The organism is Pseudomonas sp. P97.38, assembly GCF_001269745.1.
In the GTDB taxonomy this organism is placed as follows: domain Bacteria; phylum Pseudomonadota; class Gammaproteobacteria; order Pseudomonadales; family Pseudomonadaceae; genus Aquipseudomonas; species Aquipseudomonas chlororaphis_E.
Genome location: NZ_LHVJ01000011.1, coordinates 1 through 57,671, shown reverse-complemented (window position 1 = coordinate 57,671; position 57,671 = coordinate 1). Strand labels below are relative to the sequence as shown.

At 60.3% G+C, this 57,671-nt stretch carries 44 protein-coding genes (1 of these 44 running past the window's edge); 19 read left to right on the top strand and 25 right to left on the bottom strand.

Features of this window, described 5'->3' with window-relative positions:
* On the bottom strand, positions 1-24 hold the beginning of the coding sequence (locus AD664_RS05900; RefSeq protein WP_053145107.1) for a methyl-accepting chemotaxis protein. The gene continues 1,611 nt to the left of window position 1, outside the view; 24 of the gene's 1,635 nt are visible here — the first part of the coding sequence; the start codon lies at positions 22-24; its stop codon lies beyond the left edge, outside the window.
* 274 nt (positions 25-298) lie between these two features.
* Between AD664_RS05900 and AD664_RS05895 the strand changes: the two genes are divergently transcribed.
* Both AD664_RS05895 and AD664_RS05890 read left to right on the top strand, forming a co-directional pair.
* Positions 299-1,129, top strand: a complete 831-nt coding sequence (locus tag AD664_RS05895) for an undecaprenyl-diphosphate phosphatase (protein WP_042732651.1) — start codon at positions 299-301, stop codon at positions 1,127-1,129.
* Positions 1,126-1,542 (top strand): DUF1294 domain-containing protein, encoded by a 417-nt coding sequence (locus AD664_RS05890; protein WP_053145105.1) that lies wholly within the window; start codon positions 1,126-1,128, stop codon positions 1,540-1,542. The genes AD664_RS05895 and AD664_RS05890 overlap by 4 nt, the downstream gene beginning before the upstream one ends.
* A gap of 3 nt (positions 1,543-1,545) precedes the next feature.
* Here the strand turns inward: AD664_RS05890 and AD664_RS05885 are convergent, their stop codons facing one another.
* Together AD664_RS05885 and AD664_RS05880 are read right to left on the bottom strand one after the other, a co-directional pair.
* On the bottom strand, positions 1,546-1,899 hold the full coding sequence (locus tag AD664_RS05885; protein ID WP_053145102.1) for an MmcQ/YjbR family DNA-binding protein: 354 nt from the start codon (positions 1,897-1,899) through the stop codon (positions 1,546-1,548).
* Positions 1,896-2,804, bottom strand: coding sequence for a LysR substrate-binding domain-containing protein (locus AD664_RS05880; RefSeq protein WP_053145100.1), 909 nt, complete (start codon positions 2,802-2,804; stop codon positions 1,896-1,898). The genes AD664_RS05885 and AD664_RS05880 overlap by 4 nt, the downstream gene beginning before the upstream one ends.
* Before the next feature lie 131 nt (positions 2,805-2,935).
* Between AD664_RS05880 and AD664_RS05875 the strand changes: the two genes are divergently transcribed.
* Together AD664_RS05875 and AD664_RS05870 are read left to right on the top strand one after the other, a co-directional pair.
* Positions 2,936-3,544 carry an FMN-dependent NADH-azoreductase gene (locus AD664_RS05875; RefSeq protein WP_053145097.1) on the top strand — a complete coding sequence of 203 codons (609 nt, stop codon included), beginning with the start codon at positions 2,936-2,938 and terminating at the stop codon, positions 3,542-3,544.
* A gap of 177 nt (positions 3,545-3,721) precedes the next feature.
* A complete protein-coding gene (locus tag AD664_RS05870) occupies positions 3,722-4,759 on the top strand; it encodes a dienelactone hydrolase (protein WP_053145095.1) in 1,038 nt (345 codons plus the stop codon).
* Here the strand turns inward: AD664_RS05870 and AD664_RS05865 are convergent.
* Positions 4,753-5,946 (bottom strand): MFS transporter, encoded by a 1,194-nt coding sequence (locus AD664_RS05865; protein WP_053145093.1) that lies wholly within the window; start codon positions 5,944-5,946, stop codon positions 4,753-4,755. The genes AD664_RS05870 and AD664_RS05865 overlap by 7 nt on opposite strands.
* 316 nt (positions 5,947-6,262) lie before the next feature.
* Entirely contained in the window at positions 6,263-7,849 is a 1,587-nt protein-coding gene (locus tag AD664_RS05860) for an ABC-F family ATPase (RefSeq protein ID WP_083454145.1), read from the bottom strand.
* Between the two features lie 400 nt (positions 7,850-8,249).
* Between AD664_RS05860 and lpxO the strand changes: the two genes are divergently transcribed.
* Positions 8,250-9,149: a lipid A hydroxylase LpxO gene (gene lpxO, locus AD664_RS05855; RefSeq protein WP_053145088.1), complete on the top strand. Its 900-nt coding sequence runs from the start codon at positions 8,250-8,252 to the stop codon at positions 9,147-9,149.
* A gap of 21 nt (positions 9,150-9,170) precedes the next feature.
* On the opposite strand, the gene ligD is transcribed toward lpxO, so the two are convergent.
* Positions 9,171-11,132, bottom strand: a complete 1,962-nt coding sequence (gene ligD, locus AD664_RS05850) for a DNA ligase D (protein ID WP_053145086.1) — start codon at positions 11,130-11,132, stop codon at positions 9,171-9,173.
* A gap of 33 nt (positions 11,133-11,165) precedes the next feature.
* Entirely contained in the window at positions 11,166-12,065 is a 900-nt protein-coding gene (locus AD664_RS05845; protein ID WP_053145084.1) for a Ku protein, read from the bottom strand.
* Between the two features lie 213 nt (positions 12,066-12,278).
* Between AD664_RS05845 and AD664_RS05840 the strand changes: the two genes are divergently transcribed.
* The 4 genes from AD664_RS05840 (at position 12,279) to AD664_RS05825 (ending at position 15,764) form a co-directional block, all read left to right on the top strand.
* On the top strand, positions 12,279-12,623 hold the full coding sequence (locus AD664_RS05840; RefSeq protein ID WP_053145082.1) for a hypothetical protein: 345 nt from the start codon (positions 12,279-12,281) through the stop codon (positions 12,621-12,623).
* A gap of 45 nt (positions 12,624-12,668) precedes the next feature.
* Positions 12,669-13,817 (top strand): PQQ-dependent sugar dehydrogenase, encoded by a 1,149-nt coding sequence (locus AD664_RS05835; RefSeq protein WP_053145080.1) that lies wholly within the window; start codon positions 12,669-12,671, stop codon positions 13,815-13,817.
* Between the two features lie 265 nt (positions 13,818-14,082).
* Entirely contained in the window at positions 14,083-15,090 is a 1,008-nt protein-coding gene (ilvA, locus tag AD664_RS05830; RefSeq protein WP_083454144.1) for a threonine ammonia-lyase, biosynthetic, read from the top strand.
* A 395-nt stretch (positions 15,091-15,485) separates the two neighbouring features.
* The gene (locus AD664_RS05825; RefSeq protein WP_042732138.1) at positions 15,486-15,764 is read left to right on the top strand and encodes a DUF1652 domain-containing protein; all 279 of its coding nucleotides are present in this window, start codon (positions 15,486-15,488) and stop codon (positions 15,762-15,764) included.
* Between the two features lie 83 nt (positions 15,765-15,847).
* Here the strand turns inward: AD664_RS05825 and AD664_RS05820 are convergent, their stop codons facing one another.
* The 11 genes from AD664_RS05820 to AD664_RS05770 all read right to left on the bottom strand — a co-directional run bounded on the left by AD664_RS05820 (position 15,848) and on the right by AD664_RS05770 (position 27,825).
* On the bottom strand, positions 15,848-16,111 hold the full coding sequence (locus AD664_RS05820) for a DUF2790 domain-containing protein (RefSeq protein ID WP_053145079.1): 264 nt from the start codon (positions 16,109-16,111) through the stop codon (positions 15,848-15,850).
* A 199-nt stretch (positions 16,112-16,310) separates the two neighbouring features.
* A complete protein-coding gene (locus AD664_RS05815) occupies positions 16,311-17,249 on the bottom strand; it encodes a carbohydrate kinase (protein ID WP_053145076.1) in 939 nt (312 codons plus the stop codon).
* 12 nt (positions 17,250-17,261) lie between these two features.
* Positions 17,262-18,749 carry a xylulokinase gene (gene xylB / locus AD664_RS05810; RefSeq protein ID WP_053145074.1) on the bottom strand — a complete coding sequence of 496 codons (1,488 nt, stop codon included), beginning with the start codon at positions 18,747-18,749 and terminating at the stop codon, positions 17,262-17,264.
* 115 nt (positions 18,750-18,864) lie between these two features.
* The gene (locus tag AD664_RS05805; RefSeq protein WP_053145072.1) at positions 18,865-20,346 is read right to left on the bottom strand and encodes a mannitol dehydrogenase family protein; all 1,482 of its coding nucleotides are present in this window, start codon (positions 20,344-20,346) and stop codon (positions 18,865-18,867) included.
* A gap of 15 nt (positions 20,347-20,361) precedes the next feature.
* The gene (locus AD664_RS05800) at positions 20,362-21,465 is read right to left on the bottom strand and encodes an ABC transporter ATP-binding protein (RefSeq protein ID WP_053145070.1); all 1,104 of its coding nucleotides are present in this window, start codon (positions 21,463-21,465) and stop codon (positions 20,362-20,364) included.
* A 39-nt stretch (positions 21,466-21,504) separates the two neighbouring features.
* Positions 21,505-22,335, bottom strand: a complete 831-nt coding sequence (locus AD664_RS05795) for a carbohydrate ABC transporter permease (RefSeq protein ID WP_053145068.1) — start codon at positions 22,333-22,335, stop codon at positions 21,505-21,507.
* Positions 22,336-22,345: 10 nt separating this feature from the next.
* The gene (locus tag AD664_RS05790) at positions 22,346-23,278 is read right to left on the bottom strand and encodes a carbohydrate ABC transporter permease (protein WP_042732677.1); all 933 of its coding nucleotides are present in this window, start codon (positions 23,276-23,278) and stop codon (positions 22,346-22,348) included.
* A 149-nt stretch (positions 23,279-23,427) separates the two neighbouring features.
* On the bottom strand, positions 23,428-24,738 hold the full coding sequence (locus AD664_RS05785; protein ID WP_053145066.1) for a sugar ABC transporter substrate-binding protein: 1,311 nt from the start codon (positions 24,736-24,738) through the stop codon (positions 23,428-23,430).
* 357 nt (positions 24,739-25,095) lie between these two features.
* Entirely contained in the window at positions 25,096-26,001 is a 906-nt protein-coding gene (locus AD664_RS05780) for an AraC family transcriptional regulator (RefSeq protein WP_053145064.1), read from the bottom strand.
* An 82-nt stretch (positions 26,002-26,083) separates the two neighbouring features.
* Positions 26,084-27,376: a glycosyltransferase gene (locus AD664_RS05775; RefSeq protein ID WP_053145062.1), complete on the bottom strand. Its 1,293-nt coding sequence runs from the start codon at positions 27,374-27,376 to the stop codon at positions 26,084-26,086.
* A 77-nt stretch (positions 27,377-27,453) separates the two neighbouring features.
* Positions 27,454-27,825: a response regulator gene (locus tag AD664_RS05770; RefSeq protein WP_042730901.1), complete on the bottom strand. Its 372-nt coding sequence runs from the start codon at positions 27,823-27,825 to the stop codon at positions 27,454-27,456.
* Positions 27,826-28,084: 259 nt separating this feature from the next.
* Between AD664_RS05770 and AD664_RS05765 the strand changes: the two genes are divergently transcribed.
* The 5 genes from AD664_RS05765 to AD664_RS05745 are packed head-to-tail and all read left to right on the top strand — an operon-like array spanning position 28,085 to position 34,601.
* Positions 28,085-31,561, top strand: a complete 3,477-nt coding sequence (locus AD664_RS05765) for a response regulator (RefSeq protein ID WP_053145060.1) — start codon at positions 28,085-28,087, stop codon at positions 31,559-31,561.
* Positions 31,561-32,376 (top strand): protein-glutamate O-methyltransferase CheR, encoded by an 816-nt coding sequence (locus tag AD664_RS05760; RefSeq protein WP_042730899.1) that lies wholly within the window; start codon positions 31,561-31,563, stop codon positions 32,374-32,376. The genes AD664_RS05765 and AD664_RS05760 overlap by 1 nt, the downstream gene beginning before the upstream one ends.
* Entirely contained in the window at positions 32,373-32,960 is a 588-nt protein-coding gene (locus AD664_RS05755) for a chemotaxis protein CheB (RefSeq protein WP_042730898.1), read from the top strand. Before AD664_RS05760 ends, AD664_RS05755 begins: the two co-directional genes overlap by 4 nt.
* A 5-nt stretch (positions 32,961-32,965) precedes the next feature.
* Positions 32,966-34,231, top strand: coding sequence for a hybrid sensor histidine kinase/response regulator (locus AD664_RS05750; RefSeq protein ID WP_047738714.1), 1,266 nt, complete (start codon positions 32,966-32,968; stop codon positions 34,229-34,231).
* Positions 34,224-34,601, top strand: coding sequence for a response regulator (locus AD664_RS05745; RefSeq protein WP_042730896.1), 378 nt, complete (start codon positions 34,224-34,226; stop codon positions 34,599-34,601). Before AD664_RS05750 ends, AD664_RS05745 begins: the two co-directional genes overlap by 8 nt.
* Positions 34,602-34,726: 125 nt before the next feature.
* Here the strand turns inward: AD664_RS05745 and AD664_RS05740 are convergent, their stop codons facing one another.
* The 7 genes from AD664_RS05740 to AD664_RS05710 all read right to left on the bottom strand — a co-directional run bounded on the left by AD664_RS05740 (position 34,727) and on the right by AD664_RS05710 (position 46,160).
* Entirely contained in the window at positions 34,727-36,397 is a 1,671-nt protein-coding gene (locus tag AD664_RS05740; protein ID WP_042730895.1) for an ATP-binding protein, read from the bottom strand.
* On the bottom strand, positions 36,394-37,896 hold the full coding sequence (locus AD664_RS05735; protein WP_053145059.1) for an ATPase domain-containing protein: 1,503 nt from the start codon (positions 37,894-37,896) through the stop codon (positions 36,394-36,396). Before AD664_RS05735 ends, AD664_RS05740 begins: the two co-directional genes overlap by 4 nt.
* Positions 37,897-38,061: 165 nt before the next feature.
* Entirely contained in the window at positions 38,062-39,117 is a 1,056-nt protein-coding gene (locus AD664_RS05730) for a tetratricopeptide repeat protein (protein WP_042730893.1), read from the bottom strand.
* A 214-nt stretch (positions 39,118-39,331) separates the two neighbouring features.
* Positions 39,332-40,753 carry an efflux transporter outer membrane subunit gene (locus AD664_RS05725; protein WP_053145057.1) on the bottom strand — a complete coding sequence of 474 codons (1,422 nt, stop codon included), beginning with the start codon at positions 40,751-40,753 and terminating at the stop codon, positions 39,332-39,334.
* Entirely contained in the window at positions 40,750-43,929 is a 3,180-nt protein-coding gene (locus tag AD664_RS05720; protein ID WP_047738711.1) for an efflux RND transporter permease subunit, read from the bottom strand. The genes AD664_RS05725 and AD664_RS05720 overlap by 4 nt, the downstream gene beginning before the upstream one ends.
* A 14-nt stretch (positions 43,930-43,943) precedes the next feature.
* Positions 43,944-45,197, bottom strand: coding sequence for a multidrug efflux RND transporter periplasmic adaptor subunit MexE (gene mexE / locus AD664_RS05715; RefSeq protein WP_053145055.1), 1,254 nt, complete (start codon positions 45,195-45,197; stop codon positions 43,944-43,946).
* A 198-nt stretch (positions 45,198-45,395) separates the two neighbouring features.
* Positions 45,396-46,160 (bottom strand): ABC transporter substrate-binding protein, encoded by a 765-nt coding sequence (locus AD664_RS05710; RefSeq protein WP_042730127.1) that lies wholly within the window; start codon positions 46,158-46,160, stop codon positions 45,396-45,398.
* Positions 46,161-48,311: 2,151 nt separating this feature from the next.
* On the opposite strand from AD664_RS05710, the gene AD664_RS05705 reads away from it, so the two are divergent.
* The 5 genes from AD664_RS05705 to AD664_RS05685 all read left to right on the top strand — a co-directional run.
* Complete coding sequence (locus AD664_RS05705) at positions 48,312-49,721, top strand: TolC family outer membrane protein (RefSeq protein ID WP_042730126.1); 1,410 nt, start codon at positions 48,312-48,314, stop codon at positions 49,719-49,721.
* 105 nt (positions 49,722-49,826) lie between these two features.
* On the top strand, positions 49,827-51,989 hold the full coding sequence (locus tag AD664_RS05700; protein ID WP_042730125.1) for a type I secretion system permease/ATPase: 2,163 nt from the start codon (positions 49,827-49,829) through the stop codon (positions 51,987-51,989).
* Positions 51,982-53,403 carry an HlyD family type I secretion periplasmic adaptor subunit gene (locus tag AD664_RS05695; RefSeq protein WP_042730124.1) on the top strand — a complete coding sequence of 474 codons (1,422 nt, stop codon included), beginning with the start codon at positions 51,982-51,984 and terminating at the stop codon, positions 53,401-53,403. The genes AD664_RS05700 and AD664_RS05695 overlap by 8 nt, the downstream gene beginning before the upstream one ends.
* 129 nt (positions 53,404-53,532) lie before the next feature.
* Positions 53,533-54,054: a hypothetical protein gene (locus AD664_RS27485; protein WP_152622921.1), complete on the top strand. Its 522-nt coding sequence runs from the start codon at positions 53,533-53,535 to the stop codon at positions 54,052-54,054.
* Between the two features lie 8 nt (positions 54,055-54,062).
* Positions 54,063-57,671: calcium-binding protein (locus AD664_RS05685; protein WP_305728883.1), on the top strand; the 3,609-nt coding region annotated here is incomplete at its 3' end.

The following is a 57,671-nucleotide window of genomic DNA, read 5'->3' as shown; positions in this document are numbered from 1 at the left end:
CGACACATTGCGCAAGCTATTCATACGCTGTCACTCCAGTTTTCTTATTCTTGTCAGCAACGACCGGCGGGGCTCGAGCATCCGTCGGTATCGCCTGACTTTTCTAACCCCATAACGCGGCAGCGTTATTCGGGCTTGTCTGATAGGATTTCGGCCCCGCGGCGCAAAACCTGAGCCTGAGTTGATGTTTCATTGGTTTTTTTTGAGCGGTCGCAGTTATCGTGCACCCGCTGCGGGCACCTGCCTGACACTTTAATTTTGATGAGACCCTGGCAGACAGGGCTTTTTTGGGGGATGAATGGATTTGTGGACCGCCTTTTCGGCACTGATTCTTGGCGTGGTAGAAGGCTTGACGGAGTTCCTGCCGATTTCCAGCACCGGGCACCAGATCGTGGTCGCCGACTTGCTGGACTTTGGCGGCGAGCGCTCCATGGCGTTCAACATCATCATCCAGCTCGGCGCGATCCTGGCGGTGGTCTGGGAATTCCGGCAAAAAATCTTTGACGTCGTGCTGGGCTTGCCGACCCAGCCGAGTGCGCGTCGGTTTACCGCCAACCTGCTGATCGCCTTCTTGCCGGCGGTGGTGCTGGGCGTGTTGCTGGCCGACTGGATTCACCATTACCTGTTCAACCCGATTACGGTCGCCGCGGCGTTGGTGGTGGGCGGCCTGGTGATGCTCTGGGCCGAGAAGCGTCAGCATCGGGTGCACGCCGAAACGGTAGACGACATCACCTGGAAGGACGCCTTGAAGGTTGGCCTGGCCCAGTGCATCGCGATGATTCCCGGCACCTCCCGTTCCGGCGCCACCATCATTGGCGGATTGCTGTTCGGCCTCTCGCGCAAGACCGCGACCGAGTTCTCGTTCTTCCTGGCAATGCCCACCATGGTCGGCGCGGCCGTCTATTCGGGCTACAAGTACCGTGAATTGTTCGTCCCGGCGGATTTCCCGGTGTTTGCCATCGGCTTCGTCACCGCGTTCATCTTCGCCATGATCGCCGTCAAGGCCTTGCTGCGTTTCATCGCCAGCCACAGCTACGCGGTGTTCGCCTGGTACCGGATTGCGTTCGGCCTGTTGATCCTGGCCACCTGGCAATTCGGTTGGGTGGACTGGTCTGCCGCCCAGCCATGAATGATTCAGGCACCCGCAAGCGCACCGCCAATGGCGCGGTGCAGCACTGGCGGCTCAAACTGGTGGTGTTCGCGTTGCTGTGTGCCTTGCCGCTGTTCGGCTCGCTAACGCTGGCGCTGCGGGAGGAGTCGTGGGTGCCCCTGGTGGCCTACGGCGTCGTCAGCGCGGTAGCGTTCGTGCTGTATTGGCGCGACAAGCGCAAGGCTCGCGCCGATGCCTGGCGTACCCCGGAAAACGTGCTGCATGCCGTGGAGCTGGCGGGCGGTTGGCCCGGTGCCCTGTTGGCCCAGCAGGTGTTCCGCCACAAGACCCGCAAGGTCTCGTTCCAGTTGGTGTTCTGGTGCATCGTGCTGTTGCACCAGGTGTTCTGGGTCGACCAACTGTTCCTGGGCGGCCTGTTGCGGCGGTTCTGAGTGTCAGTCCATCAGCAGGCCGACCTGGACGCGCTTGGGCAATTTACTCACCACCAGTTGATGGGAACGCCGGATCAGGCTGCGCAGTTCGTCGTCGCCCAGTGGGTAGGGCACCTCCATGATGATCCACTGGGCCCGCGCCAGGTACGGAGCGGGGTGGATGCCTGGCCGATCGCAATGGCCGAGAAACAAATCCTTGTCGACCTTGAACGCCAGTGAATCGCTGCGCAGGCCTTGCAGGGCGAACATCTTGTTGCCGGCGATGGAAAACACCCGCACGCCGCCCCATTTGTAATCTTCTCGCGCACCGGGCAAGCCCAGGCAGAACGCCGCGACATCCTCTTCGCTCAAACTCATATCATTCGTTCCCCACAAAGCTCGAAGGCTTCCACCAGATGATCGATCCACGCGCGCACTGCCGGTAGCATGCCGCGCCGATGAGGGTAGACCGCCTGGAGCCAGCCGTCCGGCGACGACCAGCCAGGCAACAGTTCGACCAGTCTGCCGTCCAGCAACTCCTGCTCGCAATACATGCTGGGCAATAAAGTGAAGCCCAGGCCGGCGAGGGTGCAGGCGCGCCGCACGATGAAATCGTCGATGCCCAAGCGCGCCTCCAGGGTCAGCTCGGCGCTTTGGCCATCGGCCTTGAGCAGGCGCATGTGCACCAGGCGATCGGCTTCCAGTGCCCCAAGCACCGGCAGCTGCTTGAGGTCCTCCGGGGTGTTGACCCGGCGTCCTTCGATCAGCGCAGGGCTGGCGACCATCAGCAGCCGCGCCTGGCGCAGTCGGCGGGTCATCAGCAGCGGGTCTTCGTCGCCGATGTCGCGCACCCGCAGCGCCACATCGATGCCCTCGCTGACCAGGTCGACCCGGCGGTTGACCAGGATCATTTCCAACTGGACCTGGGGGAATTTCGCCAGGAAGGCGCTGATCACCCCCGGCAGGATCTGGTGGGCCAGGCCGACCGGGCTCGACACCCGCAAGCGTCCACGGGGTTCGCTCGACATGCTCGCCACCGCCTCGTCGGCCATTTCGGCTTCCAGCAACATGGCCTGGCAATGGCGCAGGTAGCGTTCGCCGACCGCCGTCAGCTTTAGCTGTCGGGTGGTGCGTTGCAGCAGGCGGGCGTCGAGGCGTTCTTCCAGCTCGGCAATGCGCCGCGACAGGCGTGACTTGGGGATGCCCAGGGTGCGGCCGGCGGCAGCAAAGCCGCCAGCTTCGACAACTTTGGCGAAATAGTACAAATCATTTAGGTCTTGCATGTTCGGCGCTCTATTGTCCTGCCAGTAGGACGAACTATCGCATTGACGCAGTCTTATCGACTATTGGTTTCGTCGATAGGATTGTCCTCAATTGATCGCCTGGTTGCGATCCTCACTTGGAGAGCGTTCACATGAAACTGCTGCACATCGATTCGAGCATCCTGGGCGACAACTCCGCTTCCCGCCAATTGAGCCGCGAAGTGGTGCAGGCCTGGCAGGCTGCCGAGCCCGGTATTGTGGTGACCTACCGTGACCTGGCCGCCGACGCCATCAGCCATTTCTCGGCCCAGACTTTGGTTGCCGCCGGCACCAGCGCTGAACTGCGCGACGCCGCCTTGCAGCACGAAGCCGAGCTCAGCGCCACCACGCTGGCCGAATTCCAGGCTGCCGACGCGGTCGTCATCGCGGCACCGATGTACAACTTCACCATTCCGACCCAGCTGAAGGCCTGGATCGACCGCATTGCCGTGGCCGGCCAGACCTTCAGCTACAGCGAAGCCGGCCCTGTGGGCCTGTGCGGCGGCAAGAAACTGGTGATCGTCTCCACCGCAGGCGGCTTGCACGCCGGCCAACCCAGCGGTCTGGCCCACGAGGACTACCTCAAGCATATGTTCGGCTTCCTGGGCATCACCGACATCGAAGTGATCCGTGCCGAAGGCCTGGCCTACGGCGAGGAGATGCACGCCAAGGCCATGACCGCCGCCAAGGCGCAGATCGGCGAACAGTTCGCCGCTGCGTAAAGCTTGGGTAAAAAAGCCAAGCGCTTCGGGCAACTTCGGTAAAACTCTGTACTCTGAACGTCATGGACGGCCAGGGTGCAGAGTTTTCCTGCATCTGGCGAAGGCTTTTGGCGCAGGTTATGCACGCCAAGCTGCGAGCCACCGGTATCTGGCCGGATGGTGAAAGTGGAAGATGCGATGATACGTCTTGGTGCGCAATTACTGTTTTGCCTGCTCGGCAGCCTGGGTTCAGTGCAGGCCGCCCCGGCCCCGCATCCGCATTGGAGCGCCGGGTTCCATGAGCTGAGCTTTCTCGATCCGCTGGACCGCCAGCCGATGCACGCCATCGCCTTCTACCCGTCTACCGCCAGGGACCAGTCCAGCCAACTGGGTGGCTACCAGATCGATGCCGCCCCGGAAGCCCAGATCGCCATTGGCCGTTTCCCTCTGCTGATGCTGTCCCACGGCAATACCGGTACGCCGTTGGCCCTGCACGACCTGGCCACCTCATTGGCGCGCAAGGGCTTCGTGGTGGTGGCGGTGATTCATCCCGGGGATAACGCCCAGGACCATAGCCGGCTCGGCACCTTGAGCAACCTGTACGGGCGGCCGATCCAGATTTCCGCCGCTATTACCGCGACGCTGAACGATTCGATGCTCTCGCCGTTCGTCAATGCCGGGCAAGTGGGGGTCATCGGTTACTCGGCCGGGGGCGAGACCGCATTGATCCTGTCCGGTGCCACGCCCGACCTTAATCGCCTGCGCCGCTATTGCCAGGAGCGGCCTGACGACCGTGACGCCTGCAACACCCAGGGCGAGTTGATCGCCGACCGGGATGACCTGCAACCCGAGGCCGACCCCAGGGTTCGGGCGCTGTTGCTCATGGCGCCGTTGAGCCTGAAGTTTGGCCGGCACACCCTGGCGGACGTCCATGTGCCGGTGCTGCTCTACAGCGGTGACGGCGACAAGCTCGTGGCCTTCGACAAGAATGCCGCCGCGCTGGCGCGCAAGCTGCCTATCGCACCGGACTTCAAGACACTGGCGGGCGCTGGGCATTTCGTCTTTTTGGCGCCGTGCACCGAAGAGCAGATTGCCGCAATGCCGGCCCTGTGCACCGATGCCGATGGCGTTGACCGTAAAGACATCCACCGGACGATGATTTCCGAGGCCGGGCGCTTTTTCAGCGACGCCCTGGGCAAGCCGAGCCGAGCGGGCTTGAGTACTGCCGATCAATAGCCTTTCTGTTCGGCCCGCCGACGCAGTAGCAGAGTCAGGCCGAGGCCGGTGATGGACAGCAGCGCCGCGCAGAAAAAGATCGACGAATAGCCCAGGTTCAACGCCACCGCACCCATCAGCGGGCCGGCAATCGCCAGCGCCAGGTCAAAGAACACCGCGTAAGCGCTCAACCCCGCGCCGCGACTGGTGTTGGGCACTTGTTTGATCGCTTCCACGCCCAGCGCCGGGTACACCAACGACAGCCCGAACCCCGCCAGCCCGGCACCCACCAGGGCGAATGCGCTGGACGGCGCCAGCCAAAGCAGCGCCAGCCCCACGGTTTCGATGCTCATGCAGGCGATGGCCGAGCTGAAGCCGCCGAAGCGGGCAATGCTGGAAATGAACAGCAACCGCGCCAGGATGAAGCAGATGCCGAAGACCGTCAGGCACCAGGCCGCGCCGCTCCAGCCGCGGCTGACATAGAACAGCGTGATGAACGTGGTGAGGGTGCCATAGCCGATCGAGGCCAGGCTCAGGCTCGCGCCGTATGGCGCAATGCGCCCGAACACCGCCCAGAAGGGCAGGCGTTCGCCGCGGATGACCGGCACAGAAGGTTTGTGGCGAATCATCAGCAGCGCCAAGCCGGCCAGCAACGCCAACGCGAGCCCCAGGCTGGTGAACCCCAGCGCATCGACCATCACCACCCCCAGCGGAGCACCGATGGCGATGGCCCCGTACGAGGCGATGCCGTTCCAGGAAATCGAGCGGGCGGTATGCTCCACGCCCACCTGGCCCATGCACCAGCTGATCGTGCCCACGCCAATCAGGCCTTGGGCGATGCCGAGCAGCAAGCGGGCAACAATCAGGATCACCAGGCTCACCAGCGGCAGGCTTTGCAGCAGCGTCGAGAGCAAGGTCAGCACGCCACTGAGCACAATCCCCGACAATCCGTAGACGATCGCCCGCTTGGTGCCAACGCTGTCCGACACCCGCCCGGCCATGGGGCGGCTGAGCAGGGTGGCCAGGTACTGGGAACCGATGGTCAACCCCGCCACCACCGCGCTGAAGCCCAGTTGTTCGTGCACATACCCCGGCAACACGGCAATCGGCAGGCCGATGCAGAGGAAGGCAATGAAGGTATAGAAAACGATCGAGACGATCTGCAAGGTGATCGACAAGGAACTGGGCGCAGAGGAGGGTGTGGACATGAGGCTCGTTCGCGGGCGGCGGTAAGAGTGCTTCATCATGGCTCGGGGAACGGATAAAAGAAAGCAGGCTAACTAAATGTGCACATTGAAGGTCACCACAGGGGACCTTTGCCAGGCGCAGATTGTGTGAACATCCCCCATTTAATTGTGGGAGCGGGCTTGCCCGCGAAAGCGGTCTGTCTGTGCCGATGATGCTGGCTGGGCCGGTGCTTTCGCGAGCAAGCTCGCTCCCACCAGGGATCTGTGCGATTGAAATGAAAAAGCCCTGTCACATCGGACAGGGCTTTTCACGTGTAGCTTGCAGCTCGAGGCTGACTTAGAACATCACACCCTGGCTGCGCAGGTAGTCGTCGTAGGTGCCGCTGAAGTCGACCACGCCGTCTGCGCTCAGCTCGATGATGCGGGTGGCCAGGGATGAGACGAACTCACGGTCGTGGCTGACGAAGATCAGCGTGCCCGGGTAGTTCTCCAGCGCCAGGTTCAACGCCTCGATGGATTCCATGTCCAGGTGGTTGGTCGGCTCGTCCATCACCAGCACGTTGGGCTTTTGCAGGATCAGCTTGCCGAACAGCATGCGACCCTGTTCACCACCGGAGATGACCTTGACCGACTTGAGGATCTCGTCGTTGGAAAACAGCATGCGGCCCAGGGTGCCACGGATCATCTGCTCGCCCTGGGTCCATTGGCCCATCCAGTCGAACAGGCTGACATCGTCGGCGAAGTCATGGGCATGGTCCTGGGCGTAGTAACCCAGTTCCGCGCTTTCGGTCCACTTCACCGAGCCGGCGTCCGGCGCCAGCTCGCCCATCAGGGTGCGCAGCAGGGTGGTCTTGCCGATGCCGTTGGGGCCGATGATCGCCACGCGTTCGTCGGCTTCGACGGTGAAGCTGAAGTTCTTGAACAGGGTCTTGCCGTCGAAGCCCTTGGACATGCGCTCGATGGTCACCGCCTGGCGGTGCAGTTTCTTGGTCTGTTCGAAGCGGATGAACGGGCTCACGCGGCTCGATGGCTTGACCTCGGCGAGCTGGATCTTGTCGATCTGCTTGGCGCGAGAGGTGGCCTGCTTGGCTTTCGAGGCGTTGGCCGAGAAGCGGCTGACGAAGGTCTGCAGCTCGGCGATCTGGGCTTTCTTCTTGGCGTTGTCCGACAGCAGCTGCTCGCGGGACTGGGTGGCCGCGATCATGTACTCGTCGTAGTTGCCCGGGAACAGGCGCAGCTCGCCGTAGTCCAGGTCGGCCATGTGGGTGCAGACGCTGTTGAGGAAGTGCCGGTCGTGGGAAATGATGATCATGGTGCTGTTACGCGCCGTGAGAATGTTTTCCAGCCAGCGAATGGTGTTGATGTCCAGGTGGTTGGTCGGTTCGTCGAGCAACAGCACTTCCGGATCGGAGAACAGCGCCTGGGCAAGCAGCACGCGCAGCTTCCAGCCCGGCGCGACTTCGGTCATCGGGCCGAAGTGTTGCTCTAATGGAATGCCCAGGCCCAGCAGCAGTTCGCCGGCACGGGATTCGGCGGTGTAGCCGTCCATTTCGGCGAACTCGGTTTCCAGCTCGGCCACGGCCATGCCGTCTTCTTCGGTCATTTCCGGCAGGGAATAGATGCGATCGCGCTCGGCCTTGACCTTCCACAGCTCTTCGTGACCCATGATCACGGTATCGATCACGGTGAATTGTTCGTAGGCGAACTGGTCCTGGCGCAGTTTACCCAGGCGCACGTTCGGCTCGAGCATGACCTGGCCGCCGGACGGCTCGAGGTCGCCACCGAGGATTTTCATGAAAGTCGACTTGCCGCAACCGTTGGCACCGATCAGGCCGTAGCGGTTGCCCGCGCCGAATTTGACAGAGACGTTTTCGAACAGCGGCTTGGCGCCGAACTGCATCGTGATGTTAGCTGTAGAGATCAAAGGTTTATCCTGCGGAACATTCAGAGTAGCTAAGGGTGCGGCAGTACCTGTTCAGTACCTGTTTGCGCCGATCGGGAACGCACTAAAGGCGTCGCGGCGAGCGCAAGGGTCCATCCGGCATAAGAGGACAGCAGCATACGGAGCGCCTGGCCCGGTCGACGTGCGCCGAAGCCGGGGTCGCGGTATCGGCCAAAAAAGGGGGCGCTGAAGTTTGGCGGCGATTGTACTGGTCTGGCCGCATTAACGATAGGGTATTGCTCGGGCAAGACAGTTTTTCACAAATGAGGATAACTTTCAGTTACAAACTCTGGCTAGAATGCCATCTCACTCATGCCACCTCCCGTGTCGTCTGATCGAGCGGGATAAGCCGCCTGTTCACTTCAGTATTGCGACGGACTTCGTGAAACTCATTCTCGCTGCGATCTACATCCTGTCCATCGGCTACGTACACCTGCGGGGGCGCGTGCGGCACAAGTTCGGGCGGCAACTGAGCGACCATTCGTCTTTCCTCGCGCCTATCAATTGCCTGCTTTATCTGTGCTCGAAGCTGCCCAACCGGCCGTACCTGAGCCCCGCCGACTTTCCAGACCTGAGCCCGTTGCAGACCCATTGGCAAGAGATCCGCGCCGAAGGCCTGAGCCTGCTGCAGGCCGGGGAGATCAAACGTTCCAATCAGTACGATGACGTAGGCTTCAACTCGTTCTTCAAGACCGGTTGGAAGCGCTTCTACCTCAAGTGGTACGGCGACAGCCACCCGTCGGCCATGAAGCTGTGCCCGCGCACCACCGAACTGGTGCAAGGCATTGGCTCGATCAAGGCGGCGATGTTCGCCGAGCTGCCGCCGGGCTCCAAGCTGGTTCGCCACCGCGACCCGTATGCCGGCTCCTATCGGTATCACCTGGGCCTGGAAACGCCGAACGATGCCGGTTGCTACATCAATGTCGATGGCGAGTCCTACCATTGGCGCGATGGCGAGGCGGTGGTGTTCGACGAGACGTTCATCCATTACGCCGAAAACACCACGCCCCATAACCGCATCATCTTGTTCTGCGACGTGGAACGGCCGATGAAGTTTCGCTGGGCCACGGCGTTCAACCGCTGGTTCAGCCGCACCGTGATGGCCGCCGCCGGTGCCCCCAACGACGCCGGTGACAAGACCGGCGGCTTGAACCGGGCGTTTTCCAGGCTGTACAAGATCCGACTGCAAGGCAAGGCGCTGAAGAAGCGCAACCGCAAGCTGTATTACTTGCAGAAATGGGCCTTCTTTGGCGCTCTGCTGGCGATCTTCGTCTGGATCTGAAGGCGCGCCTGGCCTAGGTGATCATTGCCCGGGCTTCTGCGCGCCCAATTGCTCCCACATCCTGGCGCCGATCCGTTGGCGATGGGCATAGCCTTCCCACGGATCGGCCCCCAGGCCCCGGGCCCGTTCCAGTGCGGTGTTGATGTCCCATTGCTGGGCGTTGCGCAGGCCATCCAGCTCGGCGCGGGCAATCGGCACCGAGACCGGCAACCCCGGCCGCGCCCGAACCGAGTAGGCGCTCACCGTGCTGGCGCCGCGGGCGTTGCGTAGGTAATCGATGAATACCTTGCCGACCCGATTCTTCGGGCCCAGGGTGGCGGTGATCTTTTGCGGCACCTCCCGCGCCAGGAACTGGGAGATTGCCTTGGCGAATGCCTTGGTGGTGTCCCAGCCTTCGCTGCGCGCCAGCGGCACGATGACGTGCATGCCCTTGCCACCGCTGGTCTTCAGAAACGCCTGCAAGCCCAACTCATCGAGCACCGACAAGGTCAAGCGGGTGGTTTCCAGCATCGCGCTCCAGGGCAACGACGGATCGGGGTCCAGGTCCAGGACGAACAGGTCAGGCGTTTCGATCCGCTCGTGGGTGGCGGTCCAGGTATGCAATTCCACGGTGCCCATCTGTGCGGCGCTGACCAGCGACTGGACGCTGTCGATTTCCATCAGGGCCGCATGGCCCGGGTCCAGCGCCTGGTCCAGTTGCCTGATGTGGGGGATCTCCAGGCGATCGGCGTGCTTCTGGAAGAACTGTTCCTCGCCGATCCCGTCGGGCGCGCGCAGCAACGCGACGGGTCGTTGTTTCAAGTGCGGCAGGATCCACGGGGCGATGTCGGCGTAGTACTGGGCCAGCTCGGCTTTCTGCACGCCGCTGAGGCTGTCGATGACCCGGTCCGGGTGGGTGATGCTCACGCCTGCCACCTCCACCGCACGTTGCTTGCGGCCGCGTTGCGGGGGTGAGGCTCGGTGCTTGAGCGGCAACGGGTGCTCGCGGACGATCTTGCCCGCCGGCATGTCGGCCAGCAGTTCGACGAAGGCCGGGCGGTGCACCAGGCCATTGGCGGTCCATTCGGTGAATTCGACTTCACCCACCGAATCGGGGTCGACCCACTGCACGCCACGCGCCTGCACGGGGCTGACCGGTTTGGCCAAGGGCGAAGTGTCGCGTTCCCGTGCGGACATGGCCGCTTGCAGTTGCTCCCTCTGCGCCCGGGTAAACCCCGTGGCAACTCGCCCGGCATACGCCAGTCCGGCACCGTCGTTGACCGCAAGCAGCAGCGCGCCGAAGCCGTCGGGCCGGTCTTGGGGGCGGGTGAAACCGACGATCACGAAGGCCTGGCGCAATCGGCATTTGAGGTTGACCCAATCGCTGCTGCGCCGCGACACATAGGGGCTGCCCAGGCGTTTGCCGACCACCCTGTCCAGTGACAGGGCGCTCGCGCTTTCGAGTATTTCCTCCTCGCTGGCGGAAAAAGCCTCGGAAAACCGCAAGCGCTTGCCGGCGTGGCCCCGCAAAACCTGCTTCAGCGCGGCGCGGCGCTCTTCCACCGGCGTTTGCCGCAGATCCTCGCCATTGAGGAAGGGCGCGTCGAACAGCACGTACACCAGGTCCACGGTACGGCCGATATCGAGGGCGTTGCGCAGGGCGGCGAGGTCCGATTGACCGTCGTCGTCCAGCAGGATCAGGTCACCGTCCAGCCAACTGTCCCCCAGGTTCAATTCGGCCAGGGCGTCGACGTGCAACTTGAGCCGCGCGGTCCAGTCCTCATGATTGCCGCTGAGCAGGCGAATGTTGCCGTTCTCGATGCGGGTCATCAGCCGGTAGCCATCGAATTTGACTTCATAGCGCCATTCGCCCGAGGGCGGCTGTTCCACGGGTGTTGCCAATTGTGGTAACAGCCGTTCGGGCAGCGGGTGGCGGTTGGGGCGGGTGGTTTTGTCCCGATGGGTAGCGGACACACCGGCAGATTCGCGCTTGGCCTTGGCCATGACAGATTCCCTTGTATAGCTGGCAGCCGGGGCTTAGCCCCGGGAGGCCTTGGTGGCTTTTTTTGCGGGGGCGGACTTGCTGGTTTTCGCTGTTTTTGCAGAGGGTTTTGCCGCGGTTTTTGTCGGTTTGTCCGGCGCCTTGCCTTTGCTGCCCAGGCTGCGCTTGAGCAGTTCGGTAAGGTCGATGACGTCGGCGCTCTTGCGCTGTTCTTCGCCCGGGTCGGTCTCTACCGCTTCGAGACGGCCCTCGTTGGCTTTCTTCTCGACCAATTCCATGATCCTGTCCTGGAAGCTGTCGCGGTATTCTTCCGGCGTCCAGTCGGCGCTCATGTCTTCCACTAGGCGCTTGGCCATGTCCAGTTCACCCTTGACCAGGTGGGGCTTGGTGACCTCGTCGCCCAGCTCGAGAATGTCCAGCTCGCGCACTTCCGCCGGCCAACGCAGCATCACCAGCACCAGCGCCGACTCCAGCGGCATCAGCGCGGCCAAGTGTTGGCGTGTGTGCAGCACGACATGGGCCAGGGCCACTTTGTGGGTCTTGACCAGGGTTTCGCGCAGCAGCGCATAGACTTTGCCGCCGCGCTTGTCGGGTGCCAGGAAATACGGGGTGTCGATGTTTTGCAGCGGGATCTTCTCGCTGTCGACAAAGGAAAAAATGTCGATGGTCTGGGTGGATTTGGGGTGCGCCGAGCGGATTTCCTCTTCGTCGAGCAGGACATACTGGCCTTTCTGGTATTGGACGCCTTTGACGATGTTCTCTTTGGTCACTTCCTTGCCCGTGACCTTGTTGACCCGTTTGTAGCCCACCGGGTCCATGCTGCGTTTGTCCAGCCAATCGAAATCGACGCCTTGGGACGAGGTCGCCGACACCAGCGCGACAGGAATGTGGACCAGTCCGAAACTGATTGCGCCTTTCCAGATTGCCCTGGCCATGGTGGTGATGTCCTTGTCGATGGATGTCTCTCTGGTGACCGTCTGGCCTTTGGAAAAGTTTCCACCGTGCGCTGGCTGGCAAGCGTCGTCAACGTGACGCAAGGGCCGTCTTAGAGATGCCTGGTTACATCTTCGCGGGGATATTTCGCTTAACAACGGCGAACCTGCGGCGTAGCGTGCTTTCGATATGGCTGAATCCAGGAGGTGTCCGAAATGAACCGGCTGATGCTCGCCCTCATGGCGCTACTCATGGCCCCGCTGGCCCAGGCCGCCGCGCCACCGCCCAGCCCGACGTTCGTCGTCGCCCAGAACCTGCCGGGCAACAGCAACCCCTATAACAGCCCGACGCGGCGGGCCAATCCCAATAGCATGCAGGGCACCCGGCCGAATGTGCCGACGATCCAGAACAACCCGACGGTGCCGGTGCCTCGGCCACCCACCCTGGACAATGGCGGGATCGGCAACGGCTACCCACGCTCCGGCCCGCCAACGGGCTCGCCACGGCCCACCATCGAATCCCCGACACCCCCCAGAGGAACCCAGGACAGCCATCGCTAGGCGTGGAGCCTGGCTGAATTTTTTTCACTACAGAAGGACGTGTGCATGTTGCCTAAAACACTCCTGGCGGTCTTTTGCGCCAGCGCGGTTCTCACCCTGGTCACGCCGGCTTCAGCCGCGCAGACCCAACAGTTCAAGAGCGAGGAAGGCACCCTGGAGGTGACCACTTTGGCCAAGGGGCTGCAACATCCCTGGTCTGTGGCGTTTCTGCCCGGCCAGCAGGGCATGCTGGTCACCGAGCGCACGGGCAATCTGCGCATGGTAAGCCCTGATGGTCAGCTCTCTGCGCCATTGAGCGGCGTGCCCGAGGTGTGGGCCGAGGGGCAGGGCGGCTTGCTCGACGTCGTACTGTCACCGGACTTCCTGCAGGATCGCACCGTCTACCTGTCTTATGCCGAAGCGGGAGCCGATGGCAAGGCGGGCACCGCCGTGGGCCGGGGACAACTGTCCGAAGACCGCAAGCGCCTGGAAAATTTCAATGTGATCTTCCGCCAGCAACCCAAGCTGTCGACGGGCAATCACTTCGGCTCACGGCTGGTGTTCGACCGGGACGGCTACTTGTTCATTACCCTGGGGGAGAACAATGACCGGCCTACGGCCCAGGACCTGGACAAGCTGCAAGGCAAGATCGTACGTATCTACCCGGACGGCAAGGTCCCGGACGACAACCCTTTTGTCGGGCAGAAAAACGTCCGTCCCGAGATCTGGTCCTATGGCATGCGCAATCCCCAGGGCGCAGCCCTCAACCCCTGGAATGGCACCTTGTGGGAGAACGAACACGGGCCCAAGGGCGGCGATGAGCTGAACGTCATCGAGCGAGGCCAGAATTATGGCTGGCCGCTGGCGACCCACGGCATCAACTATTCGGGTGCCCCGATTCCCGAAGCCCAGGGCAAGACCGCCGAAGGCGCCCTTGGCCCGCTGCATGTCTGGCAAGTGTCGCCAGGGCTCAGCGGCATGGCGTTCTACGACAACGACCGCTTCAAGGCCTGGCAGCGCAACGTGTTCATCGGGGCGTTGGCGTCCAAGGAACTGATCCGCCTGGAGTTCGAAGGCGACAAGGTGGTTCATGAGGAACGCCTGCTGGGTGAACTCGGCGAGCGCGTGCGCGACGTGCGCCAGGGGGCGGATGGCTTCCTGTATGTGCTGACGGATGAGGCCAGCGGGGCGTTGTACAAGGTTGGGTTGAAATAGATAAGGTCGCGCCCACGGGGCTGTTGGGAGTCGGGTTGCCGTGGCCAGGCTCCCACAAGCAGACCTCATGGGCGCAAATTGCAATTGACTTGCCTCCAACGCCCGGCTAGTTTCCAGGCATGACTTTCACCGTACTGCGTAGCCAGCCAAGCATTATTACCGCCATTCCTTATTTGGCGGGTTAGCTGTCGGCTGCACCCAACCCGCCCTGGAGGCGGGTTTTTTCTTTCTGTCTCCCGGGTTCTGTCCAAACCAGGAGACCGCCATGACCGCTACCCCCGCTGAGCAAAACCTGCTGGAGCACTACGTCAAGAAGATCCTCGCCGCGCCGGTGTACGAGCTGGCGGTGCGCACGCCGCTGCAAGCGGCCCCGGCATTGTCTGAAACCTTGGGCAACCGGATCCTGCTCAAGCGCGAGGATTTGCAACCGACGTTTTCTTTCAAGATCCGCGGTGCCTACAACAAACTCGTGCAACTGACCCCGGAGCAGCGCGCCCGGGGTGTCATCACCGCCTCTGCGGGCAACCATGCCCAGGGCGTGGCACTGGCGGCCCGGGAGCTGGGGATTTTGGCCAGCATCGTCATGCCCCTCACGACCCCGGAGCTGAAAGTGCTGGGCGTGCGCAGCCGCGGCGCCGAGGCGTTGTTGCACGGCGAGAGCTTTCCATTCGCCCTGGCCTATGCGCTGGAACTGGCCCGGCAGACGGGGCGCGAGTTCGTGTCGCCATTCGATGACCCGCAAGTGATTGCCGGGCAGGGCACCGTCGCCATGGAAATCCTGCGCCAGCACCCTGGCCAACTGGATGCGGTCTTTGTTCCGGTGGGCGGTGGCGGATTGATCGCCGGGATCGCTGCCTACATCAAGTACCTGCGGCCAGACGTGCGGATCATCGGGGTCGAGTCTGAGCATTCTGCGTGCCTTGCCGCCGCGTTGAGCGCAGCAGAGCGAGTCATCCTGCCGGAAGTGGGCACTTTCGCCGACGGCGTGGCCGTGGCGCAGATAGGCGTCCACAGCTTCGAGGTTTGCCGATTCTGCGTCGATGAAGTGATCACCGTGAGTAACGATCAATTGTGCGCGGCAATCAAGGACATCTATGACGACACCCGTTCGATCACCGAGCCCTCGGGTGCGCTGGCGGTGGCGGGCATCAAGCAGTACGTGGCTCGCACCGGCCTGCGAGGCCGGACCTGGGTGGCGATCAACTCGGGGGCCAACATCAATTTCGACAGTTTGCGCCATGTGGCGGAGCGCGCGGCGGTAGACGCCGTTTGAATTTTTACGCCACGTCACACTTTTTTTGAACGAGGCGACGGACGCCCACTTGCGCGGGCCAAATTGGGGCTACTCTGGCTTCGACAGGATGAAGGCAATTGCAGTTTGCATGAAGAAAGCGCCGTTTCCTTGCATTCTGCACGGGCGGTGCGCCAGGCAACGTCGCTAAGTCATTGATTGATATCAATCTCTGTTTCCGGCGTTGCAGGCATATTTTTTGCGAGAGTGCTCAGGAGCGAGAGTGTTCAGGAGTCCGCTGGTTGGACTCGTTGAATCACAACGCCAAAAAACGAACGAACGGCTCGGCATTCGTAGTCCCAGTCCGCAGGGAAGAAACGGACGAAAATACCGCCGTCGTATACATAAGTTGGCCGCCTCAACAGGAGAGAGTCGCCATGTTTTTATCTGCCCTCGAAATGCGAAACATCATTGAAAGCAGTTTGTTGCCCAAGCGCTCCCAATGCAGCTTGTCACCCGATCTGACAATGACGGTCAAGATTTATGACGATCATGAGACCGATCGCGTGGCGTTGATCAAATCCGATATCGATGCCAAGAAGCTCACCGGTTGCCGGGCGATCAACGACCTGATTGCCGAGTTGCGTACTGAACTCGATCACGGCCACCACATGGGCAGCCATGTTCATCAGCAACACCGAATGACCGGGCGCTAACGGCGGCCTTTTCCCGGTAAGCCTGACGCCTGGGTCCGGTCAACGTCCGAACCCGGCGTCCAGTTTTTTCAGGGCGTTGGCGTTCAGTCCGCGCTCGTGCAAGCCTGCGACAGCTTGTTGTACGAGATATCTCGGGTTTGCCCCGCTTTGTCGATGTACACCATCTGGGCAGTGACCACTTCGCAATAAGGTGTGGACGGCTCCATCAATGAGAGCACCTTCTTGATTTCCAACGGCATTCCATAGCGATAGGGCGTGGGTGAGGGAACGTCGGCGGCCTGGGACAGACCGGCGAAGGCGGTCAGGCTGAGCAACGACACAGCGGCTATTAACGCACGAATATTCATGATCAGAACTCCGCAGCATAGAGAGGTCGACCGGATGCCTGGGCATCGAGGTCTGCCGCGCGGGGCCTTGGGGTGAGGAGGGCGCGGTCCGGGTCAGTGTCGGATCGCGGGATTAAAAGGCGGTTAAGCGCTGCGCTTGGCCGCGGGGCACCCAGGCAACTGCCAGGCCCGAACGGGCGGCAGCCGCTGGGGTGAGGGATCAGTTCAACTGGTGCCGGTAGGGCAGGTCTGGCCCGGTCTTGCCGCAGGTCAGGGCGGCGGCACGCATGGCGAACTCCAGCATGGCGCCGATCTGTTCGCGGCTCAGGCTATGCAGGCCTTCGATCGAATCCAGCCGCTGTTCCGTCAGCCAGGCAATCAACGCCGCCTGGAACGTGTCGCCGGCTCCTACGGTGTCTGCCATCTTCACTGGGTAGGCGGGCATCGACCAGGCGCCGTACTGGCGGCTGAACACCGTGGCGCCCTGGCCGCCACGGGTCAGGAAGACCAACTGGCAACGGTGTTGCAGCCACCCTTCGATGACCGCCTGGGGATCGAGCTCGGGGTAGAGCAGGCTCAAGTCTTCGTCGCTGACCTTGATGAGGTCGGCGTACTCCACCAGCATCGCCATCCGTGAGCGCCACAGTTCGATGTCCGGTTGCGGGTTGAGTCGTACGTTGGGGTCCAGGGTGATCAGGCGCCGGCCGCTTTCGCGCAGCACCAGGGCCAGGAGCGTATCGCCCACCGGCTGGACCACCAGGGAAAACGAGCCCAAGTGCAAGCCACGTACTTCGGGACCCAGCGCCGGCAGGTGCTCCAGGTGCAACTGGCGGTCGGCACAGCCTTCCCCTCGAAAGCTGTAATGGGGGGAGCCATTGGCGCCCACGGCGACCATCGCCAGGGTCGTCGGCGCATCGACCTCCCGCAGGTAATGGGTGCAGACGCCTTCATCCACCAGGACCTGGTGCAAGCGTCGACCGAGGTAGTCGGTGGACAGGCCGGTGAACAGCGCGGCCTCGATCCCCAGGCGGCGCAGCCCCACGGCCACGTTGAACGGCGAGCCACCGGCCAGGGCCTTGAAGTTCACCTGCGAGGCTGGGGTTTGCGCCTCGGTCCCGCTGAAAAAATCAAACAGTGCTTCACCACACACCAGATACATAGTTGCCCGCTCTCAAAGGGTTGCGACGTGTTGTCGGTATCGTTCATAAGCCTGTTGCGACGCCGCGACATGCGCGGCGACAGGCCGGGTTTCGCTGGCTGGGTCGAGCTTGACGCAACGCTCGCACAGCTCGGCCAGGCCATGTTGCGCGCCTGACTGGCACCAGGCAGCCTGGATGGCCGCACCGAGGGCGGCCGCTTCGCTCTGTTCGGTGCAGATGACCGTGGTGTCCATGATATCGGCGACGATCTGCCGCCACACCGGGCTCTTTGAGCCGCCGCCGATCAGCCGGATGCTCTGGGCCTGGAGCCCGTTGGCCCGCAGCAGGTCCAGGCCGTAACGCAAGCCGAAGGTGGTGCCTTCGACCACGGCGCGGCACAGGTTGGCCCGGGTCAGGTTGGTGGTGGTCAGGCCCAGCAGGCTGCCGGTGGCGTGGGGCAGGGCCGGGACCCGCTCGCCGTTGAGGAACGGCAGCATGCACACGCCCTCGGCGCCGATCGGCGCTTCGGTCACCAGGGTGTTGAAGGCGTCGATGTCCAGCGCCAAAAGCTCACGGACGGCCCCGGTGGCGTTGGTCAGGTTCATGGTGCAGATCAGCGGCAGCCAGCCACTGCTGGAGGAACAGAACGTCGCTACCGACGGCTGCGGGCTGACCACCGGCTCAGCGGCATAGGCGTATACCGTGCCGGAGGAACCGAGGCTCATGGTGATCACGCCGGGCTGGATATTGCCGGTGCCGATGGCGCCCATCATGTTGTCGCCGCCACCGCTGGCCACCACGGCGTCAGGGTTGATGCCCAGGTGCGCGGCGATGGCCGGCAGGATGCGCCCGACCGGTTGGTGCGCCTCGATCAGTTCCGGCAGCGCCGATTGCAGGCGTCCGCTGGGGTCGATGTGGCTCAGCAATGATTCATCCCATTGACGGGTGCGGACATTGAAATAGCCGGTGCCCGAGGCGTCGCCATATTCGGTGCAGTGGCGGCCGGTGAGCCAGTGGTTGAGAAAGTCGTGGGGCAACAGGATGCGGGCGATGCGGTTGAACACCTGCGGATGCTGCTCCCGGGTCCACAGCAGTTTCGACACGGTGTAGCCGGGGGCGATGACCACGCCGAGGCGCGCCAGGGAGCCGCTTTCGCCGCCCAGGTGGGCCAGCAACCGGTCGTTTTCCGGCGTGCTTTCGGTGTCGCACCAGAGCTTGGCCGGGCGCAGCACCTGGTCTTGCTCGTCGAGTAGCACCAGCCCGTGTTGCTGGCCAGACACACCGATGCCGAGAATGGCCTGGCCATCCACTCCGGCGTTGGCCAGCGCTTGCCGGGTCGCTTGGGTGAAGGCTTCGAGCCATTCCCCGGTGTCTTGTTCACGGCAGCCGTTGGGGCCGCTGATCATGGAGTGGGCCGCCGCACCGAGGCCCAGGACCTGGCCACTGGTGGCGTCCAGAACCAGCGCCTTGGTGCCTTGGGTGCCGCAGTCGATGCCCAGGAACAGTTGTTGGTTTGCCATAGAAATCCTTGATATCAATGAACCGTCAGCACAGAACTGTTTGGACCGGGACATGGTGGAACCTGTGGCGGGGGGATTTATCCCCTCGCCACCAAAAGCGGCCGGATCCGCAGGTTTATTCTGTGTCAGCCAATACTCGCTCAAGTGTTCGCGTTACCCCGTGTTCGCGCAAGCTGTTGCAGCACCATTCGAAGGCTGCCACGAACTCCGGCGAGCGGGGGATGGCCGTGCCAAAGATTTCTTCCACTTCCAGCAATCGCTGGGTGACCAGCGCATCGTCGGCCACCAGCGCCTGGCAGAACGCTGCCCGTGGGTCTGGAATCGTATAGGCCAGGCTATTTTCGTCCACGCCCTTGAGGTACACGGCCCACGCTGCCACCACCAGGGCCGCACGACGTGTCTCGCGCCCGTCGGCGATCAGGCGATTGATCGTCGGTACGGTGAACTTGGGAAACTTCGACGAGCCGTCCGAGCACACCCGCTCCAGTTGGTCGGCAATCGCCTGGTTGGAAAAGCGCTCCACCAGGGTGTCCTTGTAGTCGGCCAGGTCGATGCCCGGCACCGGCGCCAGTTGCGGCGTGACGTCCAGGTCCATGTAGGCGCGCATGTAGCGCACGAACAGCGGGTCGTTCATGGTCTCGTGGACAAAGCGATAGCCCTTGAGAAAGCCCAGGTAGGTCAACGCCAGGTGGCTGCCGTTGAGCAGCTTGATCTTCATTTCTTCATAGGGGGTGACGTCGTCGGTGAACTGCACGCCGACCTTTTCCCAGGCCGGACGACCGTTGACGAACTTGTCTTCCAATACCCATTGCACGAACGGCTCGCAGACCACCGGCCAGGCGTCGTCGATGCCGTGTTCGTCGTGCAATTGCAGGCGGTGAGCGACGCTGGTCATGGGCGTGATGCGGTCGACCATGGCGTTGGGGAAGCTGACGTTCCGGTCGATCCACTGGCCCAGCTCGGCGTCCCGCAGCGCGGCGAAGGCCAGCAGCGCCTTGCGGGTCACGGCGCCGTTGTGGGGCAGGTTATCGCAGGACATCAGGGTGAACGCCGGCGTGCCGGCGGCGCGGCGCTTGGCGAGCGCGGCGCAGAGGAAACCAAACACGGTCTTTGGCGCGTCAGGATGGGCCAGGTCGTGCTGGATCTGTGGCAGATGGGCCATGAACTCGCCATTGCTGTCGTCGATGCAATAGCCGCCTTCGGTGATGGTCAGCGAGACGATGCGGATCTGCGGGTCGGCGAGCTTGTCGATCAGCGCCTGGGCGCCGTCCTCGGCCAGCAGCATGGCGTTGATGGCGCCGATCACCCGGACTTCGGTGTCGTCGGTGTCGCCCAGCTCGTACAGGGTGAACAGGTAGTCCTGGCCGGCCAGGTCGTCCCGGGCGCGGCGATCCTCGGCCCGCAGGCCGATGCCACAGATGGCCCAGTCCAGGTCGGTGCCGGTGTTCATCAGGGCGTCGGTGTAGTACGCCTGGTGAGCTCGGTGAAAGCCGCCGACGCCGATGTGGGCGATGCCCTGGCGGACTTCGCTCAGAGAGTAGGCGGGCAGGGCGACCGCCGGGTTGAGGTTGTGCAGGTTCTGTCGGTTGAGTTTCATCGCGGTTCTCGGCAATCAGGCGGCGGCGCGCAGCGCACGGGGGACCGCTACGCCATCGGCATCGAATAGGTGGCAGTGTTCAGCGTCCAGGTGCAGGTTCAGTTGCTCGCCAAAGCGGCTGGCCAGGTCGCCGCGCACTCGCATGGTCAGGGCCTCGCCGGAGGCCGTCACGACGTGGCAGAACGTGTCGCTGCCCAGTCGCTCGCTGACGTCGGCGGTGACCGCCAGCGTGCAATCGCCCGGTTGGGCCAGGTTCAGGTGTTCCGGGCGAATCCCCAGGGTGACCTCAGCGCCGACGCTCAGGCGGGCGCCGCTCAAAGGCAGATGGATCCGGGTGCCGGCGTCCAGCAGCACTTCACAGCCCTGGCTGTCGAGCCCACTGACCTTGCCCTTGAGAAAACCCATCTTGGGCGTGCCGAGGAACCCGGCGACAAACAGGTTGGCCGGCTGGTGATACAGCTCCAGCGGCGAGCCGACCTGTTCGATGCGCCCGCCGTTGAGCACCACCACCTTGTCGGCCAGGGTCATGGCCTCGACCTGGTCGTGGGTCACGTAGATCATGGTCGCTTGCAGTTCCTTGTGCAGCCGCGCCAGCTCCAGGCGCATCTGCACCCGCAGTGCGGCGTCGAGGTTGGACAAGGGTTCGTCGAACAGGAAGATCTTCGGGTTGCGCACGATGGCCCGGCCGATGGCCACGCGCTGGCGCTGGCCGCCGGACAGCTGCTTGGGCTTGCGTTCGAGCATTGGCCCCAGTTCGAGGATGCGTGCGGCTTCGTTGACCTTTTTCTCGACCTCGGCCTTGGGCACGCCGGCCAGATCCAGGGCGAAGGACATGTTCTTGCGCACGCTCATGTGCGGGTACAGGGCATAGGTCTGGAAGACCATCGCCAGGTCGCGCTTGGCCGGGCTGACTTCGGTGATGTCTCGTCCGTCCAGTTCGATGGTGCCGTCGCTGACTTCCTCCAGGCCGGCAATCAGCCGCAGCAACGTGGACTTGCCGCAGCCCGAGGGGCCGACGAACACCACGAACTCGCGGTCGTTCACTTCAAGGTCGATGCCCTTGATGATGGAAAAACCTTCGAAGCCTTTTTGCAGATTCTTGATTTTCAGGTTGGCCATGAGGATGGGCCTCCACTTCTTATAAGGGTGTAGGGCGCGTTATTTCACGGCGCCGAAAGACAAACCGCGCACCAGCTGTTTCTGGCTGATCCAGCCGAAAATCAGGATCGGCGCGCAGGCGAGGGTCGAGACGGCGGACAATTTGGCCCAGAACAGCCCTTCGGGACTGGAGTACGAGGCGATCAGCGCCGTCAGCGGCGCGGCTTTGGACGATGTCAGGTTCAGTGACCAGAACGCCTCGTTCCAGCACAGGATCAGCGACAGCAGCACGGTGGACGCCAGGCCACCCTTGGCGATCGGCAACAGCACGCGCACCATCTCCTGCCACAGCGTGGCCCCGTCCAAGCGGGCGGCTTCGAGGATGTCGCGGGGAATGTCCTTGAAGTAGGTGTAGATCATCCAGACCACGATCGGCAGGTTGATCAGCGTGTAGATGGCGATCAGCGCGATCCGCGTGTCCAGCAGGCCAAAGCTCTTGGCCAGCAGGTAGATGGGCATCAGCACGCCCACCGGAGGCAGCATCTTGGTGGAGAGCATCCACAGCAAGGTGCCTTTGGTGCGTTGGGTTTCGTAGAACGCCATGGAGTAGGCCGCCGGCACCGCGATCAGCAGGCACAGGGCGGTGGCGCTGAAGGAAATGACCACCGAGTTCCAGGCGAAGCTGAAGTAGTTGCTGCGCTCGTTGATGTGCAGGTAGTTCTCCAGCGTCGGCGTAAAGATGAACTGCGGCGGCGTGGCGAACGCATCGATTTCGGTCTTGAAGCTGGTCAGCACCATCCAGAAGATCGGAAAGAAGATCACGATGGCGATGGCCCACGCCAGCGTACCCAGCAGCAGGCTTTGCAGGCGACGCGATTGTTGAAGTGTCATGGCGGCGGCCTCAATGCTTGTCGGTGAGGTTTTTGCCAATCATCCGCACCAGGATGATGGCGGCGATGTTGGCGATGACCACGGCAATCAGGCCACCGGCCGACGCCATGCCGACGTCGAACTGCACCAGCGCCTGGTTGTAGATCAGGTAGGCGAGGTTGGTGGAGGCGTAGCCTGGGCCACCGTTGGTGGTGGTGAAAATCTCGGCGAACACCGACAGCAGGAAAATCGTCTCGATCATCAGCACCACGGCAATCGGCCGCGCCAGGTGCGGCAGGGTCAGGTGCCAGAAAATCGCGATCGGGCCGGCACCGTCCAGGCGCGCGGCTTCTTTCTGTTCCTGGTCGAGGGACTGCATGGCGGTCATCAGGATCAGGATCGCGAAGGGCAGCCATTGCCAGCTCACAATGATGATGATCGACAACAACGGGTAGTGGGCGAGCCAGTCCACCGGTTGTGCGCCGAACAGTTTCCACACGGCGGCGAGAATTCCCGAAACCGGGTGGAAAATCAGGTTCTTCCAGATCAGCGCGCCGACGGTGGGCATGATGAAGAATGGCGAGATCAGCAGCACCCGTACGATGCCGCGACCGAAAAACTCGCTGGCCTCCAACAACGCGCTGATCAATACCCCGAGCACGATACTGATCAGCAGCACACTGCCCACCAGCAAAAGGGTATTGGTGGCGCCGGGCATGAACCCCGAGTCGGTCAGGAAGTAAGTGAAGTTCTCCAGCCCGACGAACTCGTTTTCGCCGGGATAGAGCAGGTTGTAGCGGATCATCGAGAAGTAGACGGTCATGCCCAGCGGCACGATCATCCACAGCAGCAACAGGGCCACCGATGGGCTGACCAGGAACCAGCCAGGGTTCGCCAGGCGGATCTTGCGCGCCGGCGGGGCAACCCCGATGGGCGCCTTGGTGGTTGTCGTCGAAGTATTCATGGCATTGGACCGATGTGTGCAGGCCTACAGAAAATCCCTGTGGGAGCGGGCTTGCTCGCGAATAAGGCAGTACATCCAACATCAATGTGACCGCCAGATCGCTTTCGCGAGCAAGCCCGCTCCTACAAAAGACAGAGCGGCGGCGCGGCTTACTTGGGATAACCGGCGCGTTTCATCTCGCGTTCGGTGGTCGATTGCGCGGCGGTCAGCGCCTGGTCCACGCTCTGCTGGCCGGTCAGCGCGCCAGAGAAGAACTTGCCCACTTGGGTGCCGATCGCCTGGAACTCAGGAATGGTCACCAACTGGATGCCGATGTAAGGCACCGGTTTGAGGGTTGGCGCTTTCGGGTCGGCGACTTTCAGCGATTCCAGCGTCACCTTGGCAAACGGCGCCGCCTTCATATACTCCTCGCTATAGGTCGAGGTACGGGTGCCTGGCGGAACGTTGGCGATGCCGTCGGTCTTGGCGACCAGTTGGCTGTATTGCTTGGAGGTCGCCCAGGTGGTGAAGACCTTGGCCGCGTCCTTGGCCTTGGAGCTGGTGGGGATCGCCAGCGACCAGGAATACATCCACGAGGTGCCCTTGTCGGTTTTCTCGTGGGGCGCGAAGGTGAAGCCGACGTGATCGGCGACCTTGCTCTGGGTCTTGTCGGTCACGAACGAGCCGGCGACGCTGGCGTCGACCCAGATCGCGCACTTGCCGCTGTTGAACAGCGCCAGGTTTTCGTTGAAACCATTGCTGGACGCGCCCGGCGGGCCGGACTTCTTCATGTTGTTGACGTAGAAGTTCAGCGCATCCTTCCATTCGGGGCCATTGAATTCAGGCTGCCACTTCTCGTCGAACCAGCGTGCGCCGAAGCCGTTGGCCAGGGTGGTGATCAGGGCCATGTTCTCGCCCCAACCGGCTTTGCCCCGCAGGCACAGGCCGTACTGTTCCTTGGATTTGTCGGTGAGCTTCTCGGCGAACTCACCGATCTGGGTCCAGGTCGGGTGTTCGGGCATGGTCAGCCCGGCGTCCTTGAACAGGTCGGTGCGGTAGTAGGTGATCGAGCTCTCGGCATAGAACGGCAGGGCGTACAGCGAGCCCTTGACGGACAAGCCGTCACGCACGGAAGGGAAAACGTCGTCCAATTCATAGGACGCCGGCAGGTCCTTCATCGGCTCCAGCCAGCCCTTGGCGCCCCAGAGTGCGGCTTCGTACATGCCGATGGTCAGCACGTCGAACTGGCCGCCCTGGGTGGCGATGTCGGTGGTCAGGCGCTGGCGCAGGACGTTTTCTTCGAGCACCACCCAATTCAACTGGATATCCGGGTGCTCGGCCTCGAAGGTCTTCGAGAGCTTCTGCATACGGATCATGTCGCTGTTGTTGACGGTGGCAATGGTGAGGGTCTGTGCGCCGAAACTGACGCTGCTGAGGGTCATGCAGGTGGAGACAAGCAGAGCTTTTACCGAAGGTTTCATCGCGCACTCCTTTTCCGCGCCAGGGGCTGCAGAAGGACAGTTATTGTTTTTGTGTCTTCCGGATGAAGGGAAGAATGTGCGCTGATTACAGCCCGCCTTGCACGGCGTGACAAATCATCCGTCGCACTTGTGCTGATACTTTTTTGCACTGGATTCGATTGGCGTCAGGCACTGGCGGGCAGGTAAATGACCTGTGGCGAGGGAGCTTGCTCCCGCTCGGGTGCGTAGCAGCCGCAAAAAAGGGCTGCTTCGCAACCCAGCGGGAGCAAGCTCCCTCGCCACAGGGGATTTTCGTTTATTTGAGGGGGGGCAAGCTGTTCCCACAAAAAAAGCTGCGCTAGGGCTGATCCAGCCGCATCAACCCTGGTTCTGCTCGGTCAAACGCTGCACCGCCAGGCGTCGGTAATGGGACGGGGTCATGCCCTTGAGCTGCTGGAAGCGCCGGTTGAAGTTGGAGATGTTGTTGAAGCCCGATTCAAAGCACACGTCTGTCACCGGTTTGTTGCCGTCGGCCAGCAGTTCGCAGGATTTGCTGATGCGCAGGCGATTGACGAATTCGATGAAACACCGGCCCGTGGCCTGCTTGAACACGCGGCTGAAGTACGTCGGCTTCATGCCCAGGTGCTCGGCGACTTCTTCCAGGGACAGTTCCCGGGCGTAGTGGGCAAAGATGTAGTCGACCGCGCGGTTGGTGCGGTCGATGCTGTGCTCGTCCGCCGGCTGCGAGGCAGTAGAGCCGGAAAGCAACTGGTAGTCATCGGTGCCTGCCAGCAGCTCCATCAGGATGAAGAAATGCCCCAGGCGGCTCATGCCCTGGGCGTCGGCGATCCGCTGCATCAGGATCATGGCCTGGTGGATGGTGCGCTTGCAGCGGAACTCGATGCCGTACTGGGCCCGCTCCAACAGCGGTGCGACGGTCTTGAGCTCGGCAAAGACCTGATGACCGCTCTCGAACAGCTCGTCGGTGAAATTCACCAGCATGTCGCGCTTGGGCACCACTTCGTCCTCGGCCACCTGGCTGATCCAGTTGTGGGGCAGGTTAGGGCCGGTGAGAAACAGCGACTGCGGGTAGAAGTTGCCGATGTAGTCGCCGATGAACACCTTGCCGGAACTGGCGACGATCAGGTGCAGCTCGTATTCCTTGTGGAAATGCCAGCGCACCAGCGGGCACGGGAAACCGTGCTGGCGGTAGATGATGGACAGCCCGTTATGGTCATCCATCAACTCATAGGAAGGGTCGGTGACTCTCGCTGTTCGGGTCATGGGCCTGGCGCTTTTGTTGTTATCGCCGCTGGATAATGCCCCCTTCGTACGGCGGGTGCCAGCCCGGAGCCGATGTTGCGCCTCAGCCGTTGCGATTTTTTTCCTCGATCCACTGGGCCATGTACTGAGTGCTCTTGTGCTGGTGATGGCGCAGCATGCTGCCGGTAAAATTGTCCCGGCGTCGTTGCGCCAACTGCGCTCGGCAGGCCTCGATGCTTTCGATCAGCGCCGGGCCGTGCACCTGTTTGCGGTAGCGGTCCTGCAACAGGGCGAAGCCGGCGTCCCGGGCCTGGGTCCAGCGTGCCTGGTCGCGGTACAACTGCACCGCCGCATTGGCGATGGCCTCGGCGCTGTGGGCGATCACGCCGGGCCAGGGGTTCTCGCCCTGCATGGCCTCGGCGCCGATGGGGGTGGTGACATTCGGCGTGCCGCAGAGCATGGCGTCGATCAATTTGCCCTTGATGCCCGCGCCGAAGCGCAGGGGGGCTAGGCAGATGCGGGCGGCAGACATGACCTGCAAGGCATCTTCGGCCCAGTTCATGATGTGAAAGCCTTGCGCCGGGTTGTGCAGCGCGGCGGCCTTGGGCGGGGTGTAGGCACCGTACAAGTGCAGTTGCGCCGTCGGCAGTTGTTGGCGGATCAACGGCCAGATGGCGTTTTTCATCCACAGCACCGCATCCCAGTTCGGCGCATGGCGGAAGTTGCCGATGCTGAGAAAGTGCGCCCGGTCTTCGAACGGCACGGGCACCTCACTGGACAGGTCGAGCATCAGCGGGCACCAATGCAGCAGGCTGCGAGGCAGCTTGAAGTGTTCCACCAACAGTTCGATTTCGACCTCGGACACCATCAGGTTGAGGTCACAGCGGTACAGGGCGGCGATTTCTCGCTTGGCCAGGTCGGTGTCGGCCATCCGTTCGAACTCCTCACGCAGGGCCGGGGCGAACAGATCGCTGAAGTCCTGGGCGGTGTCGTCGACTTTCAGGCGATCCTTGAGGCGTTGATGACGGGCGTGGCGCAGGCTTTGCAGATCGGACGTCTCCAGCACGCGTACGGCGGTGGGGCAGTGCTTCTCCACCCGCCAGCCGAACTGCTCTTCCATCAGGAACTGGTCGAACAGGACGATATCGGGCGCCAGTTCGCGGATGAAGGTATCGAAACTGCTGCTATTGAGTTCGATCGGCTCCTCGCGGATGCCCAGGGCGGCGAGGTCGGCGCGGTGTTCGCCAAAACCGGCGGGGCTGCTGAAGGTGATGTCCCAGCCCTGGCCGAGGAAGGTTTCCAGGATCTGCATGACGTGCCCGCTGGCAGCCGATGAGCGTGGCTCTGGCCAGACATAGCCGATAACCAGGACTTTGGTGGCGGTGGGGTGACGCATGGGCGGGCGCTTCCTTGGATCGAATCAGGCGCCGTCGGCGCGCGGGGCGCCGATAGTGACCAAGATTACGCCCGGGCTCAAGAAAGAATGCCTTGGACCTTGTCGCGCAACTGATCGATGGAAAACGGCTTGCCGATCACCGCCATGCCCTCGGGTACGTCGATGCTCTCGGCATAGCCGCTGGCAAACAGGATCGCCAGCCCGGGGCGCACCAGCCTGGCCTGCTTGGCCAGTTCCCGGCCGTCCATCACCGGCAGGCCCACGTCGGTCATCATCAGCGCGATGGGCTGCTGCTCGTTGCGCAAAAATTCCAGCGCCTGGTCACAGCCATCTGCCTCCAGCACCCGGTACTCCAGCTCTTCCAGCACATCGACGATCAGCATCCGTACAATGTCATCGTCCTCGACGACCAGAATGGTGGGTGGGGTGGCGGGAACAGGGGTGGACATATCGGCATTCTCGAAAAAAGGGACGGGTGGGGCATCAATATGATTCGCCTCATGCATCAGTAAGTGGCGAGGTGGCACAAGTTCCCGGAGTTGTACAAGAAAGGATCTATAGTACAAGAGCTGACAAGGATAGTCGCTTCTTCGCTGCAAGGCAGACTGCCTGTGGGAATTGCGCCTTTGACTTGTCGGAAAATGTGGAATCAGCCGGTATTTTTCGGGCAAACTCCACGCTTTTCAACTGTCCACCAAGGCCTATTCCATGACCCTTCCGTCTTCGGTCGACGAGCAGAGTTTTCGTAAACTCCTGAGCCGCAACATCAGCCTGCCACTGGGCATCGGCGCCCTCAGCGCGGTGTTTTTCGTCGTGCTGATCACCTACCTGCTGTCGGTGATCCAGTGGGTCGGCCACACTGACCGGGTGATCAACAATGCCAACGAAGCCATCAAACTGAGCGTGGACCTGGAAACCGGCATGCGCGGTTACCTGTTGAGCGGCGACGAGCATTTCCTCGACCCCTATGAAGTGGCCAAGCCACAGATTTCAGCGGCACTCGATACATTGCTGGAATTGACAGCCGATAACCCGATCCAGACTGACCGCCTGCACCGGGTCCAGGCGCTCCAGACGGAATGGGCCGGCTATGCCCAGAGCATGATCGACCTGCAACGCAGCAGCGGCGATTACCGCGGCGCAGTCAAGGCCGGGCGCGGCAAGCGCTTGACGGACGAAATCCGCAAGACCTTCGAGGACATCGTCGAGACCGAACAGCAGTTGCGCGCCGAACGCAACGAGCGGGTACGGGCCACCACCGTCTGGAGCATCGCCCTGTACCTGGTGTTCGTCGCGCTGGTCAGCGGTCTGCTGGCGTACATCGGCCGTCGGGACCTGCTGGGGCTGTCCAACAGCTACAGTGCCAGCCTGAAAGTCCAGCAACAAAGCGCCGCGCACCTGGAAAAACTCGCCTGGCTGCGCAACGGCCAGACTCGGTTGGCCGAGCAGGTCCTGGGACAACTGACGCTCAACCTGCTGGGGCGCAACATCCTGCAGTTCTTTGCCCAGTACCTGGACACGGCCGTGGCGGCGATCTACGTGCGCGAAGAAAGCGGCCTCCTGAGGCGCGTCTCGACCTATGGCATGTCCCAGGATGAAGAACAGCAGCGCCAGGTCATCGAGGCCGGTGAAGGCATCGCCGGCCAGGCGGTGCAGCAAGGACGCCTGATCCGCCTGGATGAAGTGCCCGATGACTACCTGAAGGTCAGCTCCGGCTTGGGCCAGGGGTTGCCCAACAGTGTGCTGGTGGTCCCGACCAGCGACGATGGACGGATCAACGGCGTCATCGAGCTGGGCTTCCTGCGCCCGCTCGGCGAACGCGACATCGAGTTGCTGGAGCGAGTGGCCGGCAATGTCGGCACGTCCATCGAGGCCGCGCGTTATCGCCAGCGCTTGCAGGAAGTGCTGGCCGAAACCCAACAGTTGAACGAAGAGTTGCAAGTCCAGCAGGAAGAACTCAAGACCGCCAACGAAGAACTGGAGGAGCAGTCGCGCATCCTCAAGGAATCCCAGGCGCATCTGGAGGCCCAGCAACAGGAGCTGGAGCAGACCAACGAGCAGTTGGCCGAGCAACGCGACGCCATGGACCAGAAGAACAACGAGCTGAACCAGGCCCAGGTCCAGTTGCAGGAGCGCGCCGAAGAGTTGCAGCGTTCGAGCAAGTACAAGTCCGAGTTCCTTGCCAACATGTCCCACGAGCTGCGCACGCCGCTCAACAGCTCGCTGATTCTGTCCAAGCTGCTGGCGGAAAACCCGCAGCACAACCTCACCGAGGAACAGGTCAAGTTCGCCGAGTCGATCTATTCCGCCGGCAATGATCTGCTGAACCTGATCAACGACATTCTCGACATCTCCAAGGTCGAGGCCGGCAAGCTCGAAGTGCGTCCGGAAAACACCAGCGTGCCGCGCCTGGTCGAAGGGCTGCGGGAAATGTTCAAGCCCCTGGCGGCGGACAAGGGCCTGGCGTTCGAGGTGCAGTTGCTGCCGGACGCACCGCCGATGCTGTACACCGACCGCCAGCGCCTGGAGCAAGTGATCAAGAACCTGTTGTCCAACGCGGTGAAATTCACCGAGCACGGCGAAGTCTCGCTCACTGTGGCCGGTCAACCGGGCTCCGGCATTGCCTTCATCGTGCGCGATTCCGGCATCGGCATTGCGGCCGACCAGCAGCAGATCATCTTCGAGGCCTTCCGCCAGGCGGACGGCACCACCAATCGGCGCTATGGCGGCACCGGCCTGGGCTTGTCGATTTCCCGGGACCTGGCGGCCATGCTGGGCGGTTCGATTTCGGTTTCCAGCGAGCCGGGGCAGGGCAGCGTGTTCACCCTGGTACTGCCGGAGCGCTATGTCGAGGCTGGCGAACAACCGGTCGCGCCGCGCACATTCACCCCGACGACCACGGCACCCGTGGTGCCCAAACCGGCGCCGGCTGCACTGATTGCCGACGTGGAGACGCCCATTGCCCAATTTGCCGATGATCGGGACAAGGCGCCGTTCGACAGCCGTTGCATCCTGGTGATCGAGGACGAACCCAAGTTCGCCCGGATCCTGTTCGACCTCGCCCACGAACTCGGTTATCAGTGCCTGGTGGCCCACGGTGCCGACGAAGGGTTCGACCTGGCGTCACGGCTGAGCCCCGACGCGATCCTGCTGGACATGCGTCTGCCGGATCATTCCGGGTTGACGGTGTTGCAGCGCCTCAAGGAACAGGCCGGCACCCGGCACATCCCGGTGCACGTGATTTCCGTCGAGGACCGCGTCGAGGCCGCGATGCACATGGGCGCCATCGGCTATGCGGTCAAGCCGACCACGCGCGAAGAGCTCAAGGACGTGTTCGCCCGCCTGGAAGCCAAGCTCACGCAGAAGGTCAAGCGGGTCTTGTTGGTGGAAGACGACGACCTGCAACGCGACAGCATTACCCGCCTGATCGGCGACGATGACATTGAGATCACCGCCGTTGGCCTGGCCCAGCAAGCCCTGGACCTGCTGCGCGACAACATCTATGACTGCATGATCATCGACCTCAAGTTGCCGGACATGCTCGGCAACGACCTGCTCAAGCGCATGTCCACCGAGGACATCTGTTCATTCCCGCCAGTGATCGTCTACACCGGTCGCAACCTGACCCGCGACGAAGAGGCCGAGCTGCGCAAGTATTCGCGCTCGATCATCATCAAGGGCGCCCGTTCGCCGGAGCGGCTGCTGGATGAGGTCACACTTTTTCTGCACAAAGTCGAATCCCGGTTGTCCCATGAACGGCAGCGGATGCTCCAGACCGCCCGCAGCCGTGACAAGGTATTCGAGGGCCGCAAGGTGCTGCTGGTGGACGACGATGTGCGCAACATTTTCGCCCTGACCAGCGCCCTGGAGGCCAAGGGAGCGATCGTGGTCATCGGCCGCAACGGTCTTGAGGCGATCGAGCGACTGAACGAAGTCGACGACATCGACCTGGTGTTGATGGACGTGATGATGCCGGAAATGGACGGATTCGAAGCCACCGCGCTGATCCGCAAGGACCCACGCTGGCGCAAGTTGCCGATCATTGCCGTGACGGCCAAGGCCATGAAGGATGATCAGGAGCGCTGCCTGGCGGCGGGCTCCAACGATTACCTGGCCAAACCGATCGATCTGGATCGTCTGTTCTCGCTGATTCGCGTGTGGTTGCCGAATATGGAAAGAATTTAGTGGAACGAGACTCAGACATTGAATTGCGCTTGTTGATCGACGCGATCTACTTCAAGTACAGCTACGATTTCCGCGATTATTCCGGCGCTTCCATCAAGCGCCGGGTCCTCCACGCGCTGACCCAATTCGAATGCAAGACCATCTCGGCGTTGCAGGAGCGCGTGCTGCACGACCCGGGGGCGTTCATGCAGTTGCTGCAGCTGCTGACGATCCCTGTCAGCGAGATGTTTCGCGACCCGACGCATTTCCTGGCGATCCGCGAGGAAGTCGTGCCCCTGCTTCGGACGTACCCCTCGATCAAGATCTGGATCGCCGGGTGCAGCACGGGGGAGGAGGTCTATTCCATGGCGATCCTGCTGCGCGAGGAAGGCCTGCTGGATCGCACGCTCATCTACGCCACCGACATCAACCCGCGTTCGCTGGAAAAGGCCAAGCAGGGCATCTTTTCATTGGAAAACGTGCGCAGCTATACCCAGAATTACCAGCGGGCCGGGGGACGCTGCTCGTTTGCCGATTACTACACCGCGGCCTACGATTACGCGATGTTCGACAAGACCCTGTGCCAGAACGTGACCTTTGCCGATCACAGCCTGGCGACCGACAGTGTCTTTTCAGAAACTCAATTAATTTCTTGTCGTAACGTATTGATATATTTCAATAAAAAATTGCAAGATCGCGCATTTGGACTGTTTCACGAATCCCTGTGCCACCGTGGTTTCCTGGTCTTGGGCAGTAAGGAAACGCTGGATTTCTCGACCTACGGCAACGCATTCGAGCCGTTGGTCAAACCGGAACGGATCTATCGCAAGTTATGAACGAGACGATGGACAGACCCAAGTTTCCCATCGAGGCGATTGTCGTTGGCGCCTCCGCCGGTGGTGTCGAAGCGTTGCTCAAGGTGTTCGGACACCTGCGCAAGGGCTTCGGCTTGCCGATCCTGGTGGTGCTGCATTTGCCCGATGAGCGCGACAGCCAGTTGGCCCAGGTATTCGGCCACCGTCTCGCGGTTCCGGTCGAGGAGGCCCGGGACAAGCAGGACATCGTGCCCGGCACCCTCTATGTCGCCACGCCCGGTTATCACTTGTCGGTCGAGGCCGACCGCAGCCTGTCGTTGAGCCTCGAAGCGCCGGTGCACCATTCCCGACCATCCATTGACGTGTTGTTCGAGTCGGCCGCCGATGTCTACGGCCGGCATCTGCTGGCGGTGGTCCTGACCGGTGCCAACAGCGACGGCGCCAAAGGCCTGGCGAAGGTTCGCGAGCTGGGTGGCTACACGGTGGTGCAGGATCCCCGCGAAGCCCAGGTCGCGACCATGCCCGAAGCGGCGCTGGCCCTGCACGAGCCCGATCATATTCTTACTTTGCAAGCCATCGGCCAGTTGCTGGCCGGGCTGGAATGAACCACATGCCAAGAGATATTCAAGCCAAACTGCTGATCGTCGACGATCTGCCGGAGAATCTGTTGGCCCTGGAAGCGTTGATCAAGGGCGACGACCGCGAGGTCTTCAAGGCTCTCTCGGCGGACGGCGCGCTGTCCCTGCTGCTGCAGCATGACTTTGCCCTGGCCATCATCGACGTACAAATGCCGGACATGAACGGTTTCGAACTGGCCGAGCTGATGCGCGGCACGGAAAAGACCCGCAGCATCCCGATCATCTTCGTCAGCGCCGCCGGTCGTGAACGCAACTATGCGTTCACCGGCTACGAGAACGGTGCCGTCGACTTCCTGCACAAGCCGCTGGACACCCATGCCGTCAAAAGCAAGGTCAGTGTGTTCGTCGAGCTCTACCGCCAGCGCAAGGCCATGAAGGAGCAGGTGATCGCCCTTGAGCAGAGCCGCCGGGAGCAGGAGGCGTTGCTGCAGCAGCTGCAGGTCACCCGCGGCGAGCTGGAGCAGGCGGTGCGCATGCGTGACGATTTCATGTCCATCGTTGCCCACGAGGTTCGCACGCCCCTCAATGGGCTGATCCTGGAGACCCAACTGCGCAAGATGCACCTGGCCCGGGACAATGCCGCAGCCTTCACCCTGGACAAGGTGCGCGCCATGGTCGAGCGCGACGAGCGCCAGATCAAGAGCCTGATCCGGTTGATCGAAGACATGCTGGACGTGTCACGGATTCGCACCGGCAAGTTGTCGATCCGACCTTCGCGCATGAACCTCACGGCGCTGGTGGAAAACCTGGTGCGCAACTTCCAGCCGCAGATCGCGATTGCCGAGTGCTCGCTGATTTGCACGGCTGACCCGGCGGTGGAAGGGTTCTGGGATGAGTTCCGGATCGAGCAGGTGGTGTCGAACCTGCTGACCAATGCGCTGCGCTACGGCGGCAAGGGCCCGATCGAAGTGCGGGTCTACCAGACCCCCGAGCACGCGTGTGTCGAGGTCCAGGACCATGGCATTGGCATCAGCGAGGAAAACCAGCGGCGCATCTTCCAGCAATTCGAGCGGGTCTCTTCGAAGGCGGTCACCGCCGGCCTGGGACTGGGGCTGTTCATTTCCGAGCAGATTGTGACGGCCCATGGGGGTACCATTACGGTCAATAGTCGCCTCAATGAAGGGGCGTTGTTTCGTGTTTCCCTGCCTCTTCAGAAAGTTGTCGGACAAACGCAACCTCTGAGTGACCCCAGGGTCGTATCAGCAGCTATTGATCGAACAAAGGCTTCTCATGAGTGAAGATGCGCAAGATGTTGTACTGATCGTCGAAGACGACCCGTCGATCCTGATGGTGCTGTCGGCTTACCTGTCGGGCGAGGGATACCGCGTGCTGGAGGCCGAGGACGGTGCGCGGGCGTTCGAGATCCTGGCGAGCAAGCCGCACCTGGACATGATGATCACCGATTTCCGCCTGCCGGGCGGGATCTCCGGGGTGCAGATTGCCGAGCCGGCCGTCAAGCTGCGCCCGGAATTGAAGGTCATTTTTATCAGCGGCTACGCCCAGGAAGTACGCGACACCGACAGCCCCATCACCCGCAAGGCACCGATCCTGGAAAAACCCTTCGACCTGGACGTGTTGCAAGACATGATGCAGTCGATGCTGTCCTGAGAAACCGGGGGCAGGGCGGTTGACCGTAAGCCCATCCGGGAAGGATGGGCTGCCTTTGCGGTCTCGCAAGCGCAGCCCAGCGGGAGCAAGCTCCCTCGCCACGAGTCGCCACGAAGCCGTTAGGCTCAGCCTCCGATCATTTCCTGCACCTTTGCCGTCAACAGGTCGAATGTGAACGGCTTGGTGATCATCTGCATGCCGGGGTCGAGGAAGCCGCCCCGTACCGCTGCGTGTTCGGCGTAGCCGGTGATGAACAGCACGCGCAGGTCGGGGCGGATCTGCCGGCCGATTTCCGCAAGTTGCCGGCCGTTCATGCCGGGCAGGCCGACGTCGCTGATCAGCAGGTCGATGCGCTGGCCTGACTGCAGGATCGGCACCGCCTCATTGGCGTCTGCCGCTTCGACGAAGGCATAGCCCAGTTCGCTGAGCACGGTACTGACCAGCACCCGCACCGCGGAATCGTCCTCGACGATCAGTACGGTTTCGCCATCCTGTGCGTACGGCGGATGCTGGGCGGCGACCTGGGGTTCGTGGATTTCTTCGCCGACAAAACGCGGCAGGTACAGGGTCACGGTGGTGCCTTCGCCCACCGTGCTGTCGATGGCCACGTGACCGCGCGACTGCTTGCTGAAGCCATAGATCATCGACAGCCCGAGCCCGGTGCCCTGGCCGATCGGCTTGGTGGTGAAGAACGGATCGAACGCGCGGTTCATCACTGCTTCAGGCATGCCGCAGCCGGTGTCCTGCACACTCAGCACCACGTAGTCGCCAGGTTTGAGGTTGCTGTAGGCGTCGGTAAAGGTCGTGTCCAGGTGCTGATTGGAGGTCCGCACCACCAGGTTGCCGCCATCCGGCATTGCGTCCCGGGCGTTGAGCACGAGGTTGAGCAGGGCGCTTTCCAGTTGGTTGGGGTCCGCCTCGGCGACCCAGAGCTGGTCGTCCAGTTGCATGTCTAGGCGAATGCTCTCGTTGAGGCTACGTTGCAGCAGCTCCCCCATGGACAGCACCAGGGTGTTCATCTGCACGGCCTTGGAGTCCAGCGACTGGCGGCGTGAGAAGGCCAGCAGTCGGTGGGTCAGGCCGGCGGCGCGGTTGGCCGATGTCACCCCCAGGTCGATCAGGCTGTCCAGGTCTTCGGTGCGCCCCCGGGCCAGGCGTCGGCGCAACAGTTCCAGGCTGCCGATGATCCCGGTCAGCATGTTGTTGAAGTCGTGGGCGATGCCCCCCGTCAACTGGCCGACGGCCTCCATTTTCTGGGATTGGCGCAAGGCCTCTTCATTGTGGCGAAGCTGCGCGGTACGTTCTTCCACCTGTTGTTCGAGGGTTTCGAGGGTGGTCTGGAGCCGCTGTTCGCTGTTGCTCAGGTCGATCAGGCGGTCCCGGGCGTCATATTGCCTTCGGCGGCCGCGCAGGGCCGTGGTCACCAGGCTGACCAGGGTCACCGGATGGAACGGCCGTTCGAGGAAGGTCACGTTGCCCAGTTGCGCGCCAATGCGCGCCGCCGGGTTCTGTTCGGGGCCTCCGTGATGGGTCAGCAGGACGATGGGCAGGTCGGACCAGGCCGGTTGCTGCTCGATGTGCAGGAACAATGCCTCCAGGTCAGGCCCCATCAGGGCTTCCGAGGAAATCACCAGCAGCCCGGCGCCATGCGCCAGTTCTTCGCACAGGTGGCCCAGGTGCCGACAGATGAGGCCGCCAAAACCGGCTTCATTGAGAATCATCAGGGCGATCTGGCTGTCCCGTCCCAGCGGAGCGAGAATCAACGCCCGCTCCGACACGGGCTCGACTGACGTCACTGTGATTCATCCTTGAGCAACGGATTATCCGCTCCCATGTAGGTCGGTACCCCACGCAATACGCCCTGGAACGCTTCCAGCGGCTCCCCGATGGTCATGCCCCTGCCGCTGATGCGGTATTCGCGGATGGTCGACTCATGGGTGCCAGTGCGCTTCTTGATGATGGAAATGGCCCGGCGGACCTTGCCCAGGGCTTCGAAATAACGCAACAGAATCACCGTGTCGGCCAGGTAAGTGATGTCCACCGGGGCCTGCATGTCACCGACCAGGCCATGTTGGGCCACGGTCATGAACGTAGCGGCGCCCTTGCGGTTGAGGTAGAGCAACAGCTCGTGCATGTGCAGCACCAGGGCGTTCTCTTCCGGCATCGCGGCCTGGTAGCCGTTGATGCTGTCGATGACCACGGTCTTGATGTCGCCGGCATCGACGCAACGTCGTACCCGGTGGGAGAACTCGCCGGGAGACAGTTCGGCGGCGTCGACCTGCTCGATCAGCAGGTTGCCAGTGTCCTGAAGGGCCTGCAGATCAATGCCAAGGTTTCTCATGCGCTCGAACAACAGGCCGAGTTCTTCGTCGAAAATGAACAGCGCAGCCTTTTCCCCTCGTTGTACGGCCGCGGCGGCGAAGATCAGCGCGATCAACGACTTGCCCGTACCGGCAGGGCCCAGTATCAGCGTACTCGAACCGGTTTCGATGCCACCGCCCAGTAGTGCGTCCATTTCGTCGATGCCGCTGGACAACTGCAGGCGCTGGTAGGCACCCCGGTGCTCGGCGGCCACCAGGCGCGGGAACACATGCACGCCATCGCCCATGATGGTGAAGTCATGGAACCCGCCGCGGTATTTCTGCCCACGATACTTCACGATCCGGATGCGCCGACGTTCGGCGCCGTAGGTGGGCGTCAACTCTTCCAGGCGAATCACCCCATGGGCAACGCTGTGCACGGTCTTGTCCAGCGATTCGGTGGTGAGGTCGTCGAGCAACAGCACGGTGGCGTCGTAGCGCACGAAATAATGCTTGATGGCCAGGATCTGGCGGCGATAACGCAGCGAGCTCTGCGCCAGCAGGCGGATCTCCGACAGGCTGTCGAGCACCACGCGGCTGGGTTTGACCCGCTCGACCACTTCGAAGATTTGCCGGGTCGCTTCCCCCAGTTCGAGGTCAGAGGAATACAGCAGGCTTTGCTGGTGCTCGGCGTTAAGCAGGCTTTCAGGGGGCGTCAGCTCGAAGATGTGCACGTTTTCATCGATCGTCCAGCCGTGGGACGCCGCGCCTTGGCGCAATTCACGCTCGGTTTCCGACAGCGTGATGTACAGCGAGCGCTCGCCGGCTTGGGCGCCAGCCAGCAAAAATTGCAACGCGACCGTGGTCTTGCCGGTTCCCGGTTCCCCCTCCAGCAGGAACACGTGACTGCGGGACAAGCCACCGGAAAGGATGTCGTCCAGCCCTTCGATACCGGTGGCGGCTTTGGCACTGATCAACTCGTTGGATGTAGACAAAAAATGCCCTCTCATGACTAGGGATGTGGCAGCAGGCCTCGCGGGGCCTGAAAATGAGCTGCCTGAATACTTGACCTTGGGGGGTGATGGCGGTTCCGCTTCCTTTGACAAAACGAGCGTTGCTGCACAACTTCGCAGGTAACGTCCGCACCGCCGTTGCGATGGCTAGAGCCCTTGCTGCAAGGCCGGGTCGTCCGGGTTGAGCTGTTCGAGTTTGGCCAGCAGGATCTGCACGTTCTGCAGTTGTCCGCTCTCCTTCCAGTAATTGATCAGCAATACCCGCGCCTTGCGATTGGCCGGGTGGCGCTGGACGATCTCCTGGAGCTGTTTCTGCGCGGCCTCCAGTTCCTGCTCGGCATGCAACGTGGTCGCCAGGTCATAACGGTAAGTGCTGTTGTCAGGCTCAAGCTCCACGGCTTTCGAGAGGCCGAGCACCGCGTATTCGCTTTGGCCGTGATGCAACAGCCACAGGCCCAAGGCATGTTGCAGATAAGCCGAGTCCGGCTGGGTTTGCAACTGGCGAGCCAGCAGTTGTCGCGCCGCTTCGCCCTGGCCTTGCTTGTCCAGCACTTCGATCTGCATGACCAGCGCCGGCAAATTGTCCGGTTGCAGCTTTAACGCCTGTTCCAGCGCTTGCTGGGCCTTTTTCAACTCGGCGTTGTGCAGGTGCAGGCGGGCGAGCTGGTAGTGGGATTCGGCGCTTGGCGGGCCGTCTTCGAGCACCTGTTCCCAGGTGTCGATCGCCAGTTGCATGGCGCCGAAGTACAAGCCCAGCTCGTCGGGCGACAAGCCCAGGAGGGCGTTCACGGCGGCAAAGCGCACTTGCTGGTCATTGTCATCGAGCAGGGGGCCCAGCAGCAGGCTGCGTTGGCCGGTCGGCACCAGGCCGACGATGCTGCCGATGGCGGCGCGGCGCACTGGCGGCGATTCGCTGTGCAGGTCTGCATCGGCGAGCTTCAGGGCTTGGGGGCTGGGGTAGTTCGGCAGCTCGGCGTGCAGCCAGACCCGACGCTTGGGCGAAAGGTCCGGGCGGCCCAGTTGCTGGTAAAGCATCCGCGCCGCCCCCGGTTGCCCGTTGCGCGCCTGTTCCAGGGCTTCGCTGTAACCGCGCTTGACGGCTTCGGGAATCTGGGGGGTGGTGCTACGGAGCCAGATCGCGACCAGACCGATCACGAGCAGGGCGGACAGGCTCAGAAGCCAATAGCGGCGAGACGGGGACATGCAGGTAATCCATAACCGTGAAACATGAAATGTCGCAAGCTTCGGTCAGGCCGGGCTTTGAGTCAAACCTTGTAATGGTTTCTGTAGGGAAGCCTTGCTTGCGAAGGCGGCCTCTCCAATCCCCGGGCAAAAAAAAGCCCCGCGTCCGAATGAGAGGCGGGGCAAGGCAATTGGTTGGTTGCGGCCAACCAAAGGAGCTCGGTTACAAAGGGGCTCAGTTGCTGGCGACGGTCTCCGGTTGCCAGCCACCACCGAGGGCCTTGTAGATCGCGACGATGCCGCGGTACAGGTCGACTTCGGCCTGGGCCTGGGTGTCTTCGGCGGCCAGGCGTTCGCGCTGGGCGTCGAGCAGCACGAGGAAGTCCACGGTGCCTTCGCGGTAGCGGATTTCGGCCAGGTCGGCGGCGGCACGGCTCGATTCACTCTGGCGGATCAGCGAGATCAGCCGTTGCTGGCGCTTGCCGTAGTCGCTGAAGGCGTTTTCCGATTCTTCCAGGGCCAGCAGCACTTGCTGCTCGTAGGTCGCCAGGGCGCCGTCAGCTTCGGCGTTGGCACCGCGCAGGCGTGCCCGTACGCTGCCCAGGTCGAAGGCTGCCCAGGTAATGCTCGGGCCCAGTGCCCAAGCGTTGGCGGCCGAGGAGCCGATCTGCGAGCCGCGCCCGGCGGTAAAGCCGAGGAAGCCGCTCAGGCTGACCCGTGGGAACAAGTCGGCCTTGGCCACCCCGATGCGCGCCGTGGCAGCGGCCAACTGGCGTTCGGCACTGAGAATGTCCGGACGTCGTTGCAGCAGCTCACCCGGATCGCCGATCGGCAAGGCCTTGGCAATCGCCGGCAACTGCTTGGGACTGAGGTCCACGCTCAGCCTGTCCGGGCGCTCGCCCAGCAACGTGGCGATGCGGTTGCGCTGGCGCACCTGCTCGGCCTGCAGTTGCGGCACGCTGGCTTCCACCGAGGCCAGGCGCGCATCGGCGCGCATCACATCCAGTTGGTCGCCGACGCCGGCATCGCGCAGGCTTTCAGTGATCTTGCGCGAGTCCTGCTGGTTCTTCAGGTTCGCCAGGGCGATTTTTTCCCGCAGTTGCGCACCCCGCAGTTGACCGTAGGCGTCCACCAGCTCGGCGATCATCGTCACCTGCAATTGGTAGAGGTCAGCCTCGGCCGCCTGCTGGTCGGCGTCGGTGGCTTCCAGGTTGCGCTGGATGCGCCCGAACAGGTCCAGTTCCCAGGCCATGTCCAGGCCCAGGTCGTAGCGCTCGGTGTTGACCCGATCGGTGGTCTGTCCTGGGATCTGGCCCTTGCCCAGGTCGCTACTGGCGCGACTGGTGATGGTCGGCATGGCGTCATTGCTGGCGTCGTCGCGGATCGCCCGGGCGGCCCGCAGACGGGCGAAGGCCACGCGCAACTCGCGGTTGCCTTCCAGCGAACGAGTGACCAGCGCATTGAGCGTCGGGTCTTCGAACTGCTGCCACCAGACGCCTTCGAAACGGGCGCGGTCGAAGTTTTTCTGGCCGGCGGCACCGTCGGTGGCGGTGGTGATGTTCGCCGCCTCCGTGTGCGGGGCCTGGTAGTCCGGGCCCACGGCACAGGCACTGAGTGCCAGGACCAGCAAGCTCGGCACGAATGCTTTCAAACTCATTGTTGCGCCTCCAGTTTCAAGGCCCGGGCGGCCTTGCGGGCCTCGCTGCGCTCGACGAAGTTACGGATCAGTACATAGAACACTGGGGTCAGCAGCAGGCCGAAGAAGGTCACACCGAGCATCCCCGAGAACACCGCGACACCCATGGCATGGCGCATTTCCGCACCGGCGCCGCTGGAGAACACCAGGGGCACCACGCCCATGACGAAGGCGAAGGAGGTCATCAGGATCGGCCGCAGACGCAGGCGGCACGCTTCCAGGACCGCTGCCAGCGGGTTCATGCCTTCGAGCTGTTTATCCTTGGCGAACTCGACGATCAGGATCGCGTTTTTGCAGGCAAGCCCCACCAGTACGATCAAGCCGATTTGCGTAAAGATGTTGTTGTCGCCGCCGGAGACGATCACCCCGGTGATGGCCGACAGCAGGGTCATCGGTACGATCAGGATCACCGCCAGCGGCAGGCTCCAGCTTTCGTACTGCGCCGCGAGCACCAGGAACGCCAGCAGTACGCAGAGCGGGAACACGAACAGCGCGGTGTTGCCCGAGAGGATCTGCTGGTACGTCAGGTCGGTCCACTCGTAGGTCATGCCGTTGGGCAGTTCGTCCTTGAGCAGCTTCTCGATGGCTTTCTCGGCCTGGCCGGAGCTGTAGCCCGGGGCGGCGGCACCGTTGATTTCAGCGGTGATGAAGCCGTTGTAGTGCATCACGCGGTCAGGACCCGAGGTGTCGCTGACCTTGATGAAGGTCGCCAGCGGGATCATCTCGCCACGGTTGTTGCGCACCTTGAGCTGGCCGATCTGGTCGGCTTCGAGGCGGAACTGCTGCTCGGCCTGGACGTTGACCTGGTAGGTGCGGCCGAAGCGGTTGAAGTCGTTGGCATACAGCGAACCCAGGTAGATCTGCAGGGTGTCGAAGATGTCGCTGACGGCCACGCCGTGGGTCTTGGCCTTTTCACGGTCGATGGCGGCATCGACCTGGGGCACGTTCACCGTGTAGCTGGTGAACAGACCGGCCAGTTCCGGCACGCTGCGGCTCTTGGTGATGATGTTCATGGTCTCTTTGTACAGCTCGTCGTAGCCCAGGTTGCCCCGGTCTTCGATTTGCAGGCGGAAACCACCGATCGTCCCCAGGCCTTGTACCGGTGGCGGCGGGAAGATCGCCATGTAGGCTTCCTGGATCCCGGCGAACTGGCCGTTCAAGGCCCCGGCAATGGCACCGGCCGATTGGCTCGGGTCCTTGCGCTCGTCGAAGGGCTTGAGGGTCACGAACACGATGCCGGCGTTCGGGCTGTTGGTGAAGCCGTTGATCGACAGGCCAGGGAAGGCCACCGCGCTTTCCACGCCCGGTTGCTTGAGGGCCAGGTCGGACATGCGCTTGATCACGTCTTCGGTCCGGTCCAGGCTCGCGGCGTCAGGTAATTGGGCAAAGGCCACCAGGTATTGCTTGTCCTGGCCGGGCACGAAGCCGGTCGGCGTGTTGGAGAAGCCGAAGAAGGTCAGCACCATCAGGCCGGCGTAGAGCAGAAGGGCGATGCCACTGCTGCGGATCACACGGGCGACGGTGCCCACGTAACCGTGGCTGGCACGCTCGAAGAAGCGGTTGAACGGTCGGAACAGCCAGCCACCGAAAAGCTTGTCCAGGAACCGCGAGAAACGGTCCTTGGGCGCGTCGTGGCCTTTGAGCAACACAGCGGCCAGGGCAGGGGACAGGGTCAGGGAGTTGATCGCCGAGATCACCGTGGAAATCGCGATGGTCAACGCAAACTGCTTATAGAACTGCCCGGTCAAGCCACTGATGAATGCCGCCGGTACGAATACCGCGCACAGCACCAGGGCCGTGGCGATGATTGGCCCGGTCACTTCGCCCATCGCCTTTTTGGTCGCTTCTACAGGGGCCAGGCCCAACTCGATGTTCCGCTCGACGTTCTCCACCACCACGATGGCGTCGTCCACCACGATACCGATGGCCAATACCAGACCGAACAGCGAGAGGGCGTTCAGCGAGAAGCCGAATAGATGCATCACGGCGAACGTACCGATCAGCGAGACCGGCACCGCCACCAACGGAATGATCGAGGCGCGCCAGGTCTGCAGGAACAGGATCACCACCAGCACTACGAGAATCAGTGCTTCGAACAAGGTGTGGACCACCGCTTCGATGGAGCCGCGCACGAAGATCGTCGGGTCATAGACGATGCTGTAGTCCATGCCGGCCGGGAAGCCCTTCTTCAGTTCGTCCATCTTGGCGCGAACGTCGTTGGAGATCTGGATGGCGTTGGAACCGGGACGTTGGAAGATCGGAATCGCCACCGCCGGCTGGTTGTCCAGCAGCGAACGCAGGGCGTATTGGCTGGAGCCCAACTCGACCCGGGCGATGTCCTTCAGGCGCGTGATCTCGCCGTTGGCGCCGGAACGAATGATGATGTTCTCGAACTCTTCCTCGCTTACCAGGCGACCCTGGGTGTTGATCGAGAGCTGGAAGGCCTGGGCATTCGGCGCCGGTGGCGCACCCAGGGCACCGGCGGCCACTTGGCGGTTCTGTTCACGGATCGCGGTGACCACATCGGTGGCGGTCAGGTTGCGCGAGGCGGTCTTGTTCGGGTCCAGCCAGACCCGCAGGGAGTAGTCGCCCATGCCGAACAACTGCACATCACCCACGCCACCCAGGCGCGCCAGCTCGTCCTTGATGTTGAGCAGGGCGTAGTTGGACAGGTAGAGCATGTCGTAGCGTTTGTCCGGCGAGGTCAAGTGCACGACCATGGTCAGGTCGGGCGAGGCCTTGTCCACCGTGATGCCGATCCGGGTCACTTCTTCCGGCAGCTTGGGCTCGGTCCGGGTGACGCGGTTCTGCACCTGCACCTGGGCGTTGTCCAGGTCGGTGCCCAGGGCGAAGGTGATGGTCAGGGTGATCTTGCCGTCAGCGGTCGACTGCGAGGACATGTACAGCATGTTCTCGACACCGGTGATGGCTTGTTCCAGGGGCGCGGCCACGGTTTCGCCGATGACCTTGGGGTTGGCGCCGGGGAAGTTGGCGCGGACCACGACGGTCGGCGGCACCACTTCGGGGTATTCGCTGATCGGCAATTGGAACAGCGAGATGGCGCCGGCGATCAGGATCAGCAGCGAGAGCACCGCTGCGAAGATCGGCCGCGAAATGAAGAACTGGGAAAATTTCATCTGGATTCAGTCCCTTAACCGCGTGGGGTCGTCGCGGCCAGTTTGCCCGCCGCTCCGGACGCTGCCTTGGAAGGCGCGACTTGAGGCAGGTTGCTGGCTTCGAGCGCTTTACGTTGTTGTGCCAGGGCCGCGAGGGTGTCGTCGCTGGCCATCGGTACTGTTTCAGGCGTAACCGGCGAACCCGGACGTGCCCGTTGCAGCCCCTTGACGATGATGGTGTCGTTCTTGCTCAGGCCGTTGCGCACGATGCGCAGGCCTTCGATCTTCGGCCCCAGCTCGACGGCGCGGTAAGCCGGCTTGTTGTCGGCGTCCATCACCAGCACGAATTTCTTGCCCAGGTCGGTGCCGACGGCTTCGTCGTTGATCAGCACGGCGGAGTAGGTGCCGCTGCCCACCAGTTTCAGGCGGGCATACAGCCCTGGGGTGTACTCGCCGTCCTTGTTGTCGAACACGGCGCGACCGCGGATGGTGCCGGTCTGCGGGTTGACCTGGTTGTCGACGAAGTTCATCTGGCCCAGGTGCGGGTTGCCGTCCTCGTTGGACAGGCCCATGTAGACCGGGGTGGCCTGACCGCGCTGGCCCTGGCGGGCGAGCTGGGTGTACTTGAGGAAGACCCGCTCGTCCGCGTCGAAGTAGGCGTAGACCTTGTCGGTAGACACCACGCTGGTGAGCGGCGTGACGTCGGCGGTCACCAGGTTGCCGGCGGTGATCTGCGCGCGGCTGACGCGTCCGCTGATGGGCGAGATGACGCGGGTGAAGCTCAAGTTCAGCTTGGCCAGGTCCAGTTGTGCCTGGATGGCCGCGACGACGGCGCGGGCTTCCTGGGCGGCGGTGGTGCGCGAGTCTGCCAGTTCGGCGGAGATGGCGTTGCTCTGGCGCAGGCGGTCGCCGCGCTGGGCTTCGTTCTCGCTGCGGGTCGCCGTGGCGCGGGCCTGGGCCAGTTGGGCTTCGAGCCGACGGACCTCAGCCTGGAACGGGCGTGGGTCGATCTGGAACAGCAGGTCGCCTTTCTTGACCAGCGCACCTTCGGTGAAGGCTACGTCGTCGATCTGCCCCGAGACCCGTGGACGGATCTCGACGGTTTCCGGTGCTTCGAGGCGCCCGGTGAATTCATCCCATTCGTTGACGGGTTGTTCCAGGACCTTGGCGACGCTGACTTTGGCCGGTGGCATGGAGGCCGCCGTGTCCGGGGTCTTGCCGCAGGCGCTCATCACCAGCACCGCCAGCAGGGCGAGGGGAAAACGCAGTTTTGAAAGTGAATGTTCCATGGATAGCATCCGCCAATGTATTGAGAATGGGCGGATGATGCGTGGCGTGCGTCAAGGGAACGAATCGAATGAAATAAAGGTAACTATCATTCGGAATGATATAAGCCATCGATAACGCCTCTAGTCCGGGGCTTTCGTTAGGCTGCTATCAATAAAACTAATGATGGCTGGCTGACGAGGGGCGACCTCGCCAGCTGTCTACCTCGGCAGGTAGACGTCATGGATTCGCTTGATCGCGCCCTCCGCGCGAAGGGCGTCCACGGCTTTGCGCAGGTCGTCGACCATCTTCGGGGAACATTGCTTCGAGCAGGCCAGGTAGAGATCGGCATTGCTGCCCACCGGGCTCATGAGCAATTTGCGCTTGGACACCTTGGGCCAGATGTAGCGGCTCTCGGGCACGCCGTTGAACCAGGCATCGATGCGCCCCATCAGCAGGAGTTGAGCCGGGTTCTCGCCAATGGCCAAGGGGTAGATCTGGTCATCGCGAAAGCCCTCGGTGCGCAGGATCTCTTCTTGCGCACTGCCCAAGCCGACGCCGATCTTGTGGAAGGTGTCCCGCGCCTGGGCGAAGCTGTCGACCCGCTGTTCCAGGCTGAAGAATGCCCGCTCCATGGGCATGATCGACGCGATCCAGGTGAAGCGGTTCTCGCGGCCCGGTATGCGCGACAGCGGGGTGATCAGGTGATCGTGTTCCTCGCTCACGTGTTTCTGCGCCCTGGCCCAGGGCAGCACGTGGATTTTCACCGGATAGCCGGCCTTGGCCATGGCCGCCACGGCGACATCGCCGACGATTCCGTAGCCCCTGGGATCGTCGACGAACGTCAGCGGCGGTGCATCGAGGATGTGCAGTTCAATGACGGGAGGCTCAGCGCTCGCCGCGCGGGCAGCCAGCAGCGCCAGCAATAGGCAAACTCGGTACAGCGCTTTGCTGGGGGCATTCAAAACGCGTTGGGTCGGACTCATGGACGATACTTCAGGCATTGAAAGTGGTGCGCCAATCCAGGCGTGCGGGGCGCCGGTTACAACGTCTACAGGCCGGCTTCTTTATAGGAGGCAGAGATTCGGATACGCCACGATCGTTCCATCCGGTCACGTCCGTAGTGCCACCTTGGCCTGATTGCGTGTTTCTGAAGGTATAGATCATTTACTTGGCGCAAGCCTCGGATTTGGATGAGCAGCGGCTCGATGGATAGCCGGTACAAGATCACGTCGTAACAGCCCGCCGTCGATGAGTCTCGAACTCGCTCTCACAAGAGTTTTGGCAGATTGCATCGATTCAGGCTTCGTCTGGGGCCCACGTCGGTGTGCCTGCTCGTGGTGATGGACTTATTATCAGCTTCTCCTGACATGTCTGCTGCCGCCTGATACGTCAGCGCATCCCTCGCTTAGGTTCGGTCTGTAGGTCTTTTTAACCGTCTTTTGTGGGGCGATTCCCTTTATGCGAATCGAGGCGCGCTCACCCTATCCCATCCTGCATTTTGACCCCTACATTGGGTCCGGTTATTCGCAGTTGCAGTAGGCAGAGCATTGTTAATGACCAGCGGTAAGAACGACCAGCGTAGACATTCGCTTTCACGCTCCCGACGGGCCAGTGGGCAACGTTTGAGGGCCACGCTAGGAGAGCACTACATCTCTTTCGCTAGTTCTTCGGAGCTGCTTAGCATCAGCCCGCAGTGTCTGACGAATTGGCTCGCTAAATGCGTATAGAGCAGTTGGCGCGTTTGCTCAGCGTGAGTGAAGAGTGGCTGGCAACGGGGGAGGGAAGGCGAGCCTTGTCCTCGATGATCATCTCTTCCTGAGCGACAGAGCTTCCCGAGACAGACAGGAGATACTCGGCTGCTCTTTGGCAGAGCCTTGGGTGCGATGAGCGGATTACCAACCTCAGTGGCATGAGTGAGACGGGATCAATGTCCAAGCGCTGTCCCGATGAACCGCGAAGCGACAAAGTCAGTTCTGTCCATTGATGATCATCTGGGCCAGCGCAATCACCGTCTGTATCGACATCACATCCTCGCCCCCATAGATGTTCAGCGATGCTATAGAAAGTCGGTAGGGAACCCTGCGGCGTGATTGAATGGAGTAATGAGTCTTCATGATTCGTTGTTTCGCCTATCACGACGGAAGGGGCTCGATATTTGATGTATAGCGAACAGAGTCAACACCATGGCCATGTCGCCAAGTATAACGGGTGTTCGTGGTCAGCTTCGGAGCTTTCGAATAGCTTGGAGCGCAGGCGCTGGAGTTATTTTTTTGCGTTTGTATCTACTGAACGAACGTCGCGAGCTGCTTGCGCTGGCTGTCGATATCGGTCGTACATGCGGGCGGTGCCCGGAATCGTTCACCCATCATCTTTCTTACGGCTTGCTGAGTAGTCATTAGGAGGAGCAGGCCAATAGCCCATTCCTCAGCATTCCGCCTGACTATCTAGGACATGCGAGTGATGGTAGTTCTGGCCACTCCTTGCGTGCCCATTTAACACTGTTCGGAATTTCATCGTTTAGACCCAAACCCTGCCGTTGGTCGAAAATCGATTAGCCTTACATGCCGTCTCATGGGAATAGAAGCAGGAAGCGAGCTCAGCTTATCCTTACTAAAGATCATTACAATCAATGACTTATAAAAAAGATGTGAGTGCAACTGGCTGACCTGACCTGAAAGTCGATTTGCATTGGAAGCTCACAGTTAGGAAGCACATGGATTGGGTGATGGCTTTTTGATATCTTTCAAGAAAAGCTGCCATACCAACCATAAACACATATTCGTAAATTCGGATAAGCGCTGTGCCGTGTTTGGTTATAAGGCGTGGTGCTATATATAGTTTTCGAGAATCCAATCAATCTGACGAATGGGCGTTGCGTTTTGGCGGGAGTTTGGTATGGCAGGTCGAAGGTATTTAGAATTATTTGTTATTTGGTATATAGCGAAAGTCGAGTGTGTGTGATTTTTATAGCATTTATAAGCGTTTAATGCTGCCGAAAAAAATTAGACTCTTTGGTATTGGGCACATCCTGGAACGAAAAATCTTTTCTACAGGTAGGAAGGAGTAAAGTTTTTAGGCGTTGAGCCGAGCTAATGGAATGGATTTTTAAGTGATCGCTTCCTGGATAAGCAGTAATGAATCTCATTGACTCGGTTTGCCGATGTGTACTTATTGCGGGCTGCGCATCGAGCCCTTTAGCTTTTTCTTTTGATCGTTCGTCTTCAGATCACGCCGATCTTATTGGTGTGTACCAGTCTGCATTTAAAAACGATGCACAACTGGCTGCGGCTCGCCACGCCTATCTGGCTCAGCGCGAAGCGGTACCCCAAGCTCGCTCCGGTCTGCTGCCCAATTTGACGGCTGGTGCAACCTCAGAAACAGTTCGTTTGGAGCGCGACGAACCCTCGCTCAGTCGAGAGCGCAGCGGGACCACGTTTCGAGCCAATCTCAGTCAGCCCCTTTTTCGCGTCGACCGATGGTTTCAATTGAAGGCGGCAGAGTCGAGTGTCGCTCAAGCGGAGTTGGAGCTTTCGGTTAAGGTGCAATCGTTGGCGTTGACTGCCGCTGAGGCATACTTTGAGACGTTGCGTCAGCTTGATGCTCTGGCAGCGGTCCAGGCTGAAGAAGCCGCTTTGCTCCATCAGCGCGATCAGGCGCAAGGCAGGTTGGAAGACGGAGCATCGAGCATCACTGACGTGTACGACGCTCAAGCGGCCTATGACAACGTGCAAGCGAATCGGCAAGTGGTGCAGCGAAAGGTTGACGATGCGTATGAAGCATTGGGTCGTTTGACCAACCGATCCTACAGCACCATTTCTGGAATCGGACATCAGCTCCCCGTCGAATCCCCGATCCCTAACGAGGCACAGTCCTGGGTCGACACAGCGGTTCGTCAGAACCTGCAGTTCCAAGCCAGTGAGCAAGCCGAGCAAGCTGCTGCCCAAACCCTCAAGCAGCATAAGGCTGGCCATTTACCCACGATCGATGCGGTAGCCTCTTACCGTAAGGGTGACAACGATAGTTTCGGTTACAGCAACCCTACCGACTTTGGCCGCAACGGCTATCGTGACGATGTTTCGCAGAGCAGCATCGGCATTGAGCTGAATATTCCAATCTATTCAGGCGGAATGACCCGCTCCAAAGTTAAAGAGTCAGCCGAGCGGCTTTTGGAAAGTCAGGACCAAAAGGAAGATCGACGTCGTGAGATTGTGCTGAACACTCGAAATGCGTTCAGAAGTGTCAATACTGATATCGCGCAAATTGCTTCCCGCCGCCAAGGCATTGTCTCTGCCAGAAAATCCGTCGAGGCCAATCAGGTCGGAGTTGATATCGGCTCGCGAAATATCGCGGATGTACTGACTGCGCAAAGGCAACTGTATGCAGTGGTTCGCGACTATAACAACGCACGCTATGACTACATTATCGACAACCTGAAGCTGAAGCAGGCCGCAGGGACTTTAAGTGTTGATGACCTCAAATCCTTATCTGTCTATTTGAAGCAGGATTACGTGCCGGAGCGAGATTTCCTTCCTCCGGGAGTTTGAATGGATTTTGTTTGATGCTTCCCCAGGCATCAAAGTTTTCTTAATCGTGATTTTTATCGTGCCAGAGGCTCGGGCTGTCGCCTGCGCAAGGAATCTGTAACCGCAATGATCGAAAGCGAAGCGGGCGAATCGACGCCTGAAAATGCGCCCCTATTTGACACCGGATTAGCTTCTCTTGTGATGCTCGCTCGGTTTCATCAAGTTGCGGCTTCCGCTGAGCAACTCGCTCATGAGTTCGGCAGTGTCGACCGCCCCTTTTGTCAGGCGGACATGCTGTTAGCGGCACGTAAGCTTGGTCTCAAAGCTAAGGCCGCGAGCACGACCATCGACCGACTTCATCGCACACCGTTGCCAGCCATCGCTACGGATGTGAATGGCGCATTCTTCATCATCGCGCGCCTGGACCAAGGCAAGGTGCTGATCCACAACCCAGCCGTGCAGCGGCCCGAAGTGATTACTTTTGAGGCGCTTGAGTCTCGCTGGACGGGCCAGGTGCTACTGATTCGCTCGGAGGCAAATACGTCTGGTGAATCATCTCGATTCGACTTCACCTGGTTTATTCCCGCCATCGTCAAATACAGAAAGCTGCTGGGCGAAATCATGCTGGTTTCGTTCGTGTTGCAGATATTCTCGCTGGTGACCCCGCTCTTCTTTCAAGTGGTGATGGACAAGGTGTTGGTGCACCACGGTCTGACTACCCTTGACGTCATTGCGGTGGGGTTGGCCGTGGTGATGCTGTTCGAATCGGGTCTGACGGGACTGCGCAGCTATGTATTTGCCCATACGGCCAGTCGCATTGATGTGGAGTTGGGCTCCAAGCTGTTCCGGCACTTGATCACGTTGCCGCTGGCCTATTTCCAGGCCCGGCGTGTTGGTGACTCCGTAGCGCGGGTCAGGGAGTTGGAAAACATCCGCAGCTTCCTCACCGGTAACGCGATCACCTTGGTCCTCGACGTACTGTTCTCGGTCGTGTTCCTGGCGGTGATGTTCTACTACAGCGGTTGGTTGACCCTCATCGTCCTGGCGTCGTTGCCGCTTTATATTCTGGTGTCGGTGCTGATTACACCCGTACTGCGCTCACGGTTGAACGACAGCTTCGCCAGAGGCGCTGAGAACCAGGCGTTTCTGGTCGAGACCGTTAATGGTATCGACACCCTCAAATCGATGGCCGTCGAGCCCCAGGCCATCCGTAAATGGGACAACCAACTGGCCGGTTACGTGGCGGCCGGTTTCAAAACCCAGACGCTGTCTACCATCGCTAACGAAAGCGTGTCACTGATTGGCAAATTGGTCACGGTGGCGACCCTATGGGTGGGGGCTCGTTTGGTCATCGATGGGCAGTTGTCTGTAGGTCAACTGATTGCCTTTAACATGCTGGCCGGTCGTGTAGCGCAACCGATCATGCGCCTTGCGCAGCTATGGACCAACTTCCAACAGACCGGCGTCTCCGTGCAGCGCCTGGGTGACATCCTCAATACGCGCACCGAGATGGCTCAGGCGACGCGCAGTTCGCTGCCGCCGATTCGCGGACATGTCGAGTTCGATCAGGTGCACTTCCGCTATCGCCCTGATGGGGCGGAGATCCTGCGGGGGGTAAGCCTTCGCATTGAAGCGGGACAGGTAATCGGCGTTGTCGGACGCTCAGGCTCTGGCAAGAGCACTTTGACCCGCTTGCTTCAGAGGTTGCACGTCCCGGAGCGAGGGCGGGTATTGGTGGACGGAATGGATCTTGCGCTGGCAGACGTCTCTTCGTTGCGCCGACAGATTGGTGTAGTGCTGCAGGACAACATGCTGTTCGCTCGCAGCATCCGCGAAAACATCGCGCTTGCCGATCCCGGCGTACCGCTGGAGAAGGTTATTCAGGTAGCCAAGCTCGCAGGCGCCCACGAGTTCATTCTGGAGCTTCCAGAAGGCTATGACACCGTAGTGGGTGAGCATGGTGCCTCGCTGTCCGGTGGTCAGCGGCAGCGGGTCGCTATTGCTCGCGCACTGATGGGTAACCCCAGGATCCTGATCTTTGATGAAGCTACCAGCGCACTCGACTATGAGTCGGAGCGCGTTGTGCAGCAGAACATGAAGGACATCTGCAAGGGGCGCACGGTCATCATCATTGCCCACCGGCTCTCAGCCGTGCGCGATGCCAATCGTATTGTGGTGGTAGACCGCGGCCAGATTGTGGAGCAGGGCAGTCATGCCGAACTCTTGAACCATCAGGCTGGGCATTACTCACGTTTGTATCGTTTGCAGCAAGGAGCCAGCAATGTCTAACGCTGAAACGACAGGCTTACTGCGACGGTACCGGCACGTCTTGCGCGAATCCTGGAGAGCCCGCCGAAGCATGGATGCGCCGAAGCGCCTGGCGCATGAAATACAGTTTTTGCCAGCTTCTCTTGAACTACAGGAGCGTCCGACACATCCGGCACCTCGGGTGTTCATGTGGGCGATCATGAGTTTCGCGGCATTAGCCTTGGCCTGGGCGTGTATTGGCAAGATCGATGTCGTGGCGACCGCCACCGGCAAGATCATCCCCAGTGGCAAGAGCAAGGTTATTCAATCCAGTGAAACGGCAGTGGTCAAAGCCATTCATGTCCACGATGGTCAGACTGTAAAAGCCGGTGAGTTGTTGTTGGAGCTGGACTCTACTGCCGCAGAGGCTGACGTGGGCCGCGTGCAAAGCGACCTGTTAGCCGCTCGAATCGACAGCGCTCGGGCAAGTGCCATGCTTGATGCCATTGATCAACAGCGAGCGCCCAAAACTCTGAATGGCGCGATTCCGGGCGCCGATCCCGAGCATGTGTTGGCTGCGGAGCGTTGGCTGCAAGGCCAGTACCAAGAGTACCGCAGCGGCTTGGAGACCGCTGAGGCCGAGATCGCTCAGCGCCAAGCCGACATACAGTCGGCCCGGGGCCAGGTCGCCAGTTTGCAGAAGACCCTACCTATCGTCGCGAAGCTCGCGGATGACTACCGGCATCTTTTGGAGAAGCAGTACATCGCTCGCCATGCCTACCTGGAAAAAGAACAGGCTCGGTTGGACATTGAACGGCAGTTGAGCGTGCAACAAGCCAGTTTGTTGCAGTCCTCAGCGGCGCGGCAGGAGGCTGAACGCAGAAGAGCTGGCGTGGTGGCCCAAACCCGACGGTCTATGCTGGATTTGTTACAGCAGGCAGATCAGAAGGTGGCGTCCTTGAAGCAGGATTTTGCCAAAGCTGAATATCAGGATGGGTTGACGACACTGGAGGCACCAGTGGATGGGACGGTGCAGCAGGTGAATGTACATACGGTGGGAGGGGTGGTGACGCCGGCACTGCCGCTGTTGACGATCGTACCCACCGGGCAGCCGGTTGAGGTTGAAGCTGTGTTTGAAAATAAAGATGTTGGGTTTGTGCATCCGGGGCAGGCCGTCACTGTAAAAGTCGAAACATTTACATTTACCAAATACGGAGCGGTTGGCGGTGAAGTTATAAGTATTTCTGATGACGCCGTTGAGGACGAGAAACGTGGTTTGATTTACAGCGGTAAGATACGGCTTGAGTCGGATCATTTAACGGTGAAAGGACAAAATATAAGGTTGTTGCCTGGCATGGCGGTCACCGCGGAAGTCAAAACGGATCAGCGTAGGATAATCGAGTACTTTCTAAGTCCGTTGCAAATTGCAGTTAATGAAAGTTTGCGAGAGCGATAGTGGGAGGAGCATGGTTGCTAAAAACTATGTGTTTATTCCGCAAATTAGGTTGGGGGGTGGTCGTCACGTCGTTCCAGGTGGGGTTGTTCTTATGAGTTCTAGTGATGTATGGATTAGGGGTGGGCAAAGATGCAAATAAGAAAATATTACAAGCTGGTTGTCCTGTCGATTGTTTCAATTCTATTTCTTTTTGCCACGGTAAATATACGGGCGGAAGGGCAGCGCGTTGAACTCAGACTTGAGGGCTCTAGCAGTGTTTCGGAGAAGCTAGTCGATGTGCCGCGAGACAGTCGTTATTCAATTCGCGTGGATTATTATTATGATGCGCACAATCTGGCTAGTCGGGCAGATTTGTGGAGGGCGGTGGGGGGCTTGCATATGGAGGCGCCTGGTAAGGCCGTTGAGTCGGGAGCTCCTTTTGATGTGCAAGTTCAGCTTATAGAGGAATCATCTGGTCGCCAAGTATATAAAGCAACCAAAAAAAATCCAAAGTTATCCTCTTGGGGTGAGGGTGTTTTGCATGCTGAAGTTGCTGATTTATTTCTTAAGTCGGGACGTTATCGTTTGATTGTTCGGCGCGATGGCTCCGCGGAAAGCATAAGGCCAAATAGCGCCACAGTTACTTTTATCAAAGCGTTTTACGGTAAATAGAGGAATTTATGCCTAAGTTAATGGTCAACGTCGCTAGTCGTGGCACCCCTTTATCGGATGGAGGTGCGTCTCAAACTGGGCATCTATGGTTTGAGTTGGTTTCAGATGATGGAAGCGCTCTAAGCTTCGGTTTTGCTCCCATCGAAGACGGAAGTCCCTACGGGCCTGGCGAAGTTAAGCGTCATGACGATGAACATTACTTAGGAACTGAATATAGTCAACAGATAAATATAACTGACTATCAATATCAAACCCTGCTCGATTTTGCGCAGAGTCCAGAGGCATATAATTTCAGTCTACAGTATTCAGGGATCAATAATAGTTGCATTGATTTTGTGTGGAAAGCACTAAGTCTTGTGGATCTTAACTCTGAAGGGTACGAGGGTGCAATCTGGCCGACAAGTAATATTGAGGCATTAAGGGCGCATCTTATTATGCCGTGGACTCAAGAACTTAATAATAAGTTGATCTTGGATATGAAACGGGCATTCGGTACTGCAGAGATAACGAGAAGTCCGATCATTTTGGATCTAGATGGAGATGGTGTCGAAACACTTGGCCTATCTGCTGGCATCCATTTTGATCACGATGGTAATCAGTTTTCCGAAGCGTCAGGCTGGGTGGCTCCAGATGACGGGTTATTGGTTCTCGACAGAAACGGAAACGGTACGATTGATGCCGGCAGCGAGTTGTTTGGTAATAACTCGATGGGAGCAAACGGAAATAAGGCTGCAAATGGTTTTCTATCATTAAGCGCGCTTGATGAAAATGGAGATGGCGTATTTGATGTGCGCGATTCCGCTTTTTCGCAAGTGCGGGTCTGGGTAGATGATAATTCTGATGGTGTCAGCCAGTCTGGTGAGCTTTATTCTCTTGAAAGTGTGGGAGTCGCCGCTATCAATACCGGGTACGAAGAACCTGGCGCTGTTGATGCTAATGGTGATGTTTCAGCGTCGGTTATAGATGCTAGTGGCAATCAACATCGTCAGGTGGGAACTTTTTTGCGCACGGACGGAAGTATTGGTATTGCGGAAGACGTCTGGTTCATAGCGGACGGTGCGGACACGATTGACCTAGCTGAAACGACTATACCTAGCGCTATCAGTATACTCCCTAATTTGGATGGATTTGGGAATGTACATAATTTGCATACCGCAATGGCGCTTGATGCTTCGGGGGAGTTGAAGTCGCTTCTTGAACAGTTTGTCAATGCCAATGATTCAACTACGCGCCAAAACTTGGTCATTGACATCCTATATCATTGGGCCGGGGTCGAAGATATCGATCCTGAAAGCCGTGCAGCAACTCAGATCTATGGAAACGTAATCGGGGATGCGAGGAAACTTGCGGTATTAGAAGCGTTTCTGGGTGAGAATTACTTGGGGACTTGGTGTTGGGGAACTCGTGATCCCAATCCCCATGGCCCGGCGGCAGCAATCTTGCTCCAGTCTTTTGATAATCTTATGGCGGCCGTTTACGGCAAGCTAATGCTGCAAACTCATTTCTCATCAATGTTTGATGGTGTGGAAATTGAATTGACCGAAACTGGCAGCGTTTGGAATGTGTCCTCTATAATTTCTAAGCTGAAGGTGCAGTTCGACAATGATCATGAAGCTGGAGGTGTGTCTATAACTGAGTTTGGAAGGAGTCTTTCTGAGCTTGGAGATTTCGGGCGTGGTTTGATCGAACGGCTCCAGCTTGCCCCTGCGACCGAAGACGGACTTTTCGATAGCTTGTTAAAGAATATCGGAAAAGATAGTTCTTTTGGTGGGTTTGGGAACGATGTCCTCAATGGTACGGGCCTGGATGACTCTTTGTATGGATTCAGTGGCAATGATCGTATATACGGAGGTCTAGGCGATGATCTGTTGTCGGGCGGTGTGGGGGAAGATTATCTTGCCGGTGGAGATGGTGCTGATGTCTACGAATTCGGTAGGGGCGATGGAAAGGATACCATTTTTAATGCCGATCAAGACGTAAGTGGTTCTAAAATTGACAAGCTGCTATTTGGTCCAAGCATAACCGCAGCGGATATTATAGTTCGACGCAACTACTATGATCTGATTTTGGAAATAAAGGGTACGTCGGATTCAGTTACGATACAGAGTTATTTTGACGAGGATACTGTTGCTAATCATGGTTACGCGGTCGATCACGTCGTATTTGATGACGGCAGCTTTTGGACAATTGACCAAATAAAGATGGTCGTACAACGTCCAACCGACGGGAATGATGTCATTTGGGGTGATGCCTCTATCAATACCCTCAAGGGGGGCTTGGGCGATGATAAGTTATATGGTCTTGCTAATGATGACCTTCTTGATGGGGATGAGGGGAAAGATTTAGTCAACGGTGGTGATGGAAATGATGTGCTTGCAGGTGGCGAGGGTGATGATAGCCTCTACGGAAGCACTGGCAATGACGTCTTGATAGGCGGATTTGGGAACGATTTCCTAGAGGGTGGCGAAGGTTCAGATACTTATCAATTCGGCAAGGGTTGGGGGCAGGATACAATTAATAATCCTCAATTAGGCGTCGCCGAATTCGATGCCATTACATTTGCCGATGGTATTACTTCTGAGGATGTTATACTCAGCCAATCTGGCACAGACTTAGTCATTTCCTTGAGGGGCACAACAGATCGTCTGACGATAAAATATTATTTTGAACCGTCGGGTGGTCTCTCTTACCGAGTTCAGCAAGTTAACTTCGCTGATGGAACTGTGTGGACGTCAGATTTCATTAGCACCATGGCCCAGAATGGATTTGAGGGGGACGACCTTCTGCCAGGAACCGATGCTGCTGACTCGTTGGTAGGGGGATTGGGTAATGACACTTTGCACGGCCAAGGTAGTAACGATAGCTTGAGAGGGGACGACGGCAGCGACACTCTCTATGGTGGCGGCGGTGACGACATCATCCATGGTGGTAGTGGAAACGATATTCTTGATGGTGGAACTGGTAAGAATCAGCTTTTTGGTGAGGCGGGCGAAGATGTAATCCAGGTCGCCTACAACTCAACGGACAATACTTTAGCCGGAGGAACCGGTAACGATACGTTGACCGGCAGCTACTTTTCAGACACTTATTTGTTTAATTTAGGTGACGGTCAGGACACAATCTCGGAATATGATCCCGGTTATAGCGCTACGGATGTTCTTCGTTTCGGCGAAGACATACTCGCCAGCGATATCTTGATGCGTAGGACTGGTTCCGATTTGGTGTTCATGCATCGTAATGGTATCGATCAGGTAACCCTAAAAGCAGTGTTCGATCGAAATACTTCTGATAGTAGCGCTCTTGCTTCGGCCCTTATTGAGCGTATTGAGTTTGCAGATGGCACAACCTGGACATGGTCGGATATGGTTGCAGCGGGTCTGAGCCAGACGGGGACCGCGGGGGCGGACAACTTGGTTGGTTTCAATGGCAACGACATCATCCATGGAGGAAGTGGAAACGATACCTTGGATGGCGGAGCCGGTACCAACCAACTGTTCGGGGATGCCGGCGATGATGTAATCCAAGTCGCCTATAACTCGAGGGATAACACATTGGCCGGTGGGACCGGTAACGACACATTGACCGGAGGTTACTTCTCAGACACCTATCTGTTCAAC

Excerpts from the sequence above, each read along its gene's own strand:
- AD664_RS05885 (WP_053145102.1), bottom strand. The coding sequence starts at position 1,899 with ATGAGTTTGAGCGAAGAGGATGTCGCGGCGTTCTGCCTGGGCTTGCCC.
- AD664_RS05775 (WP_053145062.1), bottom strand. The coding sequence starts at position 27,376 with ATGCGTCACCCCACCGCCACCAAAGTCCTGGTTATCGGCTATGTCTGG.
- AD664_RS05780 (WP_053145064.1), bottom strand. The coding sequence starts at position 26,001 with ATGACCCGAACAGCGAGAGTCACCGACCCTTCCTATGAGTTGATGGAT.
- AD664_RS05845 (WP_053145084.1), bottom strand. The coding sequence starts at position 12,065 with ATGGCCAGGGCAATCTGGAAAGGCGCAATCAGTTTCGGACTGGTCCAC.
- AD664_RS05725 (WP_053145057.1), bottom strand. The coding sequence starts at position 40,753 with ATGAGTTTGAAAGCATTCGTGCCGAGCTTGCTGGTCCTGGCACTCAGT.
- AD664_RS05745 (WP_042730896.1), top strand. The coding sequence starts at position 34,224 with ATGAGTGAAGATGCGCAAGATGTTGTACTGATCGTCGAAGACGACCCG.
- AD664_RS05815 (WP_053145076.1), bottom strand. The coding sequence starts at position 17,249 with ATGTATCTGGTGTGTGGTGAAGCACTGTTTGATTTTTTCAGCGGGACC.
- ilvA (WP_083454144.1), top strand. The coding sequence starts at position 14,083 with ATGACCGCTACCCCCGCTGAGCAAAACCTGCTGGAGCACTACGTCAAG.
- AD664_RS05720 (WP_047738711.1), bottom strand. The coding sequence starts at position 43,929 with ATGAAATTTTCCCAGTTCTTCATTTCGCGGCCGATCTTCGCAGCGGTG.
- AD664_RS05880 (WP_053145100.1), bottom strand. The coding sequence starts at position 2,804 with ATGCAAGACCTAAATGATTTGTACTATTTCGCCAAAGTTGTCGAAGCT.
- xylB (WP_053145074.1), bottom strand. The coding sequence starts at position 18,749 with ATGGCAAACCAACAACTGTTCCTGGGCATCGACTGCGGCACCCAAGGC.
- AD664_RS05695 (WP_042730124.1), top strand. The coding sequence starts at position 51,982 with ATGTCTAACGCTGAAACGACAGGCTTACTGCGACGGTACCGGCACGTC.
- AD664_RS27485 (WP_152622921.1), top strand. The coding sequence starts at position 53,533 with ATGCAAATAAGAAAATATTACAAGCTGGTTGTCCTGTCGATTGTTTCA.
- AD664_RS05765 (WP_053145060.1), top strand. The coding sequence starts at position 28,085 with ATGACCCTTCCGTCTTCGGTCGACGAGCAGAGTTTTCGTAAACTCCTG.
- AD664_RS05730 (WP_042730893.1), bottom strand. The coding sequence starts at position 39,117 with ATGTCCCCGTCTCGCCGCTATTGGCTTCTGAGCCTGTCCGCCCTGCTC.
- AD664_RS05770 (WP_042730901.1), bottom strand. The coding sequence starts at position 27,825 with ATGTCCACCCCTGTTCCCGCCACCCCACCCACCATTCTGGTCGTCGAG.
- AD664_RS05895 (WP_042732651.1), top strand. The coding sequence starts at position 299 with ATGGATTTGTGGACCGCCTTTTCGGCACTGATTCTTGGCGTGGTAGAA.
- AD664_RS05700 (WP_042730125.1), top strand. The coding sequence starts at position 49,827 with ATGATCGAAAGCGAAGCGGGCGAATCGACGCCTGAAAATGCGCCCCTA.
- AD664_RS05870 (WP_053145095.1), top strand. The coding sequence starts at position 3,722 with ATGATACGTCTTGGTGCGCAATTACTGTTTTGCCTGCTCGGCAGCCTG.
- AD664_RS05805 (WP_053145072.1), bottom strand. The coding sequence starts at position 20,346 with ATGAAACTCAACCGACAGAACCTGCACAACCTCAACCCGGCGGTCGCC.
- AD664_RS05795 (WP_053145068.1), bottom strand. The coding sequence starts at position 22,335 with ATGACACTTCAACAATCGCGTCGCCTGCAAAGCCTGCTGCTGGGTACG.
- AD664_RS05835 (WP_053145080.1), top strand. The coding sequence starts at position 12,669 with ATGTTGCCTAAAACACTCCTGGCGGTCTTTTGCGCCAGCGCGGTTCTC.
- AD664_RS05890 (WP_053145105.1), top strand. The coding sequence starts at position 1,126 with ATGAATGATTCAGGCACCCGCAAGCGCACCGCCAATGGCGCGGTGCAG.
- AD664_RS05820 (WP_053145079.1), bottom strand. The coding sequence starts at position 16,111 with ATGAATATTCGTGCGTTAATAGCCGCTGTGTCGTTGCTCAGCCTGACC.
- mexE (WP_053145055.1), bottom strand. The coding sequence starts at position 45,197 with ATGGAACATTCACTTTCAAAACTGCGTTTTCCCCTCGCCCTGCTGGCG.
- AD664_RS05865 (WP_053145093.1), bottom strand. The coding sequence starts at position 5,946 with ATGTCCACACCCTCCTCTGCGCCCAGTTCCTTGTCGATCACCTTGCAG.
- AD664_RS05755 (WP_042730898.1), top strand. The coding sequence starts at position 32,373 with ATGAACGAGACGATGGACAGACCCAAGTTTCCCATCGAGGCGATTGTC.
- AD664_RS05790 (WP_042732677.1), bottom strand. The coding sequence starts at position 23,278 with ATGAATACTTCGACGACAACCACCAAGGCGCCCATCGGGGTTGCCCCG.
- AD664_RS05840 (WP_053145082.1), top strand. The coding sequence starts at position 12,279 with ATGAACCGGCTGATGCTCGCCCTCATGGCGCTACTCATGGCCCCGCTG.
- AD664_RS05825 (WP_042732138.1), top strand. The coding sequence starts at position 15,486 with ATGTTTTTATCTGCCCTCGAAATGCGAAACATCATTGAAAGCAGTTTG.
- AD664_RS05750 (WP_047738714.1), top strand. The coding sequence starts at position 32,966 with ATGCCAAGAGATATTCAAGCCAAACTGCTGATCGTCGACGATCTGCCG.
- AD664_RS05705 (WP_042730126.1), top strand. The coding sequence starts at position 48,312 with ATGAATCTCATTGACTCGGTTTGCCGATGTGTACTTATTGCGGGCTGC.
- AD664_RS05800 (WP_053145070.1), bottom strand. The coding sequence starts at position 21,465 with ATGGCCAACCTGAAAATCAAGAATCTGCAAAAAGGCTTCGAAGGTTTT.
- ligD (WP_053145086.1), bottom strand. The coding sequence starts at position 11,132 with ATGGCCAAGGCCAAGCGCGAATCTGCCGGTGTGTCCGCTACCCATCGG.
- AD664_RS05875 (WP_053145097.1), top strand. The coding sequence starts at position 2,936 with ATGAAACTGCTGCACATCGATTCGAGCATCCTGGGCGACAACTCCGCT.
- AD664_RS05785 (WP_053145066.1), bottom strand. The coding sequence starts at position 24,738 with ATGAAACCTTCGGTAAAAGCTCTGCTTGTCTCCACCTGCATGACCCTC.
- AD664_RS05710 (WP_042730127.1), bottom strand. The coding sequence starts at position 46,160 with ATGAGTCCGACCCAACGCGTTTTGAATGCCCCCAGCAAAGCGCTGTAC.